This is a genomic window from Thermanaeromonas sp. (assembly GCF_021890735.1).
Classification (GTDB): domain Bacteria; phylum Bacillota; class DSM-521; order Neomoorellales; family Neomoorellaceae; genus Thermanaeromonas.
The window spans coordinates 1-50,613 of the sequence record NZ_JAKKUR010000010.1 but is presented as its reverse complement, the minus strand read 5'-3'; the positions used below and the strand labels follow the sequence as shown (position 1 = coordinate 50,613).

General features: G+C 51.1%; 55 protein-coding genes and 1 pseudogene. 5 read left to right on the top strand and 51 right to left on the bottom strand.

Translation table 11 applies throughout. From position 1 onward, the window contains the following. Nucleotides 1-471 precede the first annotated feature (471 nt). Genes acs through L5656_RS03780 form a run of 3 tightly spaced genes read left to right on the top strand, consistent with a single transcriptional unit; the run spans nucleotide 472 to nucleotide 4,316 of the window. Nucleotides 472-2,421: an acetate--CoA ligase gene (acs, locus tag L5656_RS03790; protein ID WP_297199249.1), complete on the top strand. Its 1,950-nt coding sequence runs from the start codon at nucleotides 472-474 to the stop codon at nucleotides 2,419-2,421. A gap of 38 nt (nucleotides 2,422-2,459) precedes the next feature. Continuing rightward, nucleotides 2,460-2,765 (top strand): DUF485 domain-containing protein, encoded by a 306-nt coding sequence (locus L5656_RS03785; protein ID WP_297199246.1) that lies wholly within the window; start codon nucleotides 2,460-2,462, stop codon nucleotides 2,763-2,765. A gap of 12 nt (nucleotides 2,766-2,777) precedes the next feature. Further along, a complete protein-coding gene (locus tag L5656_RS03780; RefSeq protein WP_297199243.1) occupies nucleotides 2,778-4,316 on the top strand; it encodes a sodium:solute symporter family transporter in 1,539 nt (512 codons plus the stop codon). Between the two features lie 227 nt (nucleotides 4,317-4,543). On the opposite strand, the gene sigF is transcribed toward L5656_RS03780, so the two are convergent. The 22 genes and pseudogenes from sigF to L5656_RS03675 form a co-directional block, all read right to left on the bottom strand. Beyond that, nucleotides 4,544-5,296, bottom strand: a complete 753-nt coding sequence (gene sigF, locus L5656_RS03775) for an RNA polymerase sporulation sigma factor SigF (RefSeq protein WP_366017850.1) — start codon at nucleotides 5,294-5,296, stop codon at nucleotides 4,544-4,546. Between the two features lie 34 nt (nucleotides 5,297-5,330). Then, complete coding sequence (spoIIAB, locus tag L5656_RS03770) at nucleotides 5,331-5,783, bottom strand: anti-sigma F factor (RefSeq protein ID WP_297199237.1); 453 nt, start codon at nucleotides 5,781-5,783, stop codon at nucleotides 5,331-5,333. Nucleotides 5,784-5,833: 50 nt separating this feature from the next. Next, nucleotides 5,834-6,181 carry an STAS domain-containing protein gene (locus tag L5656_RS03765; protein WP_297199234.1) on the bottom strand — a complete coding sequence of 116 codons (348 nt, stop codon included), beginning with the start codon at nucleotides 6,179-6,181 and terminating at the stop codon, nucleotides 5,834-5,836. A gap of 86 nt (nucleotides 6,182-6,267) precedes the next feature. Beyond that, entirely contained in the window at nucleotides 6,268-7,470 is a 1,203-nt protein-coding gene (locus L5656_RS03760; RefSeq protein ID WP_297199231.1) for a D-alanyl-D-alanine carboxypeptidase family protein, read from the bottom strand. Nucleotides 7,471-7,503: 33 nt separating this feature from the next. Continuing rightward, complete coding sequence (xerD, locus tag L5656_RS03755) at nucleotides 7,504-8,388, bottom strand: site-specific tyrosine recombinase XerD (protein WP_297199227.1); 885 nt, start codon at nucleotides 8,386-8,388, stop codon at nucleotides 7,504-7,506. Between the two features lie 102 nt (nucleotides 8,389-8,490). Next, nucleotides 8,491-8,739, bottom strand: coding sequence for a hypothetical protein (locus tag L5656_RS03750; RefSeq protein ID WP_297199225.1), 249 nt, complete (start codon nucleotides 8,737-8,739; stop codon nucleotides 8,491-8,493). 12 nt (nucleotides 8,740-8,751) lie between these two features. Continuing rightward, nucleotides 8,752-9,360: a stage II sporulation protein M gene (spoIIM, locus tag L5656_RS03745; protein WP_297199222.1), complete on the bottom strand. Its 609-nt coding sequence runs from the start codon at nucleotides 9,358-9,360 to the stop codon at nucleotides 8,752-8,754. A gap of 19 nt (nucleotides 9,361-9,379) precedes the next feature. After that, complete coding sequence (locus tag L5656_RS03740) at nucleotides 9,380-9,946, bottom strand: NUDIX domain-containing protein (RefSeq protein WP_297199218.1); 567 nt, start codon at nucleotides 9,944-9,946, stop codon at nucleotides 9,380-9,382. 24 nt (nucleotides 9,947-9,970) lie between these two features. Beyond that, nucleotides 9,971-10,732 (bottom strand): sporulation transcription factor Spo0A, encoded by a 762-nt coding sequence (gene spo0A, locus L5656_RS11310; protein ID WP_366017848.1) that lies wholly within the window; start codon nucleotides 10,730-10,732, stop codon nucleotides 9,971-9,973. Between the two features lie 213 nt (nucleotides 10,733-10,945). Then, nucleotides 10,946-12,199: pseudogene (spoIVB, locus tag L5656_RS11305) on the bottom strand (SpoIVB peptidase); the annotation flags it as partial. Nucleotides 12,200-12,332: 133 nt separating this feature from the next. Then, the gene (gene recN, locus L5656_RS03730) at nucleotides 12,333-14,021 is read right to left on the bottom strand and encodes a DNA repair protein RecN (RefSeq protein WP_297199213.1); all 1,689 of its coding nucleotides are present in this window, start codon (nucleotides 14,019-14,021) and stop codon (nucleotides 12,333-12,335) included. A gap of 5 nt (nucleotides 14,022-14,026) precedes the next feature. Then, nucleotides 14,027-14,491, bottom strand: a complete 465-nt coding sequence (gene argR / locus L5656_RS03725) for an arginine repressor (RefSeq protein WP_297199210.1) — start codon at nucleotides 14,489-14,491, stop codon at nucleotides 14,027-14,029. Between the two features lie 2 nt (nucleotides 14,492-14,493). Then, nucleotides 14,494-15,342 (bottom strand): NAD(+)/NADH kinase, encoded by an 849-nt coding sequence (locus tag L5656_RS03720; protein WP_297199208.1) that lies wholly within the window; start codon nucleotides 15,340-15,342, stop codon nucleotides 14,494-14,496. A 49-nt stretch (nucleotides 15,343-15,391) separates the two neighbouring features. After that, on the bottom strand, nucleotides 15,392-16,207 hold the full coding sequence (locus L5656_RS03715) for a TlyA family RNA methyltransferase (protein ID WP_297199206.1): 816 nt from the start codon (nucleotides 16,205-16,207) through the stop codon (nucleotides 15,392-15,394). 14 nt (nucleotides 16,208-16,221) lie between these two features. Further along, on the bottom strand, nucleotides 16,222-18,096 hold the full coding sequence (gene dxs, locus L5656_RS03710; protein WP_297199204.1) for a 1-deoxy-D-xylulose-5-phosphate synthase: 1,875 nt from the start codon (nucleotides 18,094-18,096) through the stop codon (nucleotides 16,222-16,224). Then, nucleotides 18,093-18,689: a hypothetical protein gene (locus L5656_RS03705; RefSeq protein WP_297199202.1), complete on the bottom strand. Its 597-nt coding sequence runs from the start codon at nucleotides 18,687-18,689 to the stop codon at nucleotides 18,093-18,095. The genes dxs and L5656_RS03705 overlap by 4 nt, the downstream gene beginning before the upstream one ends. Nucleotides 18,690-19,553: 864 nt before the next feature. Continuing rightward, nucleotides 19,554-20,441 (bottom strand): polyprenyl synthetase family protein, encoded by an 888-nt coding sequence (locus L5656_RS03700; protein ID WP_297199199.1) that lies wholly within the window; start codon nucleotides 20,439-20,441, stop codon nucleotides 19,554-19,556. 4 nt (nucleotides 20,442-20,445) lie between these two features. Beyond that, complete coding sequence (gene xseB / locus L5656_RS03695; RefSeq protein ID WP_297199197.1) at nucleotides 20,446-20,685, bottom strand: exodeoxyribonuclease VII small subunit; 240 nt, start codon at nucleotides 20,683-20,685, stop codon at nucleotides 20,446-20,448. Then, a complete protein-coding gene (gene xseA, locus L5656_RS03690) occupies nucleotides 20,664-21,902 on the bottom strand; it encodes an exodeoxyribonuclease VII large subunit (protein ID WP_297199195.1) in 1,239 nt (412 codons plus the stop codon). Before xseA ends, xseB begins: the two co-directional genes overlap by 22 nt. Next, complete coding sequence (gene folD / locus L5656_RS03685) at nucleotides 21,896-22,741, bottom strand: bifunctional methylenetetrahydrofolate dehydrogenase/methenyltetrahydrofolate cyclohydrolase FolD (RefSeq protein WP_297199193.1); 846 nt, start codon at nucleotides 22,739-22,741, stop codon at nucleotides 21,896-21,898. The genes xseA and folD overlap by 7 nt, the downstream gene beginning before the upstream one ends. Then, nucleotides 22,734-24,116, bottom strand: a complete 1,383-nt coding sequence (gene gltA / locus L5656_RS03680; RefSeq protein WP_366017847.1) for an NADPH-dependent glutamate synthase — start codon at nucleotides 24,114-24,116, stop codon at nucleotides 22,734-22,736. Before gltA ends, folD begins: the two co-directional genes overlap by 8 nt. 17 nt (nucleotides 24,117-24,133) lie before the next feature. After that, a complete protein-coding gene (locus tag L5656_RS03675; protein ID WP_297199188.1) occupies nucleotides 24,134-24,979 on the bottom strand; it encodes a sulfide/dihydroorotate dehydrogenase-like FAD/NAD-binding protein in 846 nt (281 codons plus the stop codon). 201 nt (nucleotides 24,980-25,180) lie between these two features. Here L5656_RS03675 and L5656_RS03670 point away from each other — a divergent pair, with 201 nt between their 5' ends. Beyond that, a complete protein-coding gene (locus L5656_RS03670; RefSeq protein ID WP_297199184.1) occupies nucleotides 25,181-26,359 on the top strand; it encodes an MFS transporter in 1,179 nt (392 codons plus the stop codon). Here L5656_RS03670 and L5656_RS03665 read toward each other — a convergent pair. Genes L5656_RS03665 through L5656_RS03645 form a run of 5 tightly spaced genes read right to left on the bottom strand, consistent with a single transcriptional unit; the run spans nucleotide 26,356 to nucleotide 28,961 of the window. Next, nucleotides 26,356-27,309, bottom strand: coding sequence for an O-sialoglycoprotein endopeptidase (locus L5656_RS03665; RefSeq protein WP_297199181.1), 954 nt, complete (start codon nucleotides 27,307-27,309; stop codon nucleotides 26,356-26,358). The two genes, L5656_RS03670 and L5656_RS03665, sit on opposite strands and share 4 nt — an antisense overlap. Nucleotides 27,310-27,311: 2 nt before the next feature. Continuing rightward, nucleotides 27,312-27,785, bottom strand: a complete 474-nt coding sequence (gene nusB / locus L5656_RS03660) for a transcription antitermination factor NusB (RefSeq protein ID WP_297199178.1) — start codon at nucleotides 27,783-27,785, stop codon at nucleotides 27,312-27,314. Next, a complete protein-coding gene (locus L5656_RS03655; RefSeq protein WP_297199175.1) occupies nucleotides 27,755-27,976 on the bottom strand; it encodes a DUF2273 domain-containing protein in 222 nt (73 codons plus the stop codon). Before L5656_RS03655 ends, nusB begins: the two co-directional genes overlap by 31 nt. A 13-nt stretch (nucleotides 27,977-27,989) precedes the next feature. Further along, nucleotides 27,990-28,532 carry an alkaline shock response membrane anchor protein AmaP gene (gene amaP, locus L5656_RS03650; protein WP_297199173.1) on the bottom strand — a complete coding sequence of 181 codons (543 nt, stop codon included), beginning with the start codon at nucleotides 28,530-28,532 and terminating at the stop codon, nucleotides 27,990-27,992. Nucleotides 28,533-28,550: 18 nt separating this feature from the next. Continuing rightward, on the bottom strand, nucleotides 28,551-28,961 hold the full coding sequence (locus tag L5656_RS03645) for an Asp23/Gls24 family envelope stress response protein (protein ID WP_297199170.1): 411 nt from the start codon (nucleotides 28,959-28,961) through the stop codon (nucleotides 28,551-28,553). Between the two features lie 240 nt (nucleotides 28,962-29,201). Here L5656_RS03645 and L5656_RS03640 point away from each other — a divergent pair, with 240 nt between their 5' ends. Continuing rightward, a complete protein-coding gene (locus L5656_RS03640) occupies nucleotides 29,202-29,951 on the top strand; it encodes an SIR2 family NAD-dependent protein deacylase (protein WP_366017846.1) in 750 nt (249 codons plus the stop codon). A 45-nt stretch (nucleotides 29,952-29,996) separates the two neighbouring features. Here L5656_RS03640 and accC read toward each other — a convergent pair whose 3' ends face one another. The 24 genes from accC to L5656_RS03520 all read right to left on the bottom strand — a co-directional run. Further along, a complete protein-coding gene (gene accC, locus L5656_RS03635; RefSeq protein ID WP_297199165.1) occupies nucleotides 29,997-31,340 on the bottom strand; it encodes an acetyl-CoA carboxylase biotin carboxylase subunit in 1,344 nt (447 codons plus the stop codon). An 8-nt stretch (nucleotides 31,341-31,348) separates the two neighbouring features. Then, nucleotides 31,349-33,223 carry an acetyl-CoA carboxylase biotin carboxyl carrier protein gene (accB, locus tag L5656_RS03630; RefSeq protein ID WP_297199162.1) on the bottom strand — a complete coding sequence of 625 codons (1,875 nt, stop codon included), beginning with the start codon at nucleotides 33,221-33,223 and terminating at the stop codon, nucleotides 31,349-31,351. 321 nt (nucleotides 33,224-33,544) lie between these two features. Then, nucleotides 33,545-34,159: a SpoIIIAH-like family protein gene (locus L5656_RS03625; RefSeq protein WP_297199159.1), complete on the bottom strand. Its 615-nt coding sequence runs from the start codon at nucleotides 34,157-34,159 to the stop codon at nucleotides 33,545-33,547. A 14-nt stretch (nucleotides 34,160-34,173) separates the two neighbouring features. Then, entirely contained in the window at nucleotides 34,174-34,770 is a 597-nt protein-coding gene (locus L5656_RS03620; protein ID WP_297199156.1) for a hypothetical protein, read from the bottom strand. A gap of 25 nt (nucleotides 34,771-34,795) precedes the next feature. Continuing rightward, nucleotides 34,796-35,329, bottom strand: coding sequence for a stage III sporulation protein AF (locus L5656_RS03615; RefSeq protein ID WP_297199153.1), 534 nt, complete (start codon nucleotides 35,327-35,329; stop codon nucleotides 34,796-34,798). 17 nt (nucleotides 35,330-35,346) lie between these two features. Further along, complete coding sequence (spoIIIAE, locus tag L5656_RS03610; RefSeq protein ID WP_297199151.1) at nucleotides 35,347-36,564, bottom strand: stage III sporulation protein AE; 1,218 nt, start codon at nucleotides 36,562-36,564, stop codon at nucleotides 35,347-35,349. Between the two features lie 22 nt (nucleotides 36,565-36,586). Further along, nucleotides 36,587-36,976 (bottom strand): stage III sporulation protein AD, encoded by a 390-nt coding sequence (gene spoIIIAD / locus L5656_RS03605; protein ID WP_297199148.1) that lies wholly within the window; start codon nucleotides 36,974-36,976, stop codon nucleotides 36,587-36,589. Nucleotides 36,977-36,992: 16 nt separating this feature from the next. Continuing rightward, nucleotides 36,993-37,199: a stage III sporulation protein AC gene (spoIIIAC, locus tag L5656_RS03600; RefSeq protein ID WP_297199145.1), complete on the bottom strand. Its 207-nt coding sequence runs from the start codon at nucleotides 37,197-37,199 to the stop codon at nucleotides 36,993-36,995. A gap of 16 nt (nucleotides 37,200-37,215) precedes the next feature. Then, a complete protein-coding gene (spoIIIAB, locus tag L5656_RS03595) occupies nucleotides 37,216-37,725 on the bottom strand; it encodes a stage III sporulation protein SpoIIIAB (protein WP_297199254.1) in 510 nt (169 codons plus the stop codon). Nucleotides 37,726-37,757: 32 nt separating this feature from the next. Then, nucleotides 37,758-38,744 carry a stage III sporulation protein AA gene (spoIIIAA, locus tag L5656_RS03590; RefSeq protein WP_297199143.1) on the bottom strand — a complete coding sequence of 329 codons (987 nt, stop codon included), beginning with the start codon at nucleotides 38,742-38,744 and terminating at the stop codon, nucleotides 37,758-37,760. Between the two features lie 102 nt (nucleotides 38,745-38,846). Continuing rightward, entirely contained in the window at nucleotides 38,847-39,371 is a 525-nt protein-coding gene (locus L5656_RS03585) for a CD1247 N-terminal domain-containing protein (protein WP_297199140.1), read from the bottom strand. 67 nt (nucleotides 39,372-39,438) lie between these two features. Next, complete coding sequence (gene efp, locus L5656_RS03580) at nucleotides 39,439-39,996, bottom strand: elongation factor P (RefSeq protein WP_297199137.1); 558 nt, start codon at nucleotides 39,994-39,996, stop codon at nucleotides 39,439-39,441. Nucleotides 39,997-40,054: 58 nt separating this feature from the next. After that, nucleotides 40,055-41,149, bottom strand: coding sequence for a M24 family metallopeptidase (locus L5656_RS03575; RefSeq protein WP_297199134.1), 1,095 nt, complete (start codon nucleotides 41,147-41,149; stop codon nucleotides 40,055-40,057). 5 nt (nucleotides 41,150-41,154) lie between these two features. After that, nucleotides 41,155-41,598, bottom strand: a complete 444-nt coding sequence (gene aroQ, locus L5656_RS03570; protein ID WP_297199132.1) for a type II 3-dehydroquinate dehydratase — start codon at nucleotides 41,596-41,598, stop codon at nucleotides 41,155-41,157. 65 nt (nucleotides 41,599-41,663) lie between these two features. Continuing rightward, the gene (locus L5656_RS03565; protein ID WP_297199252.1) at nucleotides 41,664-43,016 is read right to left on the bottom strand and encodes a TldD/PmbA family protein; all 1,353 of its coding nucleotides are present in this window, start codon (nucleotides 43,014-43,016) and stop codon (nucleotides 41,664-41,666) included. Next, complete coding sequence (locus tag L5656_RS03560; RefSeq protein ID WP_297199129.1) at nucleotides 43,016-44,422, bottom strand: TldD/PmbA family protein; 1,407 nt, start codon at nucleotides 44,420-44,422, stop codon at nucleotides 43,016-43,018. The genes L5656_RS03565 and L5656_RS03560 overlap by 1 nt, the downstream gene beginning before the upstream one ends. Before the next feature lie 65 nt (nucleotides 44,423-44,487). Further along, nucleotides 44,488-45,777, bottom strand: coding sequence for an NPCBM/NEW2 domain-containing protein (locus tag L5656_RS03555; protein ID WP_297199126.1), 1,290 nt, complete (start codon nucleotides 45,775-45,777; stop codon nucleotides 44,488-44,490). 20 nt (nucleotides 45,778-45,797) lie between these two features. Further along, a complete protein-coding gene (locus tag L5656_RS03550) occupies nucleotides 45,798-46,340 on the bottom strand; it encodes a PilN domain-containing protein (protein ID WP_297199123.1) in 543 nt (180 codons plus the stop codon). A 30-nt stretch (nucleotides 46,341-46,370) separates the two neighbouring features. Beyond that, nucleotides 46,371-47,264, bottom strand: a complete 894-nt coding sequence (gene pilM, locus L5656_RS03545) for a type IV pilus biogenesis protein PilM (protein ID WP_297199120.1) — start codon at nucleotides 47,262-47,264, stop codon at nucleotides 46,371-46,373. A gap of 104 nt (nucleotides 47,265-47,368) precedes the next feature. Next, nucleotides 47,369-48,544 carry a hypothetical protein gene (locus L5656_RS03540; RefSeq protein WP_297199117.1) on the bottom strand — a complete coding sequence of 392 codons (1,176 nt, stop codon included), beginning with the start codon at nucleotides 48,542-48,544 and terminating at the stop codon, nucleotides 47,369-47,371. A gap of 4 nt (nucleotides 48,545-48,548) precedes the next feature. After that, complete coding sequence (locus L5656_RS03535) at nucleotides 48,549-49,010, bottom strand: prepilin-type N-terminal cleavage/methylation domain-containing protein (RefSeq protein ID WP_297199114.1); 462 nt, start codon at nucleotides 49,008-49,010, stop codon at nucleotides 48,549-48,551. A gap of 5 nt (nucleotides 49,011-49,015) precedes the next feature. Beyond that, nucleotides 49,016-49,396, bottom strand: coding sequence for a type IV pilus modification PilV family protein (locus L5656_RS03530; protein ID WP_297199113.1), 381 nt, complete (start codon nucleotides 49,394-49,396; stop codon nucleotides 49,016-49,018). A gap of 7 nt (nucleotides 49,397-49,403) precedes the next feature. Continuing rightward, entirely contained in the window at nucleotides 49,404-49,895 is a 492-nt protein-coding gene (locus tag L5656_RS03525; protein ID WP_297199110.1) for a prepilin-type N-terminal cleavage/methylation domain-containing protein, read from the bottom strand. A 52-nt stretch (nucleotides 49,896-49,947) separates the two neighbouring features. Further along, the coding region (locus L5656_RS03520; protein ID WP_297199108.1) for a prepilin peptidase at nucleotides 49,948-50,613 on the bottom strand (666 nt) is incomplete at its 5' end.

Here is a 50,613-nt window from a genome sequence, read left to right as displayed (position 1 = left end):
CATATGGAAATCGTGGCCGCCCTGGTCTATAGCCTGATTAAAGATGCCCCACCTTTAGGGCAGGCTTTGTGTTGTTGTGAAACTTTTCCCACCCCAAAAAAGCATCTTAAGAGCGAAAAACTTCCGTTCGCCGCAGTTCTCTTGACAGCCAGGGCCTGCCTCTGCTAAAAATCTTCTTTGAAAAAATAAACTTCCTCACGGGAAGCTACTATAGAAATTTAGCATACACCGCATATTAAGGAGGATGGTAAGAGTTGCGAAGTATAGCGCATGAATAAATAATGTTCTGTATTATTGTGAATTTACGCTCTTGCATTATTATTATCATTCTAACGTAAAACAGCATATTTATAATATAGCTACATAGCTACATGAATAAGGAGTCATTTTTATTTTAAAGGAGTGAAAATCCAAATAAAATCTCGCTCTGCAGCAAAGAAGCCTGCAGAGCAAAGGCCGGAGGGGAGAACCATGACACAAGGGCGGGCACTAGAATCTTTATGGAAGGAAGAACAAATAATTTCTCCACCCGCGAAGTTCAAGTTACAAGCGAATATCAAAAATCTGCAGGTTTACCAGGAAGCCGCGAAGGACCCTCAGGGGTTCTGGGCGCGGCTTGCAGAAGAAGAACTGGTCTGGGATAAAAAATGGGACAAAGTGCTAGAGTGGAATCCCCCCTTCGCTAAGTGGTTTGTGGGCGGCCGGCTGAATGCAGCCGTTAACTGCCTGGACCGACATGCATACAGTTTCCGCCGAAACAAGGTAGCCCTCATTTGGGAAGGTGAACCTGGTGAGACGCGTCTTTACACATACGGGGAACTCTTGCGGGAAGTAAACAAGGCAGCCAACGTCTTACGACAACTCGGCGTGCAAAAGGGGGACCGGGTGGGCATTTATCTCCCCATGATCCCAGAGGCAGTTATTGCTATGTTGGCCTGTGCCCGCCTGGGAGCGGTGCATAGCGTGGTCTTTGGCGGGTTCAGCGCCGAGGCCTTACGCGACCGGCTCAACGATGCCCAGGCTAAGGTGCTTATCACCGCCGACGGGGGCTACCGGCGGGGCAAAGTGGTACCTTTAAAAGAGAACGCCGACCAGGCTCTGGAGCAGAGCCCATCGGTGGAAAAAGTTATTGTGGTACGCCGCACCGGCGAGCCAGTACCCTTTACACCGGGCCGCGACCTTTGGTGGGATGAGTTAATGGCCGGGGCGCCTGCATATTGTCCTGCCGAAGGCCATGATGCTGAGGATATGCTTTTCATCCTTTACACTAGCGGCACCACTGGCAAACCCAAAGGAGTGGTGCATACCACAGCTGGCTACCTTTTGGGCGTGCACGTGACCACCAAGTGGGTGTTCGATATTAAAGATACCGATGTTTACTGGTGCACCGCGGACATCGGCTGGATCACCGGGCATAGTTATGTAATCTACGGCCCGCTTTCTAACGGTGCCACTACCTTGATTTACGAGGGTGCTCCGGACTATCCCGACCGGGATCGCTGGTGGCAGATTGTGGAGAAGTACGGCGTAAACATTTTATATACTGCGCCAACGGCCATCAGATCTTTTATGCGCTGGGGCCCGGAATACCCTGAACGCCATGACCTTTCTAGCTTACGGCTTCTCGGGACCGTGGGTGAACCTATTAATCCCGAGGCCTGGATGTGGTTTTACCGCCACATCGGACGGGAGAAATGCCCGATAGTGGATACTTGGTGGCAAACCGAGACCGGTATGCACCTGGTTACTCCCTTACCTGGGATTACGGATCTAAAACCAGGCTCGGTCACTTTTGCTTTTCCCGGTATCGAGGTCGACGTTGTCGACGAACACGGCCATTCGGTACCGGTAGGCGCAGGGTACCTAGTGGTAAAATCTCCCTGGCCAGCCATGCTCCGCACTATTTACGGCGACCCCGACCGCTACGTGCAGCAATATTGGAGCCGGTTCCCCAACATGTATTTTACCGGCGACAGTGCCCGTCGTGACGCTGACGGCTATATCTGGATGCTCGGTCGAGTAGACGATGTGCTAAACGTCTCTGGGCACCGCATCGGCACGGCGGAAGTGGAAAGCGCCCTGGTAGATCACCCGGCGGTGGCCGAAGCGGCGGTTATCGGCAAGACCCACGAACTAAAGGGGCAAGCGGTGGTAGCCTTTGTAACTCTAAAGGAAGGCGTTGAAGGAACTGCTGAGCTAGCCGTAGAGCTTAAAGCTCATGTGGCCAGGAAGATCGGTGCCCTGGCTAGACCGGATGACGTCTTCTTTACCGCCGAACTGCCCAAGACCCGCAGCGGCAAGATTATGCGCCGCCTGTTGCGGGATATTGCCGAGGGGCGTGTCTTGGGCGATACTACTACACTAGCGGATCCTGGCGTGGTGCAGGAGCTCAAAGAGCGCTACGGTAGTGAAGAAGATTAACCGGCTCCTTTTCGGAACGAAGAAGGGAGGGTACTTCCATGATCAGCACAGAAACAAAAATTGTCAAGACAACCGAGTTTAAGGCTTTGGTTTCCAGTAGGTGGCTGATTGCGGCTATTCTGTCGTCCCTGGTTTCCCTGACGTATTACGGATTTATCCTTATGATAGGCCTTTCAAAAACAACAGTAGCACGCAAAATAGGAGAGGCTACAACCCTAGGGATCCCGCTAGCGCTCCTTGTTATAGTAGTCTGTTTCTTCCTGACCATTGTTTATGTACTGTGGTCTAACGTAAAATATGATAATTTAGTAACATCTCTAAGAAACAAACTTTCTCAACCTTAAGGAGGGTGCATCATGTCAACCAGCTTTGGTCAACCCACAGCCATGGCCATTCTCTTTTTCCTGTTGTTTGTCGCTTTATCCCTGCTCATCACCTATTGGGCGGCAAAAAGGACAAAGACCACGAGCGAGTATTACGCGGCTGCCCGGCGGGTGACCGCCTTACAGAACGGCTTGGCGTTGGCCGGCGATTATATGAGCGCCGCTTCCTTCCTGGGGATTGTGGGTTTGGTTGCATTAAAGGGTTTTGATGGTATGATTTATGCAATTGGCTACCTTGTCGGCTGGCCAGTATTGCTTTTTCTCCTAGCCGAACCGCTTCGTAACTTAGGAAAATTTACTTTCGCAGATGTACTGGCTTACAGGCTGCAGAACAGGCCGATCCGGGTGGCGGCAGCGGTAGGAGGTATTCTTACCATACTGTTCTACACTATTGCCCAGATGGTTGGCGCGGGGAACCTTATCAAGCTGATGTTCGGTCTCCCGTATGAAGTGGCTATTGTTATTGTCGGGATCGTGATGCTGATTTACGTTCTTTTTGGAGGAATGATTGCCGTTACCTGGGTGCAAATTATCAAAGCGATTCTCCTTCTCAGTGGTGTTACCCTGCTTACCGTTCTCAGTATGGCTAAGTTTGGTTTTAATCCCGGCAAGCTTTACGCCGCCGTGGCTGAAAGATACGGTCAGGCGGCGTTAGAGCCCGGTGGGTTGATCCAGAATCCCTTAGATGCCGTTTCTCTAGGGCTGGCCCTCATGTTCGGGCTCCTGGGACTGCCGCACATCCTGATGCGCTTTTATACTGTGCCGGATGCTAAGGAAGCCCGTAAATCAACAGTATGGGCAATAGGATTTATCGGCTATTTCTACTGTATCATTCCCCTTGTCGGCTTTAGCGCCTCTGTCCTTGTTGGGCGGGAAATCATTAGCAGTATTGATAAGGGCGGTAATATGGCTGCACCCCTGCTCGCAGAGCTACTAGGGGGAACGCCTTTCCTCGGGTTTATCGCCGCCGTAGCCTTTGCCACAATTCTGGCCGTTGTAGCTGGTCTTACCCTTTCCGGGGCTTCTGCTTTATCGCATGACATCTACGTCAATGTCATAAAGCGCGGGCAAGCGGGAGAGCAGGAACAAGTAAAGGTAGCCAAGGTCGCGACAATCGGCGTCGGCGTCTTGGCCATACTGCTTGGCATCTTCTTTAAAGGGCAGAACGTAGCCTTTATGGTTGGTCTTGCCTTCGCGGTGGCTGCAAGTGGCAATTTCCCTGCGCTGTTACTGTCTATTACATGGAGTAGATTGAGCACTACAGGTGCTGCCGCTTCTATTGTAGTGGGAGCTGTCCTGGCGACATTGCTAATTATCTTTAGTCCTACGGTCTGGGTAGATATACTCAAGTACCCGCACGCTATCTTTCCTTTGAACAATCCGGCGATCGTGTCAATGCCCGTGGGATTTGCAGTGGCCTTCATTGGATCGTTGCTATTCCCAGATCGTGAAGCCGAGGCGAAGTTTGAAGAACAGCAGGTCCGGACTTACCTAGCCATCGGAGCAGAATAACCGTTCGGTGTTAGAATTACCACTTGTTGAGACAAACGAGTGTCGCCCGGTGATACAGAACTCACGGCAATGGGGGCACGTAGTTTTTTCAGAGCAGCCCAAAGAGGCTGTTTTTTTCTTGCTATTACAGTATTACCTGGTCCAAAACACATAGGCTACCTCACCTGCGCTCACTAAAAGGAACTCTCACTTCCTATTCCTCCCTCAACCTTCGCCTTGTTAAGGTATCACCTCGGTCCTAAAAGCTCCCGCAGGCGAGCTAGGGCCTGGCGTTCTATGCGCGAGATCTGTACTTGGGAAAGGCCTAATTTTTCTGCCACTTCAGTTTGGGTTTTGTCCTGGAAGAAACGCATAACTATTACCTTCCGGTGTTTTTCCGGCAGTTTTAGAAGCACTTCCTTTAGCGCTATCTTATCCAGCCAGGCAGGTTCCTGCTCGCTCTCATCTTGAAGCTGATCTAAAACATAGATGGGATCTCCATCATCCTGGTAGACGGTCTCATGGATGGACCCGGGAGACTGTATTGCCTCCAGGGCGGCCACGATTTCCTCTCGGGAAAGGTCTAAGGCCTGGGCGATTTCATTTATACCGGGCTCCCGCCCAAGTTTCTTAGCCAGCTCCTCCCTGGCACGGTTGACTTTAAAAGCCGTCTCTTTTAAGGACCGGCTGACCTTTACGGAGCTATCATCCCGGAGAAAGCGCTTTATCTCTCCCAGGATCATGGGTACCGCGTAGGTAGAGAATTTAACCTGGTAGCTTAAGTCGAACTTGTCGATAGCTTTAATCAAACCGATGGTGCCTATCTGGAAAAGGTCCTCCAGCTCATAACCCCGGTTTTGAAAACGCTGGACTATGTTGAACACAAGCTTTAAATTACAATTTATTAAGCGCTCCCTGGCCTCACGGTCTCCTTCCTTGGCGCGGCGCAAAAGCTTGAGTGTCTCTTCCTCCGATAACAGAGGAAACCGGGGCAAGTTCATCTCCGATAAGCGCAACTCCCCCGCCCCCTACATTTTAGGCGGTAGTAACCGACGGGTTTAATTTTTTCCTCATGACTACCCGGGTACCCCGGCCCTCTTCTGAGGTAACTTCTAGCTCATCCATAAAAGATTGCATAAAGGCAAAGCCTAAGCCCATTCTTTCAGGATCAGTAGAATAGGCTGGCTGCATAGCCTGGGCAATATCTGGTATCCCTTTACCATCATCCTCTACAATGATCTCCAATCCATCCTGCAACCGGTTAACGGTTACGCGTACCCATCCCCGCGGTTCTCCCCCGTAGCCGTGGATGATAGCGTTAGCCACAGCTTCTGAAACAGCTACCTTTATCTCCTCCAACTCGCTCAAAGTTATATCGGCCTGGGCAGCGAGGGCCGCTACAGCCACCCTGGCCAGGCCTACATTTTCCGGAAGGCTTAAAAATTCCAAACGCACGGTGTTCAGTACTTCTCCGTTTCCTTTGGGCATCGCCCCATCCCTCCCCTTATTCGGCCTGCATCATTTGCGTAAAGCTCTTACTATTCCTTCCCGGCTTTGCGGAGATATTCCTGCGGCTCTTCCTCTACTATATCCATGATTTTACTTAAGCCCGCAAGATCCAAAAGGCGGCGTATCTGGGGCTGAGGCCGGCAAATAACGACTTTTCCCCCTGTCTGGCTTATACGTCGGTAGCGCCCGAGGATGACCCCTAGACCGGAGCTGTCCATAAAGGAAACTCCCTCCAAGTCTAAGCAAAGTATGTGTGCCCGGGCGTGTTCCAGAGAGGATTCTAATTCTTGCCGCAGCCTATCTGCCGTGCTCAAATCTACCTCGCCCTTAACCCTGGCTATAAGGGCCGAACCTTCTTGGCTAAAAAATACCTGCAAAATAAAACCCCCCCAAACAGCTTTACGGGGAGGTATTTTTCGCCACAGGACCTCTTTTTTCCTGCAAAAATATGGTAAGTTGGGGGCTAAAAAATGAAGACTGCACGTATGACCCGCTGTATCTCTTGTTTCAAACCGGCCCGCGGCACGTCCTGACCGGCCAAAAGGTCTGTACGGTTTATTTCCCGGCCATCTTCTAAAACGACTATCTCACCTAATTTCTGGCCTTCCTTTACCGGCGCCTTTATAAGGCCCGGTATCTCCAAGCGGGTAGTAATGCGCTCTTCTTCCTTGCCCGTTCTGGGTACTACGGCACCTACCTTACCAGAAGCAACGACAGGAATCTTTTCTTGGCGCCCTTTATCTACCCCTATCTCAGCCACCGTCTCTCCAGGGTTGTAAATTTTATGCCATTTCCACTGCCGGAAGGCCCAATTGTACAACTTCATAGATTCTGTAAAATGCCCGCGGGGTGTCTCCACACCCATGACTACTGCGATAAGCCTTAAGCCGTCCCTTTCTACAGTAGAGACCAGGTTAAGGCCTGCCGCCTCGGTATATCCCGTCTTAAAGCCATCGGTACCGGGGTACCAATATAACATTTTATTAGTGGTATCTAAAATAGTTAAAGGTTCCTGGCGGAAGGTATAGCGCTTTATAGAGGTCCATTCCAATATTTTGGGGTACCTTAAAGCATACCGGGCAACCAAAGCCATATCGTATGGCGTTGTATAATGGTTGGGATCATGAAGGCCGTGACAATTGGTAAAGTTGGTGTTTTTGAGACCCAATTCTTTGGCTTTCCTGTTCATAAGCTCGACGAAAGCTTCTTCCGTACCCGCAATGTGTTCGGCGACTGCGACGCTAGCATCGTTAGCCGAAGCTACAGCGATGGCTATAAGCAGTTTCTCTAAAGGGAAGACCTCGCCCTCGGCCAAAAACACCTCCGCGCCCCCAAAGCTTTCAGCCCTCTCGCTAACCTGCACCGGATCATCCAGGCTGACCTGGCCACTGGATACGGCGTCCATAGCTACTACCATGGTCATAAGCTTAGTCATACTAGCCGGATAACCTTTAAAATGGGCATTTTGTTCCCACAATACCCTTCCCGTCTGGGGGTCCATAAGGATGGCTCCTTTAGCATTAAGCTTTAATGCAGGAGCACCTTGGGTCGCTTCTTCGGCCTCCTCCGCCTGGGCTTCAACCTCACCGAAGGCTCGCCAGGAAAATGAACCCCCAAGGCTGACGAAAAGGGTTATAGCCAGGGCAAAAGCTACCAACTTCCGCAACTTTTTCTCCCCCCATTTCCCCTAAAAACATATTCAGGAACGGGGGTGGGTATGATTGTAAATTTCCCTAATTTTTCTTTGGGTCAAATGGGTATATATCTGGGTAGTGCTTATGTCGGCATGGCCTAAGAGTTCTTGGACTGAACGCAGGTCGGCACCGTTTTCTAAAAGGTGGGTAGCGAAAGAGTGGCGTAAAGTGTGGGGAGTGATATTAGAAAGTCCTGCCGCCCTGGCATAGGCTTTGATGATTTTCCAGCAGCCCTGACGTGTTAGCCTTTTTCCCTGCTGATTTATAAACAAAGCCTTCTCACGCTTGTCTTTAAGAAGCTTCCCTCGCCCGTGCCGGAGGTAATTTTCTAAATGAAAACAGGCGATGGACCCTATGGGGATAACCCTTTCCCGTGAGCCTTTACCCAGGCACCGGACGTACTCTTCTTTTAGGTTTATTTGGTCTATGTTCAGCGCAACCAGTTCCGAGACCCGCAGACCGCTGGCGTAAAGGAGTTCTAACATGGCCTTATCTCGAAGCCCTGAGGGAGTTTGGGGCTGCGGCTGCCTTAGAAGAAGTTCCACCTCCTGTACGGTCAACACCTTGGGCAACTTTTTAACCTGGCGCGGGGATTCTAGGGTTGCGGTGGGGTCAGAGCTGAGGATCCCTTCTCTTAGTAAAAATTGATAAAAAGAACGGATGGCGGCCAGGTGCTGGCTAACAGTGGCCGGAGAACGTCCCTGTTTTTTCAAATGCATTAGATAAGCTATAATAAGGCCACGATTTGATTCTTTAAGAGAAGTTACCCCGGCCTTAGACAGGTAATCAAAGAATTGCTCCAGGTCACTATGATAAGAGGCTAGTGTGTTCTCAGCCAGCCCTCGTTCTATGGCCAAGTAATATAAGAACTCATCTAAGAGTTCCCGCACAAACCCTCACCGTTCCCCATGGCTTAAGTTTCTATTTCAATTTATTTCCACATTTCCTGGTAAACTCCTCCACGTTAAATAAAAAACCCAAGGAAAAGTGTCCTAAGGCGTCCGCTGGGGCTGCTGGCCCTTATAATATTCCCTTAGCCTAGCCAGCAAACCTTCCCAAAACCCGGATGTTTCCTGAACCTGGTTGGAAAATACTTCGTTTTCTGTGCCCACAGGTGGAAGATTATCCCGATGGGGTTGCTGGGAAAAAAGCCCGCCCAAAAAAATTACCGTAATAACCAACAAGCCCGCTAAAAGCCACACCAGCTTTCGCCGCCAGTGGGTAATAGTTACTACCAGCATTTACCTCCCCCCTTATACATTTAACATAAATTTTAGAAGCGGAGGTATTAAGTATCCCTCCACAAGCCCGCTTAAAGTGACCAGTACACCCAGACCGGCCATAGACAAAGAATATGTAATCAACTCCCGGGTAAAAATACCTGAAGTACGTCCCCGCCATAGGCTCAAAGAAAAGGAAACGGATAATATGCCCGCCAAAAATACGGCAGGCAACCGTAACAGGTTGGGGGGCAGGATAGAGACGAGAGCGAGAAGTATACCTACTAGGGCTTTTTCCTGTACCAAAAAGGCTACTGTAAAGCCCAATATAAATCCGCGTGTAAATATGGCTACCAGCACGAAGGGTGCACCTATGACCGTTAAGCCTAAAAGGTAAAGAACCCCTACCTCTCTTATCCCCTGCCATGCAGCCTGGTAAAGGAGGGATCCTGGAACGGGTAAAGAATTTGCGATTTGATTTAAAAGATCATCTACATAGGCTACAAGTTTAACTTCTTCGCCCTGGCCTAAAATTAATACCGCAGCAGCACCTGTTACCGTCCCTATAAGGAGGCTCAGGCCTACCAGTATATACATACCGAAGTTTTCCTCTAGATGTTTGACCAGAGCCTCCTCAATCATAATATCCTCCTAAGTTAAACTAAGGCTTTTCCCCTAATAATGGATATGCCCGGCCGGTAAATTTATACCTTACCAGCAGCAAACTTAAAATAGTCTTGGCATCCATGATCTCCCCGGTGCGGGCTTTTTCTAAAGCCTCTTCTAGGGGGAGGGATACGATCTGTAAGAATTCATCCTGGTCGGGTTGGGCTTCTTTCTTGGATAACTCAGTAGCTAAGAAAAGATGCATAACTTCATTAGAAAAGCCTGGGGTGGTATAAAATGTAAGCAGCGGCTCCCACCGGCTTGCTTCTATTCCTACCTCCTCTTTGAGTTCTCGCCTCGCGCAATCTAAAGGGTCTTCTCCCTCTTCGAGTTTACCAGCAGGTATCTCTAAGGTAACTTTTCCTATGGGATAACGGTATTGTCTTACAAGGTAAACCTGCCCCTCCCCCGTCAAAGGAACTACGCCCACGGCACCGGAATGCTCTACTACCTCCCGGCTTGCTTCCCGGCCATCAGGTAGCTTCACAATATCACGGCGCAAATTTAAGATTTTGCCTTTATAAATCCTCTCGGATTTGACGCATTTTTCCTCTAGCTCCAAAGAGTTCCCACTCCTTTCTGGATTTTAGTTTATCTTTGCCCCGATACGGAGTTTGTCCGCTACCAGAGCAATGAATTCTGAATTCGTAGGCTTGCCCCTTTCCATATTGATGGTATACCCGAAAAACTTGGTCATCATCTCTACATTACCACGGTCCCAGGCAAGCTCAATGGCATGCCGAATAGCTCTCTCCACCCGGCTAGGTGTAGTCATATACTTCCGGGCAATCATGGGATAAAGTTCCTTGGTAACGGCACCTAAAAGGTTCATATCTTCTATAACCAAAAGGATGGCTTCCCGCAGGTACTGATATCCTTTTATGTGGGCCGGTATACCCATCTGATGGAGAATCTTCGTAACTTCCACATCCATGTTGCGGTTACGTATCACTGGAGAGGAAGGGGAAACAGACTGACCGTTAGCTAGCTGGCGCAGGCGATTACCCAAAACTTCTAAATCGAAGGGCTTCAATATGTAATAATCGGCTCCCAATTCTAAACTTCTGATAGTTACGGCTTCCTGCCCCAAAGTGGTTAGCACCACTATTTTGGGTCGGTTCTCCCATTCAGCCAACCGCTCCAGAACCCCAAGGCCATCGAGATGCGGCATGATAATATCCAGCACAACAATATCCGGCTCATGCTCCCGGATGAGCTGTAGTGTCTCATGCCCGTTATGGGCTATACCAGTCAAAATCAAATCCGGCTGTTCATTAAAAAATTCCTCCAGTACCTCACAAAATTCACGATTATCATCTGCAATTAGAACTTTTATAGGCTGGCCCATTAACTGCACCCCGCCTTCTAACATTTTCCTTTCAACCGGGCAATAGATTTCGACGTAAGGTAGGGATAATCCTTCCAATCGCACCAAAACCCAAAACTTTTGCTCCTCCGCCAAAAAACGCGTAAAAACATAACTAAGGCTACCAGGAAAATGCACCAAGAATAGCCTGGTAGCCTGACCAGTAGAAGTTTCCTCCCAAAGACCGGCCTCTTTGACCATCCATTCGGCTAGCACTCCGTAACCCCTAGCCGGATCGTTTACGAAAACATGGGTGACAGCTCCTACGAGCCGCCCATCTTGGATAATGGGGCTTCCACTCATTCCCTGAATTATCCCACCCGTCAGGGCCAGCAGACGGGGATCCGTAATGCGTATGACTAAACCCTTGCCGTTAGGGCTCTGCTGTGGCAGCACCTTCTCAATATAGGCCTGAAATTTTTCTACCTGTTCTCCTGAAACCACTGTCAATATTTCGGCTTCTCCAGGATGAACCTGAGAAACAAGGGCTACGGGAATCGGTTCTGGGTAAGGCCCAGGAGCAGGTTTCCCCTGTAATATACCAAAAATCCCAAATTCTGTATTTTTTTCAATTATGCCGGTAAATTCTCCTTTATCAAGAAAAACTCCTACCTTTTCGCCCGGGTATCCCCGTCGGCCTTGTTGAATACCCTTTATCAGAGCTGCTACTATACGCCCCCCGGCTATATTTACATCCTTCTGCCCCCCCTCTGGAACTACCTTGTGACCGAGGGCTCCGTAAATACCACGCACCGGATCATAAAAAGTTAAGGTACCTACACCCGCCGCACTATCCCGGACGTAAAGACCGAGGCGATACCGTTTTGTCTTATGACAGTACTCGGGTTTTATTTTTATTTTAAGGGTGTCCTCCCCCCGGCGTACCAAAAGCTCCGCCTCCCGGCCGGCTCTACCAGCAGCGTCGATCAACTGAGCTAAAACCTCTTCGCTACTAACCTCCTGACCATCCACCGCCAGGATGGTATCACCTACCGTTAACCCGGCCAGCCGGGCCGGGTATTTTACCTTACCAGGAGCTGTTTCCACACCGGCCTCTCCCACTATCAGTACACCTTGAGTATGCAAAAGGATACCGATAGAGTGGCCTCCAGGCGTTACAGAAACCGGTTTTATTACGTGAACTTTAATATTTTTTAGGGGAATAAGACCAAAAAGTTTTAGCTCTAGGTGCAAGTCCCCCGGAGCCCAAGGTTTAATATCCCCGTTTGCACAAAGGATCCGGCCGCCAGCCTGGCCATCATACAGAAACCAGCTTAAACTTTTTTCTAGAAAAGAAGGTAATTCCCAATTAAGGTTTATATTTTCTCCTAATATAACTTGTTGTTCTTCCGGTAAAGCGAAAAATCCCCGCACCGGTGGGGAAAAATAACCTAAGAATAAGCTGAAAGCCAACACAATACCTAAAATTTGGCGCTTTAGTTTTTTCAAGTCCTCACCTCGCTTTTTTGTTTTTTTAGTGGCCTAAAAATAAAATGCCCCGCTCGCCCGCTTTTATGCTGTAAAAAACGGGCTATTAGCGAGGCTTAGCCTGCCAGACGGTGAAATAACGGGATATTTTGTTTTAATTTCGTTTAATTGCTTTAGCCTGGTCTAGAAGCTCTGCCGCGTGTTTTAGAGCTGTCGGGCTGGCTTCACCCGACAGCAGGCGGGCAAGTTCGAATATCCTATCCTTACCTTTTAGCTCGCTCACTAAGGTATAGGTACGGTCACCCTTGACTACTTTGTTAACGTTAAAATGGCGGTCGGCCAGGCTTGCTAGCTGTGCAGAATGGGTAACGCAGAGCACCTGGTGCTTTTTACCAATATGGGCTAGGTGAAGGGCTACGCTCCGGGCAGCCTGCCCGCCCACGCCGGCATCTATTTCGTCGAAAATGAGAGTGGGTATCTCATCTACACCCGCTAAAATACTCTTTAACGCCAACATCACCCTGGCCATTTCTCCTCCTGAAGCTATCTCGGCCAAAGGGTACATTCCTTCTCCAGGATTGGGTTGAAAATAAAATTCGACCTCATCCTTACCGGCAGGTCCCGGTTCAGCCCGGTAGCTTACGCCTATACTTACCTTGGCCGCCGGCATGGACAGCTCCCCTAACACGGCCTGTATTTCCTTCTCTAATTTTTGGGCGGCTTCAAGGCGCAAACGGTGAAGCTCTGCTGCCTTTTCCTCATATGCAGTAAGAAGGTTTTGGCACTCTTCCTCGAGGCGGGAAGCGAGCTCCTCGCTTTGTTCTAAGCGGGCAAGCGTTGCGGCTGCTTCTTCGCGAAAATGCAAGATCTCTTCTACGGTGCCACCGTATTTCTTATGCAGTCGCCGTAAAGTTTCCAGCCTATCTTCTATTTCCTCCAGTCGCCTAGGGTTGAATTCTAAGGCCTCCCTATAGGAACGGAGGGCTTTAGCTACTTCTTCCACTTGTAGGCTGGCCTCTTCTAACATACTTATCCATTTTTTTAATCCAGAGTCTAAATTGGCCATGGAGTTAAGGATTTCTGCCGCTCGGGCCACAAGATCATATGCTGAAGGCTGCCCTGCTCCCCCTCCAAAAAGGTAGGTGTAAGCTGTCTCCGCACCCTTGACCAGTTCCTCAGCTGAACTAAGGATTTTAAGCTCTTGCTTAAGCTCTTCTTCTTCCCCTGGCTTAGGGGCAACGCGATCTATTTCCTCAATCTGGAATCGCAACAAATCCTTCTGCCTTTCCCTTTGGCCGGGATCTCCGCATAATTCTTCCAACTCGCGTTTTGTTTGCCGCCAACGGTTGTAAATGCCTTCTATTTCTTCACGCAAGCCGGATAATCCTCCAAAACTATCTAAAAGCTTAAGCTGGTAGGCAGGCCGTAAAAGGGATTGGTAAGCGTGCTGGCCGTGAATATCCACGAGATGCTGACCGATCTTTTGGTACATGGACAGGGTGACCGGCCGCCCGTTGATCCGGCAGGAGTGACGTCCGCTCCGGCTCAGTTCTCTAACCAAAAGCACGCTCCCGTCTTCCTCAGGCTTAAGGCCAAGTTCTTTTAAGGTTTCTTCCACGCCCTTTAGATTCTGGCAATAAAAAAGCCCGCTTACGAAACCCCGCTCGGCCCCTTCACGTAGATAGTCTCCTGATGCCCTAGCTCCTACTAGCAAGCTTATAGCATCTATTATTATGGATTTACCGGCCCCGGTTTCTCCGGTAACCACATTCAGCCCGGGAGCCAAATGCAGCTCTAATTTTTCAATTAAGGCAAAATTCTCTATTTGAAGTTCGGCCAGCATGTTCTCTACCCCCTGGTGTGCAGGAGAGCATGAAAACGTTCTAGGATATGGTGTACGGCTTCTTTAGGTTTTACAATGACAAGAATGGTGTCGTCACCGGCCACGGTTCCTATAATCTCCGGCCATTCTACCTGGTCGATGCATGAGGCTACCGCATGGGCAGTGCCCGGGAGGGTCTTAATTACCACCAAGTTCTCGCTGAAATCAATTTTTAGCACAGAGTCTTGGAAGAGCCTTTCCAAGCGAAGGTATGGGTTAGCGCGCTTATCTCCGGGGGGAAGGGCATAACGGTACCTGTTTTCTCCAAAGGGGATTTTTATAAGACCGAGTTCTTTGATGTCCCGCGAGACGGTAGCCTGGGTAACCTTTAACCCCCTTTTTTTAAGTTCCTGCGTCAACTGCCACTGGGTGGCTACGGGTTTTTCGCTAATAATTCCCAGGATAAGCCGCTGGCGGGCACCCTTATCCATCCTTACTCCCCTTCCCTGAATTTCTCCCGGAGAAGAGTATAAAAGGATCGCTCCTTAAGCCTTATAAGCCGCGCCGAGAAAGGGGCCCGGGAGGTTATCACTTCATCTCCGTGCATCAAGTTTATACCCTGCTGGCCGTCTACTGTGAGCATAACCTCGGCGCCAGCAGTGTAAACCGTCACCCGTACCTCTTGATCTGCAGGAACTACCAGCGGCCGGGCGTAAAGGGTGTGGGGGCATATGGGGGTTAGGATCATGACCTGTAGCTGAGGTGAAACCAAAGGGCCTCCGGCTGATAGGCAGTAGGCTGTAGAACCGGTCGGAGAAGAAATAATGAGGCCATCTGCCCGGTAGGTATCAAGATAGTGGGGACCTATATAAACTTTAAGCCTTAACATACGGGAAAAGGCTCCTTTGGTGATCACTACATCGTTTAAACCCCAAAATTCCTTTCTGGTCCCCTGCCGTACCAAGGAGCTTTTTAGCATCATGCGCTCTTCTATATGAAAGCGGCCCAAAAGGAGCTGCTCTAGGGCCGGAAAGAGCTCCTTTACTTCAATTTCGGTAAGAAAACCTAGATGGCCCAAGTTTACCCCTAGAACGGGAGTCCCCCACGGGGCGAGAATACGCGCAGACCTTAACAGTGTCCCGTCGCCTCCCAAAGACAATACACAATCGGCGCTGGCCAGGACTTCCGGTTCGGCACCCCACCAGGGACAACCGAGCTTTACGGAATTGCTTTTTAAAATCAGAGGCTGTACTCCCTTTTCTTCCAGCCACCTGGCCAGCCCCAGCGCCACTTCCCCGACTCCTTGTTTATCTAAATTGGCTATAAGGCCAATTTTTTTCAACCTCTGTCCCCCATTTCCGGGAAATATTATACCATATATTTACTTGAGCCTAACGCAACTGGGTATGGGCCTGGTCCACAACTGAAAAAATTTGTGCTTCAAGCTCTTCTTCCGCCAGGCCCGGAACACCCAGCACACCCCAAAGAAAAAACTCCCGGTTGCCTTCCGGCCCCAAGAGGGGAGAAAAAGTAAGACCGTGCACACCGAAACCCTGCCTGCGGGCACCCTGAGCTACTTCCCGTAATACTTGCCGGTGAACCTCCGGGTCACGCACTACTCCGCGTTTGCTCACCTTTTCAGGGCCGGCCTCGAATTGGGGTTTAACTAAGGCTAAGACCTGACCCTCGGGTTTCAAACAGCGGGCTACTGCCGACCAAACCTTGTTAAGGGAAATAAAAGACAGGTCTAGAGTAGCCAGATCTACCAACTCTCCTAGAATGTCCGGTGTTAAATACCTTACGTTTACACGTTCATGTGCTACCACCCGGGGATCTTGCCTTAAACTCCAGTCCAATTGCCCGTAACCCACATCGACTGCATGAACCCTTTTGGCCCCGTGCTTCAAAAGGCAATCGGTAAAGCCTCCGGTGGAGGCACCCGCATCTAAAGCCACTTTGTCCCTAGGATCTACCGTAAAAACTTCCAACGCATGTTGCAATTTTAGCCCTCCCCGGCTCACGTAGGGGCAAGAGGATCCCACCACTTCTAATCGAGCGTTAGCAGATATCATAGTGCCCGGCTTGGTTACCTTCTGACCTTCCACCAGCACGTTACCCGCCATGATGGCTGCCTGCGCCTTCTCCCGGCTGGGAAAGAATCCTCTATCTACCAGCTCTACATCCAGCCGCTTCTTAAGAGTACCCATCTTCCCCCTCCGGTTTATAGAGCATGAAGTAGGCTTTCCACAGCTTGGGCTACGCCCGCGGCTGTAAGACCCAATTTTTCTCTCAATATATCAGGTTTCCCGTGCTCTACAAAAATATCCCTTATACCTAGGTTTCTAACCTTTACGCCCGTACACCCGCTCTCCGCCAGGGCCTCCAAAACTGCGCTCCCGAATCCTCCGGCTACCACATGTTCTTCTAAGGTAACAAGGTGCCCAGTTTTTTTAGCCCATTCGACGATCATGTCTTTGTCTAAAGGTTTAATAAAACGAGCATTGATAACCCCTATGTCGAGCCCGCGCGCAGCCAGGATCTCTGCCGCATTCAGCGCCGCATATACTAGAGGGCCGATGGCCACGATCACCGCTTGCCGTCCCTCTCGTAAAATTTCCCCCTTACCGATCGGTAACGGCTGGGCCGGATCCTCCAGAGGGACTCCTACCCCCGGACCCCGCGGGTAGCGAATGGCGGCCGGGCCTTCAACCTGGAGGGCCGTCACCAGCATGCATTTAAGTTCCTGCTCATCCTTCGGAGCCATGAGCACCATACCCGGAATACACCTGAGAAGTGCGATATCGAATATGCCTTGATGCGTTTCCCCATCCTCTCCTACCAACCCTGACCGGTCTAGAATGAAAGTAACCGGAAGACGCATCAGGGCCACGTCATGAATAACCTGATCTATAGCCCGCTGGAGAAAAGTCGAGTAAATGGCCACTACAGGCCGGAAACCCATGGTGGCCAAGCCAGCCGCCAAGGTAACGGCGTGCTGCTCAGCGATACCCACGTCAAAAAAGCGATTAGGAAAGCGCCTAGCAAAGGACGTAAGGCCCGTCCCGTCCGGCATGGCCGCCGTAATAGCCACTATCCGTTCATCTTGTTCCGCTTGCCGCACAAGCTCGGCCCCGAACACAGATGTAAAGGTAACGGGACCTGGAGAAGGTAGTATTTTCCCTGTGTGCGGGTCAAAGGGTCCTACCCCGTGAAACACCTCCGGTTGGTTTTCCGCCGGAGGGTACCCTTTACCTTTTCGAGTAACCACATGCACTAACACCGGACCCGGAGTCCGGCGTGCCTGCCTGAGTATTTCTTTGAGCTGGAGAAGGTTATGCCCGTCTATGGGACCCAGGTAAGTGAATCCCAGCTCTTCAAAAAGCATACCGGGGATAACTAGATATTTAAGGCTATCCTTTAAGCGCTCTATCAATTTCAAAAAATGTGGGCCCAATCGGGGTAGACGCTTCAAAATAAGCTCTAGCTCTTCTTTGCTCCGGAAGTAACGGGGGTCGGTACGCATCCTAGAAAGATAAGAAGCAAGCCCGCCTATCGGCCCCGATATGGACATCTCGTTATCGTTCAATACCACGATCAAATGGGTCCTAAGGTGGCCAGCATGGTTTAGGGCTTCAAAGGCCATGCCCCCGGTCAAAGCTCCATCTCCGATGACCGCCACAACCTCAAAATCCTCTCCCCTTAAATCCCTGGCCAGGGCCATACCCAATGCAGCAGATACCGAGGTGCTGCTATGGCCGGTATTGAAAACGTCATGGGGGCTTTCTTCCCTTTTAGGAAAACCGCTCAAGCCCCCAAACTGACGTAGAGTAGACAATCGTTCCCTTCTTCCTGTAAGCATCTTGTGTACATAGCACTGGTGTCCCACATCCCAAATTATCTTGTCCCGGGGCGAATGAAACACCATGTGCAGGGCTAGGGTCAGTTCGACCACACCTAGATTAGGGGCCAGGTGGCCGCCCGTCCTAGACACAATAGATACTAATTCTTCACGTATTTCCTGAGCCAACACCTCCAATTGCTTCAGGTTTAAACTTCTCAAATCTTCCGGCGAGTTGATTTTATCGAGAATCCTCATGAATCCCTACCTTTCCTTTTTGGATTGTTGGAGGGTACCCACATTTTCCCTGTTATCCTCTCCAAAAAATGCAAAATACAGCCGACCCGGAAAACTATTTCGTTAGCCTCCTGCAAGGCAAAACTTTTACCCAGCGCTTTACCTCCAACGGTAAGAGCTGAGATAGCCGCGGTCATGGCAGTGGTTATCCATATATCCTGGGTTGATCCTCCCACCAATCGGAAGAGGATGCTGGCTCCTATGGCACCGCTAAGGGTGGCGCACACATCGCCCACTACATCGTTGGCAAAGCTCGCTACCCGGTCGGCGTTGCGGAGGAGCCAGATAGCTTCTTTGGCCCCCGCCACCTTCCTTGCCGCGCGTGCATGTAAAGGCGGCTCTACTGCTGCTGCTACGGCTATACCTAAAATATCAAAGGCTATACCCGTAAGTATGATTGCTACTAGTAAAGTAAAAGAAACCAGAAGGGAGGTCAACCGCCCAAGGAAGGTTTGGGATAAGTAACCCAAGCTTAAGGCCAAAAAAAAAGTACCGATACCGGTGGTTAGTGCATTCCGCCAAGATCTCCGCTTTCGGGTCTTATTACTCCCCAAATACCGAAACTCTCCTCCAAAGAAAGGTCTGTTGCTCGCTTACCGCTACAGTGGGTGGCAACCTGCCAGGTAAACGTTGTGGCTTAGGTCCAGCAGGTTTTCCCGGCAACCTACCGCCCGTCGCCGTAAGCGGCGGTTCCCCTTTAAAGGTTGCCCTGTAACGTCGCCGTATACAGAGCTGGATCACCACTTAGCACACACTTTAATCCCTGGCAGGCCTTACCAACGAAGCGGTAAACAGCCTAGGAGTTTTCCTCCACAGCACCAACCCTTTCCTAGCCTCTTTTGCAGCTGTGGTTTCAACCTTGACGTTAGCCCCCAATGATGAGGCTGGTTTCCACCACAACCACTCAAGGCAGGCTACGCTGCAGCCAGCACCCTTTGTACCGACTGCAGGTTTATACCCCAAGCCATAGTACTCATCCCCGCTTTCGAGGACTTTCCCACGCACTTGGGTCTCCGCGGAAGGAGGGTCAACGCCTACATGCCTTTGTAGATCGCCCTCCTTCCTTAACTCCCAGCACCAGCCCCCGACTGGGCGTCGGCAGCCAGCACCAGGAACTTCATCGCTATGCCCTTGACGGATTTTTAGGCCCGTCTTCAGAAAGGGTGGTACTGACTAGGATACTGCGCCACCCACCGAACCATTAGGCCTTAAGCCCCGGTATCAAGTATTATAGGGTATATAATAGCTCCTCGGCAAGGTAAAGAAACAAGAGCTATCGTCCGCCACGGTTTACCACAGGGAGCAAGGAAAAATAAACCCCACCAGAAGGTAATAACGCTTCTTGTACTTCATTATAGCTTTCTTTTGCAAGCCCTTGCTTTAACTTAAGCGTCTTTATCACTTGTTAGCTTTTTGTATTAGCTTTTGCGTTCTACAATATAATGAGCTATGGCCTTTAAAGGCCAGGCCTTTTCTCCCAATTCCTCTACAGTACTGGCTGCCCGGTCCACAAGTTCCCGGGCCACTTGCCTCGATTTTTCTATGCCGAAGCAGGCAGGATAAGTAAGCTTTTGTTTTTTAGCATCACTTCCCGTAGCCTTTCCCGTATAATAGAATTCCCCTTCTATATCCAACAAATCATCTATAATCTGGAAGGCAAGTCCGATATCCTCTCCGTAACGAGTTAACCTTTCTAGCTCGTCTTGGGTTGCTTCTCCCAAAAGTCCGCCGATACGGACACAAGCCCGGATAAGGCTGCCCGTTTTATGGCGGTGAATATATTCTACCAGCTCTGCTTCCGGAGAGCCCCCCTCGGAGAGAAGATCTACTACCTGCCCTCCGACTAATCCCTGGCTGCCGGCAGCCAGGGCGAGCTCACGAATAGCAGCCAGAGTAGCCTCCGGACTACATCCAACTTGAACCTCCTCGGCTAAGACACCGAAAGCCGCGGTAAGCAGAGCATCCCCCGCCAGAATAGCTATAGCTTCACCGTAAACTTTGTGGCAAGTTAAGCGGCCCCGCCGGTAGTCGTCGTTATCCATGGACGGTAGGTCATCGTGGATGAGGGAATAAGTATGGAGGAGTTCCACCGCACAGGCCGCAGGTAAAAGCTTATCTGCAGGGCACCCCACGGCTTCCCCCGCCGCCAAAACCAGTATGGGTCTGAGCCTTTTCCCGCCTGCAAAAAGGCTATAACGCATAGCTTCATGTATGATGGAGGGGAAGGCTCCGGGTGGCGGAACCACCTTCTCAAGGGCTTCTTCTACCAACTTCCGGCGACTGGCGAGATAATTCGCTAAATCCATAACCTTATACCTCCGGAAGCTCCAATTGCCGGACCACCAGTTCGCCATCCTCCCGGGCCATCAAGATCTGAAGCCTGTGCTCAAATTTGTTGAGCTGCTCCCGGCAAAAGCGTACCAGCTTTATGCCTTCCTGGTAATAATCCAGGGCTTCCTCTAATTTAAGGTTTCCACCTTCCAGTGCCTGCACAACGGATTCCAATTTGCTTAAGGCTTCTTCAAAGGTTAACTCCTTCTCCCTTGCCAACTCCGTTCCCCCTCTACTTCCTCCACTAAACATTGCAGGGCGCCTATCCTCAAGATAACCTCCACCCTATCTCCCGGCTTTACCTCACTGCTGGCTTGAATGATGCGGCCGTCCGGCAAATTCCGGCAAACAGCATAGCCTCTTCGTAAGATGGTTAAAGGGCTGGCCGCCTCCAAGCGGGCCGTTAAAAGTTCAAGTTTCGTAAGCCTCTCCTGCCATAACAAGGACCATGCAGCCTCAAGCCGTTGCTCTAAAGTATCCAGATACTGCTGGCGGGAGTATATCTCCTGTTCAGGCCGGGCTAAGCCCCGGCTCCGGACCAGTCTTTCTAGCTTCTCCTTCATAAGCTGTAACCTATAAAGTACACTCCGGTCAAGCCGCTCCTTAAGTTTTAACACTTCCCGTTCAAGTTCGTCCCGTACGGGAACGGCCATCTCCGCAGCCGCAGAAGGGGTAGGGGCCCGGCGGTCGGCTACGAGATCGGCTATCGTATAATCCGTCTCGTGGCCCACGGCAGTGATAACCGGTATCCGTGAGGCATAAATAGCCCGGGCTACTTCTTCTGTGTTAAAGGCCGCAAGCTCTTCTGCTGAACCGCCCCCGCGGCCCACAATTATTACATCTACCTTCCCCCACCGGTTTAAATTTTCTATAGCAGCCACTATCTCTTCTACCGCCGTCTCTCCCTGTACAGCAGCGGGGGCCAGGACAATCCCCATACCCGGATATCTCCGCCTGACAACGGTTACTACATCCCGCCAGGCTGCCCCATTTAACGAAGTAACCAAACCTATCCTCTGCGGGAGTTTAGGAAGGGGCCGTTTCCGCGTGGGATCGAACAGGCCTTCCTTTTCGAGCCGCTTCTTTAACTCCTGAAGAGCTGCTTCCAGCAGGCCCATACCCGCCGGGTAAAGGTCCAACACATAAAGCTGGTACAAGCCATCCCGCTCGTATACGCTGATATATCCTCGCGCTATAACCTGCTTTCCGTTTTCCGGCCTGAGCCTCAAGTTGCGGCAGCGGCCCTGGAACATAACACAGCGCAGCGCCGCAGCCCTATCCTTTAAGCTAAAGTAAAGGTGGCCGGAAGAATGCCATTTAAGGTTGGATATCTCGCCTGTTACCCAGACGTTACTGAGGCGGGCATCCTTATCTAGTAATTCCTTGATATAGAGATTGATTTCGCTTACGCTCAACACGCGCTGCCGGTTTAACACGCCCGCCGGGCAGCCTCCACCGTGTTTTTAAGTAGCATGGCTATGGTCATGGGGCCAACCCCGCCAGGGACAGGGGTTATCCAAGAAGCCTTCTTACTTACGCTCTCAAAATGTACATCCCCGACCAGTCTGCCGTCCGGGAGCCGGTTTATACCTACATCGATGACTACCGCACCTTCTTTGACCATGTCGCCGGTAATAAGCTCAGGTTTCCCGACCGCCGCCACGAGAATATCCGCCTGCCGGCATTCGGCTGCGAGATCGGACGTGCGAGAATGGCAGATGGTTACCGTCGCATGGCGGGCTAAAAGCATCATGGCCATGGGCTTGCCTACGATATTGCTACGGCCTACCACCACAGCTTTCTTTCCTTTGGGATCAATACCGGCCCGGTCTAATAGAACCATGCAACCGTGGGGTGTGCACGGGTAGAAACACTTGTCTCCTATCACCAGATTGCCCACATTAGAGGGACTGAAACCGTCCACATCCTTGTCTAAAGCTATACTATCGATGACCTTCTTTTCGTCGATATGGTCAGGCAAGGGGAGCTGGACCAAGATCCCGTGTATGCGGGGATCACGGTTAAGCTGGTCAATAAGCTTTAGAAGCTCTTCTTGGGTGGTGCTGGCAGCCAGCCTGTGCACTTCAGAATATATGCCTACTTCTTCACAAGCCCTGTGTTTGTTGCGTACGTAAACCTGCGAGGCAGGATCGTCACCTACCAGGATAACCGCCAACCCCGGCGTGACACCGCGCTCCTTTAACTCTTGTACCTCTCTTTTCACTTCTTCCCGGACTTCGGCTGCAATCTTTTTACCGTCCAATATATTAGCCATGGCTTCTCCTCCCCTTTTCTCGAAGATAAGCATCGATGGCCCGGGCGGCCTTCTTCCCTGCGCCCATGGCCAAGATAACAGTAGCCGCGCCGGTTACTATATCCCCTCCGGCGAAGACGCCCGGCCTGGAAGTGGCCCCCGTCTCCTCGTCGGCCGCGATGGTCCCTTTCTTGGTTAGCTCCAAGCCAGGGGTGGTACGGAGAACCAGGGGATTGGGGCCTTGACCGATGGCTATTACTACGGTATCTGCCTCCATATGATATTCTGATCCCGGGACGGGAACGGGCCTGCGCCGGCCGCTGGCATCCGGTTCACCCAGTTCGTAACGTATACATGTCATGCGTTTAACCCATCCGGCTTCATCACCGTGGAACTCTACCGGGCTGGTCAAAAAGTGGAACTCTACTCCTTCCTCCCTGGCATTCTCTACCTCTTCCTTGCGGGCCGGCATCTCTTCTGCCGAGCGCCGGTAAACTATCATCGATTTTTTGGCCCCTAAGCGTAAGGCCGTACGGGCGGCATCCATGGCCACATTACCCGCGCCGATGACCGCCACCCTCTCACCGACCTTAATAGGGGTAAGATACTGCGGGAAAAGGTAGGCCTTCATCAGGTTGGTACGGGTAAGAAATTCGTTGGCCGAGTACACACCCAGTAAATTCTCTCCGGGAATGCCCATAAAGTAGGGAAGCCCTGCACCGGTGCCGATGAATACTGCATCATAACCGTTCTCTAAAAGCTCATCCACCGTCACCATTTTTCCTACTACAGAGTTGGTGCGTATCTCCACGCCAAGGCGCCGGATGTAGTCTACTTCGGCTTGAACGATCCTTTTAGGCAGGCGAAATTCGGGTATACCATACATAAGAACCCCGCCGGGTACATGAAGGGCTTCAAATACTGTGACTTTATGCCCCATACGGGCCAGATCTGCCGCGGCGGTAAGCCCAGCCGGCCCTGAACCGACGACTGCCACCTTAAAACCGGTAGGAGGAGGCAAAGTCGGTAGCTCACTTTCTCCACGGGCCAACTCGTAATCGGCAACGAAACGCTCCAACCTCCCGATGGCCACAGGTTCGCCTTTCTTAGATAGCGTACAGTATTTTTCACACTGGTTTTCCTGAGGGCAGACCCTGCCGCATATAGCCGGAAGGTTATTCTTTTCCTTTATTTTTTTGATAGCACTCTCAAAGTCTCCCTGTTTTATAAAGTTGATAAAGGCCGGAATATCTATTTCTACCGGACAACCCTGACGGCAAGGTGCCTTCTTGCACTGCAGACACCTTTCTGCCTCCATCCTGGCCTGCTCTTCTGTATAACCCAGGGCAACCTCCTGGAAATTACGAATGCGCTCCTCCGGTGGCTGGCAAGGCATGGGGGTCTTCTTTAGGCTTACTGGCACCGGCAATTCCCCCCTTCGCCTGAATGGTAAGCCAGGGCTTGGGCTTCTTCTTCGCGATACATATTTAGCCTCCGCAAAGCCAAGTCCCAGTCTACAAGGTGTGCGTCGAATTCCGGACCGTCCACGCAGGCGAATTTCGTTTCACCGCCCACACTTACCCGGCAGGCCCCGCACATGCCCGTACCGTCCACCATGATGGGATTCATGCTCACAATAGTAGGTATCCCAAAGGGTCTTGTGACCTCCGCCACAGCACGCATCATGACTACAGGCCCGATGGCCCAGACCCTGTCCACCCGCCCGTTACGGCGTAACACCTCATCCAAAAGTTCCGTAACAAATCCTTTCCGGCCATAGGACCCGTCGTCTGTGGCCACCAGGAGTTCATCAGAAACAGCCCGCATCTCCTCCTCCAGAATCAGCAGCTCACGGTTACGAGCTCCTATGATGGATATTACTTCATTACCGGCTTCCTTCAAGGCTCGGGCTATAGGGTACACGGGCGCTACTCCCACGCCACCACCTACGCACACCACCCGGCCGTACTTTTCGATCTCTGAGGGTTGCCCCAAAGGCCCCACAAAGTCGGCTAGAAAATCCCCTTCCTTTAATTCTCCTAGCTTGCGGGTCGTATACCCAACTTCCTGAAAAATCATAGTAATAGTGCCTTGCTCCCGGTTAAAATCGGCAATGGTTAGGGGTATACGCTCTCCCGGTTCATCTATACGCAGAATAACAAACTGCCCGGCTGCCGCTTTAGCGGCAACCATAGGGGCTTCTACTTCTATAAGCTTAATATTTTTGGCCAATTCTTTTTTCTTCACTATACGGTACACTTAACCTACCACACCTCCCTTGGTGACTGCCATATCCGTTTAATATTTCGGCTTAAAAAAGCATATTCCTGCTTAAGACTATCTAAAAAACCTGAAGACAATCCCTTAAATACCCGATTTAATAAATTTAGCCCGCCGAGCCAGCCCTTGACCCCTTCAAAATTGAGCTCTAATATCATTTAAAGATACGGGGGTAGCCTCATGAAACAGAAAAGACGTTTTCTTTACCTTCTCAGTTTAGGCCATCTCCTCACTGATCTTAATCAAGGCCTTCTGCCCATCTTCCTGGCCGTCTACAAAGAACAATTTATGCTTTCCTATACTGCCGCAAGCCTGGTGGCCTTTATCTCTAATTTCAGTTCCTCGGTAATCCAGCCTCTTTTCGGTTTTTGGTCGGACCGCAGGGAAAGCCGCTGGATGCTTCCCACTGGTTGCTTTTTAGCCGCACTGGGTATGGCCATTGCAGGCTGGGCCCCCAACTACCTCACCCTGCTTTTCGCTGTCTTCTTAAGCGGCCTGGGAATTGCAAGTTACCATCCCGAGGCCTCCAAGACGGCCCACCACCTCAGCGGTGAGCACCAAGCCAGCTCTATGGCCATCTTCTCCGTCGGAGGAAACCTGGGGTTCGGCCTCGGGCCTTTGGTAGCTGCGTTTCTCCTTAGCCATGGGGGAACCAAGTCTTCTCCCCTTTTACTTTTCCCAACCGGCCTCCTTGCCGCGTATTTATGGTATTCCCTGCCATCTCTAGGCAAAACCGTAACCAATGTTTCCCCGCCTTCTCCGGGGTCAGTGTATAGGAAAGCGGACGGACTGCATGGTAGAGGCACCAAGGCCTTAATGCTCCTTCTGATCATAGTGATACTCCGCTCCTGGCTCCATGCCGGTATGACCTTCTATATACCCTTTTATTTTACTAATTACCTCGGAGGAGATCCCGTATTCTCGAGCAATCTTCTCGGAATATTCCTTGTAGCCGGTGCCCTGGGGACCTTGGTGGGAGGACATTTAGCCGACCGTTGGGGCCCGCGGCGCCTTATTCTCCTTTCGATGGCTTTTATGATACCGTTAGTATTCCTTCTACCCCATGTCCGGCCCCCCTGGCTTTACCCGCTGGTAGCCGTATCGGGCTTCGTCTTGATCTCCAGTTTTTCTCCCTCCATTGTCTTAGCCCAGAATCTCATGCCTGGGCACGTCGGCATCGCATCAGGGTTGATGATCGGGTTTGCTGTAGGTACGGGCGGGCTGGGATTAACTATTCTCGGAGCGATAGCCGATACCGTAGGGGTACCGCAAACCCTCTCCTTGATGAGCGTATTACCCGTCGCAGCCCTCATCTTGGGCCTTTTCCTGCCGGATGTGCGCAGGGCACTTTCAGCCTAACCCGCTCCCTCCAACCCCAACAAGGCTACTCCAATGGCATTGTCCGTACTGTGTTGCGGTTGGGCAAAATAAAGCCTTCCGCCTACGGCCCGGTGTTCCAACCGGTGCCGGAGGCGCTCTCGCAGGAAAAGGTTGGCGGCAACCCCACCAACAAAAAGGACGTCCCGGTATCCCGTTTCCTCTATTAAAGGCCGTAAAACCTTCTCCAGGGTGTTAGCGATACACCTTTCCACCGCCCGGGCAACTGCCGCAGGCCGGGCACCTTGCTGGATAAGGCGTTCCGCGTGGGAGGCCGGTCCCGAAAAACTAAAATCGTAACCACGTACCGCAGAAGGCAGAGCTACTTCCTCTGTTCCAGGTCCTGCCCCACGGGCTAGCTCTTCCAGGTGTGGACCGGCAGGGAAGGGTAGACCCAGAAGCACCCCTATACGGTCTATAAACTGCCCGGCATTAAGGTCCGTAGTACCGCCAACCTTTTTTAACTTTACCCCTCCCTTTTGGGGTTCCGCCAGCAATACTTCTGAAGTTCCCCCGGAAAGATGAACGGCTATAAAAGGTCCCCGGGGACTAAAACCCGCCGACCAGAGGCCGGCGCGCAGGTGGCCCTCCTGGTGGGTAGTGGGCCAGAACGGGACTCCCAGGGCGGCCGAAAGTATGCGTCCCTGGTTGGCGGAAACTGTAAAAACGGGCATGTAAGAACCGGGGACCGGTCGTGGCTTTATAGATGCAGCCACGGCATGGAGCTTTTTGGGGGAAACAATTTCAAAGGCACGAAGCAAAAGCTCGGGAAGGTTTCCAATATGTTGAAAAACCGCCATGGATTGCTGCAGGCCATATTCTCCTTCGGGGACCCGCAGCAACCGGCGGTCTTCAAAAAGAAGCCTTCCTTGTGCGTCCACTACAGCTACCGCCGTAGTATAGCAACTAGTATCAATACCCAGGACAGCCACTTCTACATCCCTACCCTACCCTCTTCCAGATCCCGACGGATAGTATCTAAAATCCCATTCACAAAGGCGGAAGCCTCTTCACTGCTAAAAATCTTGGCCAATTCCACGGCTTCATTTATGGCCACAGAAGGAGGAATCTCCTCCTGCAAAAACATGAGCTCGTAAAGTCCCAGGCGCAAAATATTTCGGTCCACTACCGACATGCGCTCTACCGGCCAACCTATAGCGTATTTATCCAATAACTCATCTAGTTTCTCCCTGTTTTCCTCCACACCCCGGACCAACTTTTGGGCAAAGGAGATGTCCCCGGGGCCAAGGCTTTTACCTTCAAGTACCTGCTCTAGCGCAGCCTCTCCCGAAATGCGAGCGATATCGGCAGCGAACAAAGCCTGTAATACCCTGCGCCTAGCCTTTCTCCGGCTCAAGCGGTAAACTACACCCCTTTCTACCAGCGCCTGCGCAAGATGCGCTCCCACCAACCCGACCAGCCTTGCCCGCCGTCAAGACCACGGCCTATAAAGTAGCCTACCATCATGCAAAAAACGATAAACAACGTTTTAAGGAGCCCCCACGCAGCTACAGCAAGCCCGAAAAGCAGTCCCAGTGCAAGGCCTAAAATCTTTCCCCGGTGTTCACGCCATATTTTTAGCAGTTCATCCTTACCCAATCCTGCCTCACTCCTAATCCACACGCCTTACTGTTTCATAAGCGATACCGTTAACCGAAATACGTACTTCCAGGATCTCAAGGCCTGCCGTGCTGGTTACATACCGACGCACATTATTCTGGAGCTCCTGAGCTAGGGCGGGTAAATTCTGGTCGGGGCTTGCGGTCACCTCTAAGGATATGGATACCCCCTCGGGCAAAAGTTTAAGGTAAGGCTTAACCTCCCGGAGTCCTTTGACCTGCCGCGCCCCCCTTATGACCAACTGCTCTAAGGCCGTAGAACTTATGGTAACCTCCCCTTCTTCTGCCCGGTGGATGATAACCTGGTCTACTTTCTTACGGGGCACCTTTAAACTCGACCAGAAAAAACGCCAAGACACCAAGAACATACCTGCCGCTATTATAGCTCCTATCACCCGGTAGTCGGTTCTGGTAAGGGTGTACTCGTACAGGTCGAGAAGAACCGTCCATCCCGCACTGGTAAGAAGAAAACTCAAACTTAAAGCGCCCACTAATAATGAATAAAGGGCGAGGACCGCCCGTTCAAAAAGAAGCACTTGACGACCAGCCTCCCTCTACCGCACCCGGCTCGTCTCTTCTTCGGGTGCCTTCTCGTGGGGGAAAGCTACTCCTTGGACGTGAACATTGACTTCTACTACCCTAAGACCGGTCATGCTTTCAATCGACCTTTTTACCCGTTCCTGGATCTTTATGGCTACATCCGGTATCCGTACTCCGTAGTCTACAATGACGAAAAGATCCACCGCTGCTTCCTTTTCTCCTACTTCTACCTTTACCCCTTTAGAAAGGTTTTTCCTTCCCAGCATTTCGGCTATACCGCCGGCAATACCGCCGCTCATCCCGGCTACGCCTTCTACCTCTGTAGCCGCAAGACCAGCAATAATAGCCACCACTTCATCTGCAATCCTAATGGAGCCCAATTCAGTCGATACCTCAGGTGTCGATGCAGTTTTAGTAGGTTCCATCAAGTAAGCACCTGCCTTTCCCAGATTTCCTTTCCATTATACCAGAGCTGACCAGCTCCTACAATATTTTGAGATATGCTCAGTTCTTAGCCTTTTTCTTACGGCCCGCTAAAAAGATGAACAGCGCATAGGTAGCCTAATGCGGCACGCGTCCATTAACCCGGCGAAGGAGGAAACGAGTTGGCTCCGTCGAATAAGACAAGAGAAATTGCCGCAAAGGTATACTATTCAACGAGGGAGGTGAACTTTTTGGAAGCACTTGTAAAAGATGTAGCTAGGATATTAAAGGACTCACGCAAAACTCTAGCTCTCACCGGTGCCGGTGCCAGTACCGAAAGTGGCATCCCTGACTATAGGAGCCAGGGCACAGGTCTGTGGCAAAAGTATAACCCTATGGAAAAAGCCAGCGTTACGGCCCTACTGTCCAACCCTGAAGAATTTTACCGCTTTAATCTCCCGCGCTGGTCAGGCTATCTACAAGCCAAACCAAATGCCACCCACTTTGCACTGGCTAAGCTAGAAGAAAAAGGTCTTATTTATGGAATCATCACTCAAAACATAGACGGCTTGCATCAGAGGGCAGGTTCTAAGAAAGTGTGGGAAGTACACGGACATCTTCGAACCTGTCACTGCCTGGAATGCGGCAGAAGCTACCCGTTCAACGAGCTTATTGAGCAATTTAATCAAGGAGTCAACCCGCCTAAGTGCTTTTTGTGCCACGGGATGTTACGGCCAGACGTGGTACTTTTCGAAGATCCCATGAGTGAAGATTACTATAAGGCCCTGCAAGAAATGAAAGACTGCGATACCCTAGTGGTGGTCGGGAGCAGCTTACAAGTCTATCCTGTCGCCGATTTACCGCGTCTTGCCTCGAGGCTGGTAATAATAAATAAAGAACCCACGCCATGGGATTATAAGGCCGAAGTGGTAGTTTATGAGCAAGCCGGAAGATTTCTATCCGAACTCTTAAAACACCTTGGCGAAAACTAACGGTCCCTAAAATTAACCCGTAGCCGGGCCCAAACGCCGCCAAATTTAATCCACCAGGCGGCGTTGGATGAAGTTGGTGTACACCTCTCCCCGGCGGAAGAAAGCGTTGTCCAATATCTTAAGGTGAAAGGGGATGGTGGTAGGCACGCCTTCGACAATCATCTCCTGCAAGGCGCTTCGCATCCTGGCTATAGCTTCCTCCCGGGTAGGAGCCCAGGCGATGACTTTCGCTATAAGAGAGTCGTAGTAAGGGGGTATCTCATACCCCGAGTACAGGGCACTATCCACCCGGATGCCGAAACCACCCGGAGCATGGTATTTTTCCACCCGGCCTGGCGAAGGCCGGAAGTTATGGGCCGGGTCTTCAGCGTTTATCCGGCACTCCAAAGCGTGCCCCCGTATTTCAACATCCTCTTGCCTGTAGGGTAACTTTTCTCCTGCTGCAATGAGAATCTGGGCCTTGACGAGATCGATGCCTGTAACCGCTTCGGTAACAGGGTGTTCTACCTGGATACGGGTATTCATCTCAATGAAGTAATAACGACCGTATTTATCCAGCAAAAACTCCACTGTACCCGCGCCGTAGTACCCAACGGCCGCCGCAGCCTTTATAGCCGCTTCTCCCATCTCTTGGCGCAGCTCCGGCGTTAAGGCAGTAGAAGGAGCCTCTTCTAATATTTTTTGGTGGCGGCGCTGGATGGAACAATCCCTCTCTCCTAGATGAACGATATGGCCATGGGTATCTCCTAAAATTTGAAACTCGATATGCCGGGGTTCTTCAATATACTTTTCTAGATAAACATGTCCGTTACCGAAAGCTGCCTCGGCTTCCTGCCGGGCTACCTGAACAGCTTGCCGCAATTCGGAAGGGTTCTGGGCCACCCGCATTCCCCGTCCGCCACCACCTGCCGCAGCTTTAACAATCACGGGATACCCGATATCTTCCGCTAGAGCTAGGGCCTGCTCCACTTCCGTAACTACCCCTTCAGAACCCGGCACCACCGGTACACCCGCCGCTTTCATCGTCTCCCGGGCCCGGGCTTTATCCCCCATAAGCTGGATGGCTTGTGCTGGTGGACCTATGAAGGTCAAACCGGAAGTAGAGCACATCTCGGCGAAATAGGCGTTCTCGGCTAAAAAGCCGTAACCGGGATGAATGGCCTCAACTCCGGTCACCTGTGCTGCCGCGATAATGCTGGGAATGTTTAAGTAGCTGCGTGTAGCGGGTGGAGGACCTATGCATATTGCTTCGTCGGCCAATCTAACATGTAAAGAATTGCGGTCTGCTTCAGAGTAAATGGCCACAGTCTTGATGCCCAGCTCACGGCAAGCGCGAATAACACGCACAGCAATCTCGCCGCGGTTAGCAATAAGCACCTTCTTGAACACGAGTACCTCTACTCCTTTTCCAGGCGGAATAGAACTTGGCCATATTCTACGGGTTGGCCGTTTTCCACCAGGATCTCAACCACACGCCCGGCCACTTCTGCAGTAATTTCGTTCATCAACTTCATGGCTTCAATTATACACAAGGTCTGCCCGGGTTTAACCCGACTTCCAACCTCCACAAAGGGTGGGGCATCCGGAGCAGGAGCACGATAAAAGGTACCTACCAGAGGTGCCCTCACTTCTACTATCTCAGCAGCCGGTGAAGGAGAAGCTTCTTCCTTAGCGGGAGAAGAAGCTGGTTGTTCAGAGGCTACACTAGACTTTATGGAAACCGAAGGCTCTGTACCGCCGCCCCGCTTTATACTGACCTTAACGCCTTCGCTTTCCAGGTTAAGCTCCGTTACCCCAGTCTCTTCCAAAGCCCTGATAAGCTCCACTATATCCTTTAAGTTCATATCCTTTTTCACCTCTCTAACATCTATTTGCCCTTGGGACCTTGTTCCTTCTTCTTTTTTCTCCGCTTTTTTCTCCTCTCTCCGCCCGGGGTTTAGCCTGCCGGCTTTTCTGTCTTCCAAGAATTTCCTGGCCACCTGGGGGAACAAAGCATAGGAAATTACATCTTCTTCGCTTTCAGCCAGGTCCCCTATCTCCCGCCTGGCTTCTTCTAATCTAGGTGGAAGATAGTCGGCGGGCCGGCCTGTGATGGGCTCTTCATCGCCGATTATCCTCCGTTTTACCTCCTCGTCTACGGGAGCTGGAGGACGGCCGTAAAATCCCCGCACGTAATTTTTAACCTCTTCCGGTACCACTTTATACCTTTCACCCAGCAAAACGTTAAGTACAGCCTGGGTTCCTACAATCTGGCTGGTAGGTGTCACCAAAGGCGGATAGCCTAACTCTGCTCTGACCCGCGGTATCTCTCTTAAAACCTCATTAATGCGGTGGGCTGCTTTCTGTTCTTTAAGCTGGTTTACAAGATTGGAGATCATCCCTCCAGGAACCTGGTGCTGAAAAACCCACATGTCACTGAGGCGGGTAACCCCGCGTTCATAGCCCAACTCCCGCCGTACTCCATCGAAGTACTCAGCTATTTCAAAAAGCAACTCTAAATCAAGCCCTGTATCATAAGGCGTACCGGCGAGAGCCCTTACCACGGTTTCTACCGGAGGCTGCGAAGCCCCAAAGGCCAAGGGGCAAGAGGCTGTATCTACGATGTCCACACCGGCCCGGGCCGCCTCCAGATAACTGCCTAAAGCCAGACCCCCAATATAATGACTGTGCAACTGTACGGGTACCTTTAAATTTTCTTTAAAAAGTTTCACCAGCTCATAGGCCACGGGGGGAGCAAGCAATCCTGCCATATCCTTGATGCAGATGGAATCTACCCCCATCTCCTCAAGCTGTCGCGCTACATCCAAAAAATGTTCTATGGTGTGCACGGGGCTTATGGTATATACTACGGCGCCCTGCACGTGGGCTCCCTCTTTCTTGGCTACTCTTATAGGAAACTCCATGTTGCGCAGATCGTTTAAAGCGTCAAAAATGCGAATGATATCAATACCGTTGGAAACCGCCCGGCCTATAAAGGCAGCCACCACGTCATCCGGGTAATGCTGGTACCCCACTAAAGACTGGCCCCGCAAGAGCATCTGCAGGGGTGTACGCTTGACGTACCGCTTTATAGTACGCAAGCGCTCCCAAGGGTCCTCATCTAAATAGCGCAAACAAACATCGAAGGTAGCGCCACCCCATACTTCCAAGGAATGGTAGCCCACACTGTCCAGCTTCTCTAGTATAGGAATCATGTCTTTGGTAGCCATCCTCGTGGCCCAAAGGCTTTGGTGACCGTCACGCAAGGTAGTATCCGTTATCCTAACTCCCAAGGGTGTCAAAACCTCCTTGAAAATCCTTAGTCTTCCTTACAAGGAAGTTGCCTTTTTGGCCCCTCTGCATCTTGCCCTATTATATAAGAGGTTTATTACGTGGCGCAATATATAGGAGGCAAGTATACATTATATTTGTAGCCCTCCTGGCACTTGATTGGGAGGGCTGCCAAAACCTGCTTCCTCCACTTATCCCAACGTGCACGGATGGTAGAAAAATCCGGTGGGCTTTCCGGTCAAAAATATAAGCGGGCATCAGCCCGCCCTATTCTTGCTCCTGAGGTACCTAGAAGTGGCCTTGGGGAACCTCAGTAGCCAGCTTCACTTTTGAGGAATAATACTTATCTGCTCCCGGGGACGCCCGGTAGAACGGGAAACCAGGTCTCCGATTTTGTTGGCATCCTCCTCGGTAAGTTTTTCCGCCATTACTACTACATTCACAGCCTGGGGTTGAATGAATACTGCGGCTTCCTTATATCCTTTTGCTACAATAAGCTTTTCCAGCTGGAGCTCTAGGTCCATCTGTTTGGTAAGATCTACTAAACGTTTCTGGGCTTCTTGCTTGCTGTCACCCGGTGCGTTGGGATTATCTATAATTTGTTTTAACATATCTATCTGTTGGCTACGCCGCCGGTCCCTCTCCAACCGGTACTCTACAAAAAAGGCTGTACCTCCTTGCCCGGCCTTCTCCGTAGCACTCTTTAAAATGTCCTCTGCCTTTATGTCTGTCTTCGCCCCTGAAGAGGCAGGAGATGTTGTTTGAGTAGTTCCTCCGGTTTTTTCTAAACCGCTGAGCTCGCGGGCCGGACCTTCCGCCGGTGTATCTGCCGGGCTGCTTTGAACAGCCTGCTGGTCTCCGTGAAGGAGATAGGCTAGCACCCCAAAGGTCAGCACTAAAGCAACCAGCACCCTCATTTTATCGTTAATTTTTATCACAGTCCCCACTCCTTTCACTTGCGCATGGGTAAAACCTGAACTTGGTGGGGAGCAAGGCCCCATAAAGTCTGCACAGCTTCAGTAAGCCGTGACCGAACCAAGGGATCATTACCCCCTTCTGCCACCACTATTACTCCCTGGATTTGCGGCTTAGACTCCCTCACCACCACCGGTTCTTCTCCCTGGACGGTGCTGGTACGGGCTAGTACTAGCTGGCCGTCTTCGTTCGTCTCTGTGGTTACCCTGCTCACACCGCTCTTATCTTTTTCTTCCGTACTACGTCTGGTTGCCCTTGTATTGGTAGCGTATTGCTTGAGGGGTGTAGAAGATAACGATACACTGACCTTTACTTTCCCGGCACCTTCTACTTGTTCTAAAATAGTCTGGAGCTCTGTCTCCAAAGCCCTGGCAAAGGTAAAGAGCTCGCTTTCTTGGTTTTGGCCTTCCCCTTGATCTGGTGAACGCGGTGCCTGGCTCCTGGATTTAGGCTCCAGCATGTGACCCAGGCTCAAAAAAATACTGCCCAGTACCAGCAATCCTACAGCTGCCCACAGGTACCAGGGAGGTTTACCCGGCAGGCGCCATCCCTTTAACCGGTCCTCTTGCGGCACCACTTCACCCCCTTCTGCGCTATTTTTACTCGCCGGGCAGCATATCAATATCCGCTGCCTCCGGGTCCACACCATAAAAGTAAGCTAAAGTCTGCCGGATTCTTGCTTCTACCTCTTCAGGGCTAGCCTCCTTATCCAAGACCACGGAGACATGTACACGGCGTATTTTCGTATTATGCGGGCTCCCTGGCTCCACCTCTACCTGTACTTCTATATCCTTAATTCCCGGTATCAAAGCCACAAGAGTGCGCATCTGGCTGGATAGCCTTTTCTGAAAAATTTCCAAGGCAGTCCCTTCTGTACTTCCGGCCATTACCCCTTCCGACACCTTAAACTCCAGCTCACTACCGGGCCTCAGATCCCAAGACATGACTTCCAAAGCTTTACCCCGACTAAAACTTTCCGCCAAAGGCGAAAGGATGGCCACGATAACAAATAAACCGAGAACCAAGCGCACGTATTTACTTAAAGCCTGCTGCGGAAGCATCATCTCCATTAAGCCCGCCAAAAGGGCGATGAGGGCTACCTGCCTAACTATTTCCCCGATTACCTCTAGCAAAAAGTTTAAACCCCCTTCTACCCTCTCAGGGCCACCAATAAGTTTCCCAAAAGCACCAGTACACCTATGGTTAGGTAAAACATCAGGGTCACACCTATTAAGCATGCGAAAAGAAGAAGCAAAGCCCCGCCCATCCCTTCCAAAGCATCGGAGAGCTGGTTCTCACCGAAGGGTTGCACCAGTGCTGCTGCCACCCGGTAGACCAGGGCTAAAGAAACGATCTTCAAAAGGGGAAACACTACTAGGAAGGATATTATGATCACTCCTGTGATTCCCACGGCGGTTTTCAGTAATAGGGTGGTACCCGCTACGGTAGCCACCGCATCGGATAGTATCTTTCCCACTACAGGTACAAAGGAAGAAGTAGCGAATTCCGCTGCCCTCAATCCTAGCCCGTCAGCAACAGAACCGCCGATACCATAGATGGAAAGAACCCCGGTGAAAAGGGTTAGCATAAGTCCCAAGAGAGCCAAAGAAAACTGGCGTAAAAGCCCGGCCAGCCGGCTTATCTGGAAACGGTCAGAAATGTGGCTGACCAAACTCAAGATGGCTCCTAAATATATGAGGGGGAATATAGTGCCCCGGGTAACGGTACCCGCAATGATAAGGCTGTAGGTGAGTACGGGCTGAAGCAGGCTGGAAGTAGTTAGCCCTCCTGTAGCGGCCAGTAATGTTACTAATACAGGTAGCAGGGATTGAAAAAAACTCACCATACGGTCGATGGCCTGGCTGGCCGCCTGTAAGGCCAGGGTAAAAGGAGTTAAGGCCAGCCCCATTAAAGCCAGAAACACCACTCCATGGGCCACTTTGGCCGCTGTACCTTCACCAAAAGCTGCTTGTAAATTATGAAGCACGGCTCCTGCCACGGCTAAAATCACCAACTGGCTTAAAAGTTTTACTCCCGCCCATAGTTCCCGAAATAGATACCCGGCCAGTCCCCTGGCTACCTCCTCCGGGTCGACCGGCAACTCGCCGTGCCGGATCCTATCCCATATATCCCGCCACCTCAAAGAGGGGAGATAGGCGCCGGCTTCCCGCTCCAGCTCTTCTAGGTACCGGTCCAGCCCCTCTAGGTTTAACTCACGGATCTGTTCTTCTAAGTGCTTGTCCAAAAGGGAGGCCATTTCGTTTTCCTCTTTAAGTACGGGAACGACCTCCCTGGCTTCCAAAGGAAAAGGTAAAACTAATATGAAAAGGATTATAAGGACTTTGTGCAGAACGATTTTCCACCGCACTCCTACACCTTCTTTTGGCGCCTTAAGGCAATAATTTCACAATGCTCTCCAAAATGGCCACAATGATGGGTATGGACAAAACCATAATCAAAACCTTAGTGGCCAGCTCCACTTTGCTTGCTATAGCGTTTTCTCCCGCATCCCGGCACACCTGGGCACCGAATTCCCCCACGTAAGCTATACCTATTATTTTTAAAACGGTGGTAAGGTAAAAACGGTTAATGCCGGCCCGGTCCGAAAGGTCGGAAAGGACTTGAATTACCGCGGCGATACGGTCTACTAGAAGAAGGAACATTAAAGCGCCTGCTACTAAGCTGATAAGCAGAGCTATCTCTTTAGATTGGGCCTGCCTTACCACCACAACTATGAACGTGGCTGTTAGGCCGAGACCTACAAGCTGGAAGATCTCCATAAGGGTTCCCCTTAACCTAATACAATTGGAACACGGCCCGTACGGCATTAAAAAGTTCCAGGATAAGCGGGATGACCCATAGTAACGCTATGGCTAGCCCGGCTAAAACAGTCATATAAGCATATTCGTCCCTACCTGCCTGCTTGAGGAAAGTGTAGAATATGGTAATTATAATGGCCAGGGCTGCCAGGCGAAAGATCAAGTTTACATCTACTCCCAGCATCTTATGCTCTCTCCCTTCAATACATAAGCAAGACCAGGGTTATACCCAGAAGAAAACCTAACGTCCGCCACATTTTACCCTGACGCTGGGCAGCCTCTTCGGCTAGTGCAAGCTGCTGCTTTAAATGTTCTCGGGCCAGCTCTAAATTTTTGACTTGATCTTCCCGGCTAGATACCCCCAATCCCTGGCCTAAAGTTTTAAGTATCTCGAGATCTTGCATATGAAGGGCGCTCTGTTCCTTAAGTTTTTTCAAGCCTTCTTCCCAAGCCTCCGCGGCAGGCAAGCCCGGCTCCTCCCTCAAAAGGGTTGCAGTTTGTAAGAATAAAAGCTTGACTGCCCCCTCCAGCCGCCCTCCAACTTTCCCTAGAGCCTGGGGTAAGGGAGTAGAGGCATATACAATTTCTGTCTCAAGTAGCTTTAGCCCGCTTATTAAGGACTTAAGCTGTACCGGACGGGTCTGGTAGATATTTGCCAAAATTAAACCGAGAAAACCGCAGCTTAATATCACCAGGCTGGCACCGGCCACCTTAAGCAAAGCCGCGACCTCCCTTAAAAGCTCTAACTTAAAAGCTTCCGTGGACCTGCTAAAAGGGCCCTACCCTCCCCATCCACGACAGCCTCCACAGTGCCCGGTCCGAGGCCCCGGCTAAGAAGAATAAACCTCTGCCATACTCCTTGCTTAAGTAAAGGCTCCCATCCCGGTCGCTTTTTTAGCTCCTCCAGTGTAGAAGCATGAACGCTAGCCAGTAAAATAACCCCACTGTGAAGGGCTTCTTGAAGCGCCTCCAGCTCTTTAGGCTTGCCCACTTCATCCGTAGCCACCACTTCCGGTCCCATAGCCCGTACCAGCATGAGCAGTCCTTCCCCTTTAGGACAACGGTCCAGCACATCCGTACGGGGTCCCACATCTAACTGGGGAATACCCTGATAGCAACCTGCTATCTCGGACCGCTCATCCACCACACCTACATTTAGGCCCGGAAGACCGAGGTCGGAGATACCATAGCTAAAGGTGCGTACCAGATCTCTCAATAAAGTCGTCTTCCCGCACCGTGGGGGGGAGAGGACCAGTGTGTGATAAGGCCGGCCTGAAGGGCTCACCAAGTACGGTAAAAGGGGCCTTGCGCAACCGGGAAGGCTCCGGGCCAGGCGGATATTTAGGCTGCTGATATTCTTTAAAGTCCGTAGGCTACCCCTCTCTACTACCGACTCTCCGGCAAGACCCACCCGGTGACCTCCCTTTATCGTTATGTAACCCGCGCGAAGCTCTTCTTCCAAGGCGTACAAAGAATTCTGAGTTAGAGCTTGCACCGCATGCTGTACGTCTTTTACCTCTACCCGGTAAGCTTCCTCGAAGTTTACAGTTAAACGCCCTTCAATGGTGATCCAAGACTCCCCGCCTGTCCACCGGATATGTAAGGGTTGGTGGCAGCGCAGGCGTATTTCCTCCAAAGTTTCCTTAACCTTTGGGGGAAGCTTAGTTATCAACTCTTTTAGCCTCGGAGGTAAAAGATATAAAACTTCATCTACCTGCTCTACCCCCATGGTAAACTTCCCCTCCCTGCAATAATGCTTATTACCTACCTGCCAATTTTATGCAAAAAAATAACCCGGCTTTAAAAGCCGGGTAAAATTTAAAATGCCAAGTTAGATGTCTTCCGTATCCCCTTCCTTCGGTTTGTCTTCATCTTTGTGCTCCTGGCCCGGAGGTACTAGACTTCCCTTACCTTCTTCATTTACGAAGACTACAGTATTACAACTAGGGCAGGTAACCTCTACTACATCTTCATCATCTAGGATGTCGGCATCAAAGCAAACTATCTCATGGCACTTAGGGCATTCTACTTCTATATAATCTTCTTCATAGTCTTCATCGTCATAGTCCTCGTCTTCATCCTCCAGGTCTTCATACTCATCTTCGTCTTCTTCATCTTCTTCGTCCTCTTCGTCGGCAGAATAGAATTCATCTTCCAGATCATAAAGATCTTCATCGAGATCCTCGAGGTACTCTTCTAGGTCCTCATACTCGTCATAAAGATCATGGATAGCTTCTGCCATATCATCAAGTATGGATACTATCTCCTTTAATATCTTCCCTTCTTTATCATCTTCTAGCTGCAGGCCTTCCATTAAGCCCTGGAGGTAAGCCACTCGCTGGCGTAGGTCTCGCACAATAAAGCACCCCTTTTTAAAAGCTTTTACTTAAGGCTAGCAGCAGTCTCCCCTTAATTACCTTTCCCTATACTCTTTCAATGTATGCTCCTGTTCGGGTATCTATGCGGATCACATCACCTACTTCCACAAATAGAGGAACCTGCACCACAGCACCTGTTTCTACTACTGCCGTCTTAGAGCCCCCTGCCGCGGTATCGCCTTTGATTCCGGGTTCCGTCTCGATAACCTTAAGTTCCACGAAATTGGGAAGCTCGATCCCGATGGTCTCTCCCTGGTAAAAAAGCATGTCAATAACCATATTGTCTGTCAGGTACTTGGTAGCCTCATCGAGCTTTTCCCGCGGTAGAGCGAATTGTTCGAAGGTCTCCGAATCCATGAAGTAGTAAGTGTCACCATCGTTATAGAGATACTGCATCTTGCGCCTGTCCACATGGGCGCGGTTAACCTTCTCTCCTGCCCGGAAGGTCCGCTCGATAACTGCTCCTGTACGGCGGTTCTTAAGCTTCGTGCGCACAAAAGCCGCACCCTTCCCGGGCTTTACGTGCATAAATTCCAAAACAGTATATACTTCGCCATCCACTTCTATGGTAAGACCGGTACGGAAATCATTGGTGGAGATCAAGCCTTGCTCGCCTCCTTCGCTTTGAGCTCTGAGCAGCAGCTTCCCACAGATTTAAGTTTTAGATCTCGAGAAATCCCTTACTTATTTTCGTCAGCAGCCTGCAACCCCCTTCCTCTACCACAGCCATGTCTTCTATCCGTACACCGCCCCATCCGGGAATGTAGACACCGGGTTCTACCGTGACTACTGCCCGGGCGGGAAGGGGGTCTTCCTCACGCCAGCTTAGAGTAGGCTTCTCATGCACGCTTAAGCCCACCCCATGCCCCAGGCTGTGGCTAAAGTAATCACCTAGCCCCGCTTCTTCCAAATATCTTCTAGCTAAGGCATCTATTTCCCGGCCGGGAAGGCCGGCCCGGAGGGCTTGCAAAGCCTCCTCCTGGGCCTTTAACACCGCCTTATAAATCTTACGTTGTTCATCCGTAGCCGGGGCTACGGCTACCGTACGGGTAAGGTCGGAACAATACCCGTGATAAACCGCACCAAAATCCAAGACTACCAGGTCGCCGGGCTTAAGTTTACGGTCTTCCGCCCTACCATGGGGCAGGGCCGACCGGGGACCGGAGGCCACAATCACGGGGAAAGACGCAGCAGTCGCTCCCCGTTTGCGCATAAAATATTCCAGTTCAAGAGCCACATCCTTCTCCTTGACGCCGGGCTTCAGATACTCCAGTATATGTTCCCACGCTGCCTCCGCTATTACTACGGCCTGCTGGATGTAGCCTAGCTCTTCCGGCTCCTTTACCGCCCTTAACTTTTCTACCACTGCGGAGGCAGGTTTAAGTACGGGCTTTTGCGGCCAATTCTTTACGGCTTCCTCCAGCCGGCGGTACGCGGAGACCGTGAGAGCCTCTTCTTCAAAATAGAGCTCTCTTAGCCCGGCCCGCGCAACCACTTCCCCCATTTTCTCAAAGGGCTTCCTGCCCAGGTCTACCACTTCAAAGCCCGGGGCCTCTTCGCGCGCCTGCTCTGTAAACCGGCCATCGGTTAAAAGCCAGTTCTTCTGCGGTGTTAGAAGTAGGTACCCGCTTTCGCCTGTAAAACCGCTTAAGTAAAGGCGGTTCGCCGGATCGCTTACCAAAAATCCGAGGTTCTCTTCAATTAAGCAACCCTTTTCTTCTAAGTAAGACCATAGGCGCCCAATGCGCTTTAGCATAAGCTTTACCTTTCCTTCCTCCGGGCAAGCTCCAAAGCGGCCCAAAACCCCAGCCGGTAGCTCAAAGGACCGAACCCGCTGATCTGGCCCTTTACTACCGGTGCCGTAACGGTATGCCGCCGGAATTCTTCCCGGCCGTATATATTGGAGAGGTGAACCTCTACCACAGGGTAGTCCACCGCCGCTATGGCGTCACGAAGGGCGTAGCTGTAATGGCCCAGGGCACCTGGATTAATGACCGCGGCATCTACCCTGCCGCAGGCCTGGTGCAGCCGGTCAATGATGGCGCCCTCATGATTAGACTGGAAAAATTCCACCTCCGCTCCAGCCTGGAGGGCTAGCCCTTCCAGCTCTCTATTTATCTCCTCTAGAGTAACCCGGCCGTAAACCTCTGGCTCCCGGCGACCTAAAAGATTGAGGTTGGGTCCATGGATCACCAAAATCTTCATGGCCGCATTGTAACATACTCCTTAAAATTTGGCTAGAGGGATATGATGAAGCTCCCCCACATCTTTCACATACCGCTTATACTCATGTTACTTATACGTACTGTAGGGGCCCCGGTGGATCCATAAAAGGTTAGATCATTGCCTACAGCTTCAATCGAGTTAAGAAGGTTTATGAGGTTTCCGGCTATGGCTACACCGCGGACGGGAGCTTTAAACTCGCCCCCTTCGATCCACATCCCCACCACGCCGACAGAGAAGTCTCCGGATATAGGATTAGCTGTGTGCATACCCAGTACATCCGTCACATAAAGGCCACGGGGCACCTCTTTAATGAGTTCTTCGGGAGAACACCGGCCTGCCGCAAGGTAAAAATTGGTAGTACCTACCTCAGGTGTAGATTTGAAAGAGCCCCGTGCTCCGTTCCCTGTGGAGCGTACCCCTTCTTTAGCTGCCGTGTAGGTGTTATGGAGAAAACCGCGTAAAATCCCTTCCTCCACCAACACGGTCTTCCCCGTGGCCACACCTTCACCGTCAAAGGGAGCAGAAGCAACCCCCCCAGGCATCCGTCCATCGTCGATGATATGTACTACCGGTGAAGCAACCCTTTGACCCACTTTACCCCGAAAAAGGGACTTTCCCTTTTGCACGGAATCCGCAGCCAGGGCCGGAGCTATAACCCTTAAGAAACTGGCCATAACATAGGGATCGAAGATAACCGGCGCCCTCTGGGTATTGACCCTCTTTGCCCCCAGGAGCCGTACGGCCCTTAAAGCTCCCTCCCGGCCTATTTTTGCAGGATCCAACTCTGCAAGTCTTAAGGAAGTAGCCATACCGAAACCGGTCTGGCTTTCCTCTCCATCAGTAGCCACAACAAAAATACTTGCCCCGCAATAGGCCCCCCAGTAGGTGGCAGCCACTCCTTGAGAATTGGCAAGGGCGATCACGTAACGCCGGTCAAAATAAGAACAGCTTTCTGTAATCTTAACCCGGGGATCGAAAGCCCGGGCCTCGCGTTCCATCTCTTTGGCCAGCTCTATCTTGGATGTTAACGGCCTAGCTTCTATCTCCGGATCGAAGAGGTCCAGATAGGGATACTCCTGGGGCCCAGGCAAGCAATTGCACTCATCAGGTGTAGCTCTCCTGGCGTTGGCCAAGGCCTGTTCTATAGTTTCATCAAGGGCAGAAGCACTAAAATCAGTGGTATAAGCAAAGCCCACCCGGCCATCCCACAGTATACGGAGCCCCAGGCCGCTCTCCTGGGCTAAGGTTAAAACCTCAACCTCCTGCTCGCGCACCTCTATATCCAGGTTTTCCCCTGCACTTACGAAGGCTTCAGCTAAGGCCCCTTTCTGGGTAGCTTTTTCGACCACTAGCTGGGCCAGATCAAGATACTTCCGTGCCAAGTTTTCGTAGTCCATCACGGATTTTCCTCCTCGTCCAGTATGCCACCCACTACCATCTCCGGAATGCGAATCGTAGGTTGGGCATCACCCACGGGCACTCCCTGCCCGTCCTTGCCGCAAGTACCCAAACTAAACCCCAGATCACTTCCTACCCGGTCTACCATCTTCAAAACTTCCGGCCCGTTGCCGGTGAGAGTTGCCCCTCTTACTAAGGGCCCGATCTCCCCGTTTTCAATCAAGTACCCTTCTGCTACGTCAAAGACAAAGTCCCCATTGGTGGTATTTACCTGCCCTCCTCCCATACGCTTGACCAATAGCCCTTTCTTTGTTTCCCTGATGATAGCCTGAGGATCGTCTTTACCCGGCGCGATAAAAGTATTGGTCATCCGGGGGATAGGGCGATCCCGGTAGGACTCTCGCCTGCCATTGCCTGTAGATCTGCGTCCCTCTTTACGGGCCGTCAAGTAATCATACATGTAATCCACGAGTATACCATCTTTGATAAGGACCGTTCTCTGGCCCGGCTGGCCTTCATCATCGAACCTGAAGGATCCGTACTTACCGGGCAAAGTTGCATCGTCTATTACAGTAATCAAGGGTGAAGCCACCTGCTGGCCTTTCTTACCTGCATATACGGAAAGTTTTTTCTGCACCAGGTCCGCTTCCAGCCCATGGCCGCAGGCCTCATGAATCATAGTGCCACCCGCCTCCCCGGCCATAACCACCGTCATCCTTCCAGCTGGGGCGGGCCTGGCTTCCAGCATCCGGACGGCCCTTTCCGCAGCTTTTCGGGCAAGCTCCACCGGATCATTCTCTTCAAAGAGCTCAAAACCTATAAGCCCTCCAATGGATTCGTAACCGGTTTGGATAATCTTACCATCGCTGGCCACAGCATTTACTACAAAACGGCAGCGCACCCGCTCGTCTTCCACCAATATACCTTCACTATTAGCGATAGTTACCTCCTGGATAATATCACCATAAGATACGCTTACCTGGACAATCCGTTGGTCCACCGCCCGCGCTGCTTCGTTGGCCCGCTGGACAAGTGCTACCTTCTCTTCCACCGGTATTTCGTCCGGGCGTTTTTTTACCTGGAAGTCCCAGTTAGGCTTGGGCCTTTGCCACTCGATTTCCGGTTTATTATTTCCCTTACCGCCTGCAGCCCTACCTAGCTTTCGGGCCAGTTCTAAAAGGCCATCCCGGGTAAGTTCATTAGTGTAACCGTAAACAGTATCCTCTCCCTTTAGGACGCGTATCCCAGCGCCCTGGTCCAGGCCAGAATGCACCCTCTCAATCTTATTATCCTCACACCCTATGACTGTTGTCTGCCGCCTTTCTAGAAAAACTTCGGCAAAATCGCCCCCTCCCTCCAGGGCGGCCTCTAAGATAACTTTTAAGTCATCAGGCGCGAGCAGCATCTTTCCACCCCTTACTTCCAAAACCTTCTGCCCTAGTATGATTCAAGATGTGGTCAAATATTCCTTTAGATAGTTGAAAAAAACATATCCGCCAGGGCTGCCTTAAGGTCGGTGTAGTCCCCTGGACCCGCCTCCTTCCATTCTACCTGGATAATAAGCCGGTTGACTCCAGCCACGTCTATCTCTATGTATTGGGGATACGCGCCCGGTTTCAAAGGCGCGCTGGTAAAAAGTTCCCGTTCATCGCCGCTTATCCGTAAAATGAAGCTTCCGCTGCTGTTTCTTGTACTGTCCTCCACACCTGCAAAGCCCTTAAGTTTCAAATATCCGGCCTGCAAGTCCAGCACCGCCTCTGCCCTAGGCTTGCCCTTTTCCAGATCGACCACTATACCGTGCTCGAAGCGCCGGCCTCCTATATTTATGGCCCGGTCCGCCGGGTAATAAAAAGGGCCCACATTCCGCAAAACCCTTATTCCCTCCAGCCAGGGCGCCCCTGCCCTGCTACGGTTGCGGCCGCGAGCTGGAAAAGTATATTCCACTGTTTCGCTTTGCTTCCGTCCTCCTGGTACTGCCTCTTCAGTGCGGTCTTCAGAGTTGCGGGTTGAAATCTTGGACGCAGCGCTTTCTCTAGAATCGGGTTTTACCTCGGGACTCTCAGTTCTTAAGGATGTAGGGGAGGTAGCAGAATGGGATTCACCATAAAATGACACCTTCTTGCTGCCGGAGGGCTCACCTGCCGAGGGAAGGGGTAGGAAAATATCCACGCGACCTGAGGGTAAAAGGGCCACAGCCCGTCCCTTGCTAGCAGTTTCATCCCCAAGCTCATAAAAGTCCACGATAAAGTTGGCCTCTACGTTGCCTCCTTCCTTACCTGCCAGCTTCAGGTCCCTTATCTCGAGTAAGGCGGGCAGATTTTCCAACTGGCGGAGGTAATTTTCTATTTGAGGATAGCCTCCTTCAACCGCAACCTGAAAACGTTGTACGTTAAAACTTCCCCGTTTTTCAACCTCCATGGGGCGAAACAATAAAACCTTTACCCCTTTATCTTGGGGTTGGGCCGCACCCAAAAAAGCCTCTTTATCGAGCAGGGTTAAACCCAGCCGGGCCCTGGTCATGGAAATTTCCGCCTCGGCCCGGGCTAACTCTTCCTTAAGTAACGGCAGCTTTAAAGCGGCTTCCCGGACGGCCGTAAGCCTGGCACTCTCAGCCGAAAGTTCCTTTTTGGCTTGCAAATAACGTGGGAGTTGGTATTTTACCACCACTCGATGGACAAAGAACAACCCCGCCACCACAACAAGAAGGAGCACCAAGAATTTCTCTCTACTACTTAGGTGCTGGTATTTTCGCCACACCACAACATGAATTCCCCCCAGGTTTATTCCGGCGGTTCCCCCAGTAAAGACCTTATGCTAAACTCTAAAACCGCTTTATCCTCAGGGGCTGCCTGGACGGATTGGAGCCTTACATCCTGTAAGAAAGTCAGGCTCCGTAAAGCCTCCAGACAGCCCGCTACTGCGGCCAAAGTGTAAGTCCTGCCGGTAAAAATTATTTCTCCATTAGGGGTAACCTCAAGCTTGGTCATCCATGCTTCCCTGGGCAGCGCCGAATCTAAAGCCGCCAAAACGTCTGACCACCTTCTCCTTTGCTGCACCAGGTTCTCTAGCTCCGCTTTCTGCCGCCGGAGATCCTCTATCCTTTGCTGCACCTTTAAGGCTTCTTTTTCTTGTGGTTGATAAAGTTTCATCTGGGCTTTAACATTTTCGAGACGCCTCAAGATAAGTAGGCCATGTGCAGCAAAGAGACAATATATGGCCGTTACTAATCCCGCCAGGGATACCGCAATCTTTCTGCGATCCCTAAAGAAAGGCAGGGGTTGGGGAGGCCTTACCTCGGGAGGAAGCAGATTTATCTTTACCATAACCCTACGGTTCTCTCCTCATACTAAACCTCAACTTTCCCTTAGTGCCAGGCCCACAGCTACGGCGAATTCAGGGCCAAGGCCGTAAGTACTCCCCATTTCAACTGGCAGTTCAAGTTGTATCTCTAAAAAATCCTTCAGCCCTTCTTGGTATGAACCTCCTCCGGTAAGATAAACCTTAGACGGGCTGAATTCCCTCCCCACCTGGGAACGGTAAAACTCTAAAGAGCGGCGGATCTCCTGGAGCAGGTTAAAAAGGGGATTAAAGCCCTGCGGGGTATCTTCCGGGGAAACTGTTGCAATGCCCGCATTTATCCTCCTGCTGTATAGCAATTGTCCTCCCCTCACCAGGATCACCTGAGCAGAATTTGCTCCCAACTCCAAAACGATGGCCTCCTCATTTATTTGTCTCGCCAGAGCCCGGCACAAAGCTGCCGGTACCAGGTCCAGGGCCACCAATTCCAGGCCTGCCGCCCGAAATATGCGATAATACGAGAAAGCCAATTCCCGGGGTGCTGCCGCCAACATTACCAGCATCTGGCCTGCAAAGCCCGTAGGCTCGGGGTCCAAAATGGCGCAGTCCAATACCATATCCTGCGTACTCACAGGTAGATATCTCTCAGCCTCATACTCGAGCCCTGAACGCAACTCCTGTTCAGGCATGCGGGGAAGCCGCAGGTAACGTACGATGACCCTCTCACCGTCTATAGCGCTTACCGCTTTTCTGCCTTTAAAACCGCTTTGCTGAACAACATCGACCAAAGCGGCGGTCATCTGGGTTTCGTCGACTACACCGGCAGGCGGGGCTTCCCTCATGCCTTGAGCTACCACCCGCCTGCCCTTTAAAGCCACCACTTTGATGAGCCTAGAGCCCAAGTCTACCCCCAGCAAACTCTTATCTGTACGCCTTAAAATGCGGAACAAGCATTTTTCCTCCTGTTTTTTATATCTTCTTTTAATAATCGTGTTAAGCTGAACGACATAATCCTCCTGCTAGGCAGAAAGCCTCATAAAGGAAAGGCAATAATTTAAAAGACGGGATAATTTTCTTTCCAAGATAATATCTTTAGCTGCGGCAACACTCCTATAAGTGAGTAGAGCTCAATGAGCTGCGGGTTATATCTAATGGTAACATTTCCACCTCCACCTTTTCCTCTACCTCCGCCTCTACTTTCGCCATCACCTTCGCCTATACCCAGCCCTCCGAAATTTAAACCCTGGGCCATCAAGGCTCCCTCCAGCTCCGCATTCCCTTTAGCATGGAAAGTTCCTCCAGCTATAATAATGGCCTTTACCTGGCTATTTTCTATGTCCACATCACCCAGGCAAATAATAGTAATCCTATCGTAGGAGGAAGCCGGCAAAAGATCCCTAGGGATCGAAACATCTCCTTCTACTACAAAGGTGGCCTGTCCGGAATAAGTACCGGAAAAGGTAAGATTTCCTTTAACGTAATATACTCCTGTATAAACACCCGTTCCGCTTAAAGTAACATTTCCAGAATAGTATTGGCCTGCCTGCCTGGCCTCTGTTTCGTAATAGTTAAGGTTTAGTTCCGGAAAGCGGGGAAAATCCCTAACATTGGTATACACCTGACCTTCTATCTTATCCCAACCCTCTACGCTTCCTGAAACGTATACGTCTGCATCCACATAAGCAGAGCCTGAAAGCGTAAGATTCCCGTTAAGGAGCAACTTTCCCCGGTTCAGGCCAGTATTCATCAGAGAGAAATTCCCTCGTATGTCTAGATCAAGGGGCGTAGGAGGTAGGAGGCTTAAACCCCCAAGGAGGTTCTGCACGCTTACGTAATATAATGTGGCTTTTAAGGTCTTTTGAGCGCTCACAAATTTTCCTAAAGAGGTAACCTCTATTTTTAGTCCCGGACCGTCGGCGCTTTTATGTAAGGTTACCTTGCGGATCTCGCCGCCGGCGTAAGGGCCCGTAAGTTCCGTTACCGTCTCATCCCGCCCCCATCCAAATCCATCCAGCCATCTCGGATCCTCCCTTATCCTGGCTATAACCCTTTCTATACCAGCCTCAGCTATATAATAAGCTTGCACCTGCTGCCTTTGGTACTGGATGTTCCGGCGGTGGATACCGGCAACTTCTAAAACACCCGTAGTAAGAGCTAAAACGAGGGAGGTCACAAGCACTACAAACAGTAAAGCCTGGCCTCTCTGGCTATTTTCAATGCGACAGATCATATCATCACCGCACAAGCACCTTGGTGCTTAAGGTGAAACCCTCCTTCTCCCTTTCCCCCGCAACCAGAGTAATCCCTATCAAAGCATGGGAAGGGTCATCTTCCGCTTCTTTCTCAAAACGCAAATCCTTTATAAAACTTGCTACCGGATTAACGCCCCCGCCCTTCTCGCGCATAAGCTGCTGGCGGCCGACATCATGATAATAACGCACCCTGGAACCATCATCCAAGATAAAGGTTATAGAGTTACTTTGAATTGTCACGATCTCCTTAGCGCTCCTCAACTCCCGTACCAGCCTATCCAACGCGATACGGGCGTTCTCCTGGATATCCACCTGAACTTCCTCACGTTTATACACAAGCGCTCCTTGGGCATAAAGGAGTAAGGCTGCACTCAAAACAAGAACAAGGATGGTCACCGCCACAACCACTTCTACCAAAGTAAACCCGTCTGCCTTACCCTCCAAAGTTTTTACCTCCAGCCTTTATCTGCCGTCAAGCTCACCTCTTTACGGCCGCTTGCATCTTCATAAAATACCGTCACTGTAACAGTTTTAAGATAACGGCCGCTCTCCTGGACGGAAACACGGTAACTAAAGGACGGGTTTTCCGTGAAAGTTACAGGAGGCTCCTGGGGATCTTCCGGCTCGTTTCGCACTCCCTCAAAGGGCTTCCCCTTTATTTCTTCTATTTTGCTTTGCGCTAAAGCCAAAGCCGTAAGGTCCTCCCTAGAAGAGGCCGTCCAGCGGGTAGCCAAGACTATGTACTCAATTAAAGGCACCAGAGCCATCCCTAAAATGGCTACACTCACCACTACCTCTAAAAGGGTGAATCCGTATTCTCGCCTGCTCACAACCCTTTTACTCCACCTCCCAGCTTTCCGGGGGTGAGCTGCTTACACGGATTCGGCCTGTAACGGAGGCCACGATAACATAAAGAAGCCGGCCGGAAACCGCATCCTGCAAAGTGACCGTACCCCCTCTAGGGTAAGGCGTACCCTTGGCAGTAAAACTCAAGGAGTTATTGCTAAAGGTTGTAGCCGCGATCTTGACAGTACTAGGTAAAGCAACGGTTTTTATTACCTTAGGAGAAACGCTCTCTGCCTTCCGCACTTCGTAGTAGCTACCGCCCAATGCAAAAAAGATGTTATAATAACTGCTCTCCTCATTAAGGGCCCTCTGCTGGACTTCGCGCAAATCTTGAGCCATTTTCCCGGCAGATGTTTTAAGGCGGTAATAACCCAGGGGCTTGATAAAGAAGGGCAGGCTTATATGCAAAATTATGCCTATAATGCTTACGACTAAAGCCAGCTCAATGAGTGTAAATCCCGAGGATGCCGCCCTTTTATTCAAAAGTGTCGCCCCTGCCTTCTAGGACTTTTCATTGGCCCATTCTAACTTAAGATTAAACGTACCAGAAACGGTTTAAATACCAAGAAAGAATATCGTAACCCCAAAACAAAGATATAAAAGCCCCGGCGCTTAAAAAAGGAGCTAAAGGTATGGGGTCCTTTCGACCCTTTATACGGGTCAAAAGCAAAAGGAGCCCTACCATCCCCGCAAGGAAAAAGCCCAGCAAAACCCCTATAAATCCTAGGGGCCAGCCCAAAAACAGGCCAACTGCCGCGGCAAGTTTTATATCCCCGCCGCCCACGTTACCCTTGCTGAGCACGGCCAGAAGCCATACCAGGCCACCCGCCAAAAAAGCCCCTAGCAAACCCGATGTTAATGTTATTTCAATATTCGACAACAAGAATCCTCCTGCAACAGCCAACGCAGTAAAATTTAGGCGGTCGGGTATCAAATAATGCTCGATGTCTATAAAAGAAGCCGCAATCAAGATACTGGCTAAGCACAAGTATTTAAGCAATACAAGGCTTAGCCCCAGGCGGAAAAAGAGCGCGGCAAAAACCGCGCCCGTCAGTAACTCTACCAGGGGATACCTTAAGGAAATTCTCTCACGGCAATGCCGGCAGCGACCTCGCAAGATTATGTAACTTAGTAAGGGTATCAAATCGTACCACGCCAGCACCGTCTTACACTTAGGACAGTACGACCGCCCGAAAACAAC

Bases quoted from the DNA above. Each gene is read 5' to 3' on its own strand.
- spoIIIAA (WP_297199143.1), bottom strand. From the start codon at position 38,744: ATGGGGGTAGAGCAGGTAGATGAAGTTTTATATCTTTTACCTCCGAGG.
- spoIIIAD (WP_297199148.1), bottom strand. From the start codon at position 36,976: ATGGAGATCTTCCAGCTTGTAGGTCTCGGCCTAACAGCCACGTTCATA.
- folD (WP_297199193.1), bottom strand. From the start codon at position 22,741: ATGGCTAATATATTGGACGGTAAAAAGATTGCAGCCGAAGTCCGGGAA.
- gltA (WP_366017847.1), bottom strand. From the start codon at position 24,116: ATGCCTTGCCAGCCACCGGAGGAGCGCATTCGTAATTTCCAGGAGGTT.
- L5656_RS03780 (WP_297199243.1), top strand. From the start codon at position 2,778: ATGTCAACCAGCTTTGGTCAACCCACAGCCATGGCCATTCTCTTTTTC.
- spoIIAB (WP_297199237.1), bottom strand. From the start codon at position 5,783: ATGCCCAAAGGAAACGGAGAAGTACTGAACACCGTGCGTTTGGAATTT.
- sigF (WP_366017850.1), bottom strand. From the start codon at position 5,296: ATGAACTTGCCCCGGTTTCCTCTGTTATCGGAGGAAGAGACACTCAAG.
- spoIIM (WP_297199222.1), bottom strand. From the start codon at position 9,360: ATGATTGAGGAGGCTCTGGTCAAACATCTAGAGGAAAACTTCGGTATG.
- L5656_RS03670 (WP_297199184.1), top strand. From the start codon at position 25,181: ATGAAACAGAAAAGACGTTTTCTTTACCTTCTCAGTTTAGGCCATCTC.
- argR (WP_297199210.1), bottom strand. From the start codon at position 14,491: ATGGATAAGGGTGCCCGCCAGCGGCTTATCCTGGGAATTATTAGCGAA.
- acs (WP_297199249.1), top strand. From the start codon at position 472: ATGACACAAGGGCGGGCACTAGAATCTTTATGGAAGGAAGAACAAATA.
- L5656_RS03540 (WP_297199117.1), bottom strand. From the start codon at position 48,544: ATGATCTGTCGCATTGAAAATAGCCAGAGAGGCCAGGCTTTACTGTTT.
- spo0A (WP_366017848.1), bottom strand. From the start codon at position 10,732: ATGGGCCAGCCTATAAAAGTTCTAATTGCAGATGATAATCGTGAATTT.
- L5656_RS03575 (WP_297199134.1), bottom strand. From the start codon at position 41,149: ATGCTAAAGCGCATTGGGCGCCTATGGTCTTACTTAGAAGAAAAGGGT.
- aroQ (WP_297199132.1), bottom strand. From the start codon at position 41,598: ATGAAGATTTTGGTGATCCATGGACCCAACCTCAATCTTTTAGGTCGC.
- dxs (WP_297199204.1), bottom strand. From the start codon at position 18,096: ATGAGGATTCTCGATAAAATCAACTCGCCGGAAGATTTGAGAAGTTTA.
- L5656_RS03560 (WP_297199129.1), bottom strand. From the start codon at position 44,422: ATGCTGCTCGCGCCTGATGACTTAAAAGTTATCTTAGAGGCCGCCCTG.
- recN (WP_297199213.1), bottom strand. From the start codon at position 14,021: ATGCTGGCCGAACTTCAAATAGAGAATTTTGCCTTAATTGAAAAATTA.
- L5656_RS03550 (WP_297199123.1), bottom strand. From the start codon at position 46,340: ATGGTAAAGATAAATCTGCTTCCTCCCGAGGTAAGGCCTCCCCAACCC.
- L5656_RS03715 (WP_297199206.1), bottom strand. From the start codon at position 16,207: ATGGGTACTCTTAAGAAGCGGCTGGATGTAGAGCTGGTAGATAGAGGA.
- L5656_RS03785 (WP_297199246.1), top strand. From the start codon at position 2,460: ATGATCAGCACAGAAACAAAAATTGTCAAGACAACCGAGTTTAAGGCT.
- L5656_RS03700 (WP_297199199.1), bottom strand. From the start codon at position 20,441: ATGGATTTAGCGAATTATCTCGCCAGTCGCCGGAAGTTGGTAGAAGAA.
- spoIIIAC (WP_297199145.1), bottom strand. From the start codon at position 37,199: ATGCTGGGAGTAGATGTAAACTTGATCTTTCGCCTGGCAGCCCTGGCC.
- L5656_RS03645 (WP_297199170.1), bottom strand. From the start codon at position 28,961: ATGGAACCTACTAAAACTGCATCGACACCTGAGGTATCGACTGAATTG.
- L5656_RS03565 (WP_297199252.1), bottom strand. From the start codon at position 43,016: ATGGACTACGAAAACTTGGCACGGAAGTATCTTGATCTGGCCCAGCTA.
- L5656_RS03750 (WP_297199225.1), bottom strand. From the start codon at position 8,739: ATGCTGGTAGTAACTATTACCCACTGGCGGCGAAAGCTGGTGTGGCTT.